This window comes from Streptomyces sp. NPDC054786, from assembly GCF_053611685.1.
This window is the reverse complement of the sequence record NZ_JBSHAW010000010.1, coordinates 113,167-168,293: the sequence shown is the minus strand read 5'-3', so window position 1 is coordinate 168,293 and position 55,127 is coordinate 113,167. Positions and strand designations below refer to the sequence as shown.

At 71.5% G+C, this 55,127-nt stretch carries 57 protein-coding genes (2 of these 57 only partly in view); 26 read left to right on the top strand and 31 right to left on the bottom strand.

Going from position 1 to position 55,127, the window contains the following annotated elements; genetic code table 11:
- From ACWGI6_RS11370 to ACWGI6_RS11355, 4 genes are all read right to left on the bottom strand, one after another.
- Nucleotides 1-118, bottom strand: the 5' end (the start) of a protein-coding gene (locus ACWGI6_RS11370; protein WP_453267268.1) for an ATP-binding protein. Its footprint begins 326 nt before the window's first position; only the first 118 of its 444 coding nucleotides appear in the window; it begins with the start codon at nt 116-118; its stop codon lies beyond the left edge, outside the window.
- Nucleotides 112-1,002 (bottom strand): MEDS domain-containing protein, encoded by an 891-nt coding sequence (locus tag ACWGI6_RS11365; RefSeq protein WP_453267267.1) that lies wholly within the window; start codon nt 1,000-1,002, stop codon nt 112-114. The genes ACWGI6_RS11370 and ACWGI6_RS11365 overlap by 7 nt, the downstream gene beginning before the upstream one ends.
- A 143-nt stretch (nt 1,003-1,145) precedes the next feature.
- Nucleotides 1,146-1,970 (bottom strand): MOSC domain-containing protein, encoded by an 825-nt coding sequence (locus ACWGI6_RS11360; protein ID WP_453267266.1) that lies wholly within the window; start codon nt 1,968-1,970, stop codon nt 1,146-1,148.
- Between the two features lie 46 nt (nt 1,971-2,016).
- Complete coding sequence (locus ACWGI6_RS11355; protein ID WP_453267265.1) at nt 2,017-2,460, bottom strand: DUF6643 family protein; 444 nt, start codon at nt 2,458-2,460, stop codon at nt 2,017-2,019.
- 246 nt (nt 2,461-2,706) lie between these two features.
- Between ACWGI6_RS11355 and ACWGI6_RS11350 the strand changes: the two genes are divergently transcribed.
- Entirely contained in the window at nt 2,707-4,086 is a 1,380-nt protein-coding gene (locus tag ACWGI6_RS11350; RefSeq protein WP_453267264.1) for a TerD family protein, read from the top strand.
- A 21-nt stretch (nt 4,087-4,107) separates the two neighbouring features.
- Here the strand turns inward: ACWGI6_RS11350 and ACWGI6_RS11345 are convergent, their stop codons facing one another.
- Nucleotides 4,108-5,256, bottom strand: a complete 1,149-nt coding sequence (locus ACWGI6_RS11345; protein WP_453267293.1) for a glycosyltransferase — start codon at nt 5,254-5,256, stop codon at nt 4,108-4,110.
- 234 nt (nt 5,257-5,490) lie between these two features.
- On the opposite strand from ACWGI6_RS11345, the gene ACWGI6_RS11340 reads away from it, so the two are divergent.
- The 3 genes from ACWGI6_RS11340 to ACWGI6_RS11330 all read left to right on the top strand — a co-directional run bounded on the left by ACWGI6_RS11340 (nt 5,491) and on the right by ACWGI6_RS11330 (nt 7,619).
- A complete protein-coding gene (locus ACWGI6_RS11340) occupies nt 5,491-6,339 on the top strand; it encodes a glutamate racemase (protein ID WP_453267263.1) in 849 nt (282 codons plus the stop codon).
- 93 nt (nt 6,340-6,432) lie between these two features.
- Nucleotides 6,433-7,050 carry a hypothetical protein gene (locus ACWGI6_RS11335; RefSeq protein ID WP_453267262.1) on the top strand — a complete coding sequence of 206 codons (618 nt, stop codon included), beginning with the start codon at nt 6,433-6,435 and terminating at the stop codon, nt 7,048-7,050.
- Nucleotides 7,051-7,124: 74 nt separating this feature from the next.
- Nucleotides 7,125-7,619 (top strand): NUDIX hydrolase, encoded by a 495-nt coding sequence (locus ACWGI6_RS11330; protein ID WP_453267261.1) that lies wholly within the window; start codon nt 7,125-7,127, stop codon nt 7,617-7,619.
- Between the two features lie 63 nt (nt 7,620-7,682).
- Here ACWGI6_RS11330 and ACWGI6_RS11325 read toward each other — a convergent pair whose 3' ends face one another.
- Both ACWGI6_RS11325 and ACWGI6_RS11320 read right to left on the bottom strand, forming a co-directional pair.
- On the bottom strand, nt 7,683-7,823 hold the full coding sequence (locus ACWGI6_RS11325) for a hypothetical protein (RefSeq protein ID WP_453267260.1): 141 nt from the start codon (nt 7,821-7,823) through the stop codon (nt 7,683-7,685).
- A gap of 30 nt (nt 7,824-7,853) precedes the next feature.
- A complete protein-coding gene (locus tag ACWGI6_RS11320; RefSeq protein WP_453267259.1) occupies nt 7,854-8,246 on the bottom strand; it encodes a hypothetical protein in 393 nt (130 codons plus the stop codon).
- 258 nt (nt 8,247-8,504) lie between these two features.
- Between ACWGI6_RS11320 and ACWGI6_RS11315 the strand changes: the two genes are divergently transcribed.
- From ACWGI6_RS11315 to ACWGI6_RS11305, 3 genes are all read left to right on the top strand, one after another.
- The gene (locus ACWGI6_RS11315; protein WP_453267258.1) at nt 8,505-9,299 is read left to right on the top strand and encodes a 3-hydroxybutyrate dehydrogenase; all 795 of its coding nucleotides are present in this window, start codon (nt 8,505-8,507) and stop codon (nt 9,297-9,299) included.
- 70 nt (nt 9,300-9,369) lie between these two features.
- Nucleotides 9,370-11,451, top strand: coding sequence for a helix-turn-helix domain-containing protein (locus tag ACWGI6_RS11310; protein WP_453267257.1), 2,082 nt, complete (start codon nt 9,370-9,372; stop codon nt 11,449-11,451).
- A 131-nt stretch (nt 11,452-11,582) separates the two neighbouring features.
- Nucleotides 11,583-11,777 carry a CsbD family protein gene (locus tag ACWGI6_RS11305; RefSeq protein WP_453267256.1) on the top strand — a complete coding sequence of 65 codons (195 nt, stop codon included), beginning with the start codon at nt 11,583-11,585 and terminating at the stop codon, nt 11,775-11,777.
- A gap of 146 nt (nt 11,778-11,923) precedes the next feature.
- Here ACWGI6_RS11305 and ACWGI6_RS11300 read toward each other — a convergent pair whose 3' ends face one another.
- The 5 genes from ACWGI6_RS11300 to ACWGI6_RS11280 form a co-directional block, all read right to left on the bottom strand.
- The gene (locus tag ACWGI6_RS11300; protein WP_453267255.1) at nt 11,924-13,330 is read right to left on the bottom strand and encodes an MFS transporter; all 1,407 of its coding nucleotides are present in this window, start codon (nt 13,328-13,330) and stop codon (nt 11,924-11,926) included.
- A 353-nt stretch (nt 13,331-13,683) separates the two neighbouring features.
- Entirely contained in the window at nt 13,684-14,550 is an 867-nt protein-coding gene (locus ACWGI6_RS11295; RefSeq protein WP_453267254.1) for a GNAT family N-acetyltransferase, read from the bottom strand.
- Between the two features lie 196 nt (nt 14,551-14,746).
- Nucleotides 14,747-15,982 (bottom strand): cytochrome P450, encoded by a 1,236-nt coding sequence (locus ACWGI6_RS11290; RefSeq protein ID WP_453267253.1) that lies wholly within the window; start codon nt 15,980-15,982, stop codon nt 14,747-14,749.
- A 12-nt stretch (nt 15,983-15,994) separates the two neighbouring features.
- Complete coding sequence (locus ACWGI6_RS11285) at nt 15,995-17,347, bottom strand: NAD(P)/FAD-dependent oxidoreductase (RefSeq protein WP_453267252.1); 1,353 nt, start codon at nt 17,345-17,347, stop codon at nt 15,995-15,997.
- Nucleotides 17,344-17,598, bottom strand: a complete 255-nt coding sequence (locus ACWGI6_RS11280) for a ferredoxin (protein WP_393907929.1) — start codon at nt 17,596-17,598, stop codon at nt 17,344-17,346. Before ACWGI6_RS11280 ends, ACWGI6_RS11285 begins: the two co-directional genes overlap by 4 nt.
- Before the next feature lie 181 nt (nt 17,599-17,779).
- Between ACWGI6_RS11280 and ACWGI6_RS11275 the strand changes: the two genes are divergently transcribed.
- Both ACWGI6_RS11275 and ACWGI6_RS11270 read left to right on the top strand, forming a co-directional pair.
- Entirely contained in the window at nt 17,780-18,445 is a 666-nt protein-coding gene (locus ACWGI6_RS11275) for a TetR/AcrR family transcriptional regulator (protein WP_453267251.1), read from the top strand.
- 122 nt (nt 18,446-18,567) lie between these two features.
- The gene (locus ACWGI6_RS11270) at nt 18,568-19,218 is read left to right on the top strand and encodes a hypothetical protein (protein ID WP_453267250.1); all 651 of its coding nucleotides are present in this window, start codon (nt 18,568-18,570) and stop codon (nt 19,216-19,218) included.
- 117 nt (nt 19,219-19,335) lie between these two features.
- On the opposite strand, the gene ACWGI6_RS11265 is transcribed toward ACWGI6_RS11270, so the two are convergent.
- Complete coding sequence (locus ACWGI6_RS11265) at nt 19,336-19,467, bottom strand: hypothetical protein (protein WP_453267249.1); 132 nt, start codon at nt 19,465-19,467, stop codon at nt 19,336-19,338.
- A gap of 306 nt (nt 19,468-19,773) precedes the next feature.
- Between ACWGI6_RS11265 and ACWGI6_RS11260 the strand changes: the two genes are divergently transcribed.
- Nucleotides 19,774-21,579 carry a glycoside hydrolase family 35 protein gene (locus ACWGI6_RS11260; protein ID WP_453267248.1) on the top strand — a complete coding sequence of 602 codons (1,806 nt, stop codon included), beginning with the start codon at nt 19,774-19,776 and terminating at the stop codon, nt 21,577-21,579.
- A 107-nt stretch (nt 21,580-21,686) separates the two neighbouring features.
- Here ACWGI6_RS11260 and ACWGI6_RS11255 read toward each other — a convergent pair whose 3' ends face one another.
- Complete coding sequence (locus tag ACWGI6_RS11255) at nt 21,687-21,914, bottom strand: hypothetical protein (RefSeq protein WP_453267247.1); 228 nt, start codon at nt 21,912-21,914, stop codon at nt 21,687-21,689.
- Nucleotides 21,915-22,115: 201 nt separating this feature from the next.
- Here ACWGI6_RS11255 and ACWGI6_RS11250 point away from each other — a divergent pair, with 201 nt between their 5' ends.
- The 6 genes from ACWGI6_RS11250 (at nt 22,116) to ACWGI6_RS11225 (ending at nt 26,699) form a co-directional block, all read left to right on the top strand.
- The gene (locus tag ACWGI6_RS11250; protein WP_453267246.1) at nt 22,116-22,937 is read left to right on the top strand and encodes a hypothetical protein; all 822 of its coding nucleotides are present in this window, start codon (nt 22,116-22,118) and stop codon (nt 22,935-22,937) included.
- A 20-nt stretch (nt 22,938-22,957) separates the two neighbouring features.
- Entirely contained in the window at nt 22,958-23,617 is a 660-nt protein-coding gene (locus tag ACWGI6_RS11245; protein ID WP_453267245.1) for a class F sortase, read from the top strand.
- A 331-nt stretch (nt 23,618-23,948) separates the two neighbouring features.
- Entirely contained in the window at nt 23,949-25,157 is a 1,209-nt protein-coding gene (locus ACWGI6_RS11240) for a 4-hydroxybenzoate 3-monooxygenase (protein WP_453267244.1), read from the top strand.
- A gap of 173 nt (nt 25,158-25,330) precedes the next feature.
- Nucleotides 25,331-25,408, top strand: coding sequence for a 50S ribosomal protein bL37 (locus ACWGI6_RS11235; protein WP_370454205.1), 78 nt, complete (start codon nt 25,331-25,333; stop codon nt 25,406-25,408).
- 415 nt (nt 25,409-25,823) lie between these two features.
- Nucleotides 25,824-26,240 (top strand): hypothetical protein, encoded by a 417-nt coding sequence (locus ACWGI6_RS11230; RefSeq protein WP_453267243.1) that lies wholly within the window; start codon nt 25,824-25,826, stop codon nt 26,238-26,240.
- Nucleotides 26,241-26,375: 135 nt separating this feature from the next.
- Complete coding sequence (locus tag ACWGI6_RS11225; RefSeq protein ID WP_393907938.1) at nt 26,376-26,699, top strand: putative quinol monooxygenase; 324 nt, start codon at nt 26,376-26,378, stop codon at nt 26,697-26,699.
- A 106-nt stretch (nt 26,700-26,805) separates the two neighbouring features.
- Here the strand turns inward: ACWGI6_RS11225 and ACWGI6_RS11220 are convergent, their stop codons facing one another.
- On the bottom strand, nt 26,806-28,110 hold the full coding sequence (locus ACWGI6_RS11220; RefSeq protein ID WP_453267242.1) for a phosphoribosyltransferase family protein: 1,305 nt from the start codon (nt 28,108-28,110) through the stop codon (nt 26,806-26,808).
- Between the two features lie 143 nt (nt 28,111-28,253).
- Between ACWGI6_RS11220 and ACWGI6_RS11215 the strand changes: the two genes are divergently transcribed.
- Nucleotides 28,254-29,054 carry a TIGR01458 family HAD-type hydrolase gene (locus ACWGI6_RS11215; protein WP_453267241.1) on the top strand — a complete coding sequence of 267 codons (801 nt, stop codon included), beginning with the start codon at nt 28,254-28,256 and terminating at the stop codon, nt 29,052-29,054.
- 80 nt (nt 29,055-29,134) lie between these two features.
- Here ACWGI6_RS11215 and ACWGI6_RS11210 read toward each other — a convergent pair whose 3' ends face one another.
- Together ACWGI6_RS11210 and ACWGI6_RS11205 are read right to left on the bottom strand one after the other, a co-directional pair.
- The gene (locus ACWGI6_RS11210) at nt 29,135-29,713 is read right to left on the bottom strand and encodes a dihydrofolate reductase family protein (RefSeq protein WP_453267240.1); all 579 of its coding nucleotides are present in this window, start codon (nt 29,711-29,713) and stop codon (nt 29,135-29,137) included.
- A gap of 123 nt (nt 29,714-29,836) precedes the next feature.
- Entirely contained in the window at nt 29,837-30,562 is a 726-nt protein-coding gene (locus ACWGI6_RS11205) for a histone deacetylase (protein ID WP_453267239.1), read from the bottom strand.
- A gap of 588 nt (nt 30,563-31,150) precedes the next feature.
- On the opposite strand from ACWGI6_RS11205, the gene ACWGI6_RS11200 reads away from it, so the two are divergent.
- Nucleotides 31,151-31,918, top strand: a complete 768-nt coding sequence (locus ACWGI6_RS11200; RefSeq protein WP_453267238.1) for a hypothetical protein — start codon at nt 31,151-31,153, stop codon at nt 31,916-31,918.
- 140 nt (nt 31,919-32,058) lie between these two features.
- Here the strand turns inward: ACWGI6_RS11200 and ACWGI6_RS11195 are convergent, their stop codons facing one another.
- The gene (locus ACWGI6_RS11195) at nt 32,059-32,625 is read right to left on the bottom strand and encodes a nucleoside deaminase (protein ID WP_453267237.1); all 567 of its coding nucleotides are present in this window, start codon (nt 32,623-32,625) and stop codon (nt 32,059-32,061) included.
- A 94-nt stretch (nt 32,626-32,719) separates the two neighbouring features.
- Between ACWGI6_RS11195 and ACWGI6_RS11190 the strand changes: the two genes are divergently transcribed.
- The 5 genes from ACWGI6_RS11190 (at nt 32,720) to ACWGI6_RS11170 (ending at nt 38,427) form a co-directional block, all read left to right on the top strand.
- Complete coding sequence (locus ACWGI6_RS11190; RefSeq protein ID WP_453267236.1) at nt 32,720-33,706, top strand: antibiotic biosynthesis monooxygenase; 987 nt, start codon at nt 32,720-32,722, stop codon at nt 33,704-33,706.
- A gap of 7 nt (nt 33,707-33,713) precedes the next feature.
- Nucleotides 33,714-35,114 carry an FAD-binding oxidoreductase gene (locus tag ACWGI6_RS11185; protein ID WP_453267235.1) on the top strand — a complete coding sequence of 467 codons (1,401 nt, stop codon included), beginning with the start codon at nt 33,714-33,716 and terminating at the stop codon, nt 35,112-35,114.
- A gap of 108 nt (nt 35,115-35,222) precedes the next feature.
- Nucleotides 35,223-36,770 (top strand): ATP-dependent DNA ligase, encoded by a 1,548-nt coding sequence (locus ACWGI6_RS11180; RefSeq protein ID WP_453267234.1) that lies wholly within the window; start codon nt 35,223-35,225, stop codon nt 36,768-36,770.
- Between the two features lie 5 nt (nt 36,771-36,775).
- On the top strand, nt 36,776-37,249 hold the full coding sequence (locus ACWGI6_RS11175; RefSeq protein ID WP_453267233.1) for an NUDIX domain-containing protein: 474 nt from the start codon (nt 36,776-36,778) through the stop codon (nt 37,247-37,249).
- A 164-nt stretch (nt 37,250-37,413) separates the two neighbouring features.
- Nucleotides 37,414-38,427 (top strand): winged helix-turn-helix domain-containing protein, encoded by a 1,014-nt coding sequence (locus tag ACWGI6_RS11170; protein WP_453267232.1) that lies wholly within the window; start codon nt 37,414-37,416, stop codon nt 38,425-38,427.
- A 27-nt stretch (nt 38,428-38,454) separates the two neighbouring features.
- Here the strand turns inward: ACWGI6_RS11170 and ACWGI6_RS11165 are convergent, their stop codons facing one another.
- The 5 genes from ACWGI6_RS11165 to ACWGI6_RS11145 form a co-directional block, all read right to left on the bottom strand.
- Entirely contained in the window at nt 38,455-39,447 is a 993-nt protein-coding gene (locus ACWGI6_RS11165) for a zinc-dependent alcohol dehydrogenase family protein (RefSeq protein WP_453267231.1), read from the bottom strand.
- Nucleotides 39,444-40,322, bottom strand: coding sequence for a carbohydrate ABC transporter permease (locus ACWGI6_RS11160; RefSeq protein ID WP_453267230.1), 879 nt, complete (start codon nt 40,320-40,322; stop codon nt 39,444-39,446). Before ACWGI6_RS11160 ends, ACWGI6_RS11165 begins: the two co-directional genes overlap by 4 nt.
- Complete coding sequence (locus tag ACWGI6_RS11155; RefSeq protein ID WP_453267229.1) at nt 40,319-41,308, bottom strand: carbohydrate ABC transporter permease; 990 nt, start codon at nt 41,306-41,308, stop codon at nt 40,319-40,321. Before ACWGI6_RS11155 ends, ACWGI6_RS11160 begins: the two co-directional genes overlap by 4 nt.
- Nucleotides 41,289-42,668: an ABC transporter substrate-binding protein gene (locus ACWGI6_RS11150; RefSeq protein ID WP_453267228.1), complete on the bottom strand. Its 1,380-nt coding sequence runs from the start codon at nt 42,666-42,668 to the stop codon at nt 41,289-41,291. The genes ACWGI6_RS11155 and ACWGI6_RS11150 overlap by 20 nt, the downstream gene beginning before the upstream one ends.
- A 185-nt stretch (nt 42,669-42,853) precedes the next feature.
- The gene (locus tag ACWGI6_RS11145; protein WP_393907954.1) at nt 42,854-43,615 is read right to left on the bottom strand and encodes a DeoR/GlpR family DNA-binding transcription regulator; all 762 of its coding nucleotides are present in this window, start codon (nt 43,613-43,615) and stop codon (nt 42,854-42,856) included.
- Between the two features lie 306 nt (nt 43,616-43,921).
- On the opposite strand from ACWGI6_RS11145, the gene ACWGI6_RS11140 reads away from it, so the two are divergent.
- Nucleotides 43,922-44,344, top strand: a complete 423-nt coding sequence (locus ACWGI6_RS11140; RefSeq protein WP_393907955.1) for an STAS domain-containing protein — start codon at nt 43,922-43,924, stop codon at nt 44,342-44,344.
- Here ACWGI6_RS11140 and ACWGI6_RS11135 read toward each other — a convergent pair.
- The 3 genes from ACWGI6_RS11135 to ACWGI6_RS11125 all read right to left on the bottom strand — a co-directional run bounded on the left by ACWGI6_RS11135 (nt 44,339) and on the right by ACWGI6_RS11125 (nt 47,085).
- Nucleotides 44,339-45,529: a sialidase family protein gene (locus tag ACWGI6_RS11135; protein WP_453267227.1), complete on the bottom strand. Its 1,191-nt coding sequence runs from the start codon at nt 45,527-45,529 to the stop codon at nt 44,339-44,341. The genes ACWGI6_RS11140 and ACWGI6_RS11135 overlap by 6 nt on opposite strands.
- Nucleotides 45,530-45,691: 162 nt before the next feature.
- Nucleotides 45,692-46,438: a hypothetical protein gene (locus ACWGI6_RS11130; RefSeq protein WP_453267226.1), complete on the bottom strand. Its 747-nt coding sequence runs from the start codon at nt 46,436-46,438 to the stop codon at nt 45,692-45,694.
- A gap of 2 nt (nt 46,439-46,440) precedes the next feature.
- A complete protein-coding gene (locus ACWGI6_RS11125; RefSeq protein ID WP_453267225.1) occupies nt 46,441-47,085 on the bottom strand; it encodes an RNA polymerase sigma factor in 645 nt (214 codons plus the stop codon).
- Between the two features lie 382 nt (nt 47,086-47,467).
- Here ACWGI6_RS11125 and ACWGI6_RS11120 point away from each other — a divergent pair, with 382 nt between their 5' ends.
- On the top strand, nt 47,468-48,286 hold the full coding sequence (locus ACWGI6_RS11120) for an SAM-dependent methyltransferase (RefSeq protein ID WP_453267224.1): 819 nt from the start codon (nt 47,468-47,470) through the stop codon (nt 48,284-48,286).
- 36 nt (nt 48,287-48,322) lie between these two features.
- Here ACWGI6_RS11120 and ACWGI6_RS11115 read toward each other — a convergent pair whose 3' ends face one another.
- From ACWGI6_RS11115 to ACWGI6_RS11095, 5 genes are all read right to left on the bottom strand, one after another.
- On the bottom strand, nt 48,323-48,763 hold the full coding sequence (locus ACWGI6_RS11115) for a PTS-dependent dihydroxyacetone kinase phosphotransferase subunit DhaM (protein ID WP_453267223.1): 441 nt from the start codon (nt 48,761-48,763) through the stop codon (nt 48,323-48,325).
- On the bottom strand, nt 48,760-49,356 hold the full coding sequence (gene dhaL / locus ACWGI6_RS11110) for a dihydroxyacetone kinase subunit DhaL (protein ID WP_453267292.1): 597 nt from the start codon (nt 49,354-49,356) through the stop codon (nt 48,760-48,762). The genes ACWGI6_RS11115 and dhaL overlap by 4 nt, the downstream gene beginning before the upstream one ends.
- 113 nt (nt 49,357-49,469) lie before the next feature.
- Nucleotides 49,470-50,462, bottom strand: a complete 993-nt coding sequence (gene dhaK / locus ACWGI6_RS11105; protein WP_453267222.1) for a dihydroxyacetone kinase subunit DhaK — start codon at nt 50,460-50,462, stop codon at nt 49,470-49,472.
- Nucleotides 50,463-50,928: 466 nt separating this feature from the next.
- A complete protein-coding gene (locus tag ACWGI6_RS11100) occupies nt 50,929-51,348 on the bottom strand; it encodes a hypothetical protein (protein ID WP_453267221.1) in 420 nt (139 codons plus the stop codon).
- Between the two features lie 235 nt (nt 51,349-51,583).
- Nucleotides 51,584-52,540, bottom strand: a complete 957-nt coding sequence (locus ACWGI6_RS11095) for a Ppx/GppA phosphatase family protein (protein ID WP_453267220.1) — start codon at nt 52,538-52,540, stop codon at nt 51,584-51,586.
- Nucleotides 52,541-53,212: 672 nt separating this feature from the next.
- On the opposite strand from ACWGI6_RS11095, the gene ACWGI6_RS11090 reads away from it, so the two are divergent.
- Nucleotides 53,213-55,127: the 5' portion of an aconitate hydratase gene (locus ACWGI6_RS11090; RefSeq protein WP_453267219.1), read on the top strand. 8 nt of this gene lie beyond the right edge of the window; the window shows 1,915 of its 1,923 coding nt (coding positions 1-1,915); it begins with the start codon at nt 53,213-53,215; the stop codon falls past the right edge of the window.

The window sequence follows — 55,127 nt, the reverse complement described above, 5'->3', positions numbered from 1 at the left end:
CCGCGCACTCCTCGACCAGCAGCCGCAGCTGCGGCAGCAGCCGGGCGGTGAAGCGCCGCTGCAACAGCCGGCGGCCGGACTCCTCCGCAGGAACCTCGGCCGGATCGGGGCTCACCACGCCCGCACCACCTCCGTCAGGGCCAGCCGCGGCAGCGTCGCCGCACCCAGCCGTCGCAGCAGCCGGCGCTGCCCGCGGTCGCAGCGCACCTCGACCAGATCGTGGCCCGCGGCGCAGCGGGCCAGGGTGAGCAGACCGACGGCGCAGCCGACCGACAGGAAGTGCAGCCGGGTCAGATCCACCGTGAGCCACCGGGCCGGTGCCGTCTGCGCCAGCGCGACCTCCAGCGCTCTGCCGAACGCGGTCTGATTCGCGGCGTCCGCCTCGCCGATGAAGTGCAGTGTGCCGTCCGGGGCGCGCAGTGAGCGCAGGCTGCCCAGGCGTTCCAGGAGGGCGCACGGATGCGCCCGTTCCATGGCGGTGAGCAGCGGGCGGTCGAACCGGCGGCGGTCGTAGGCGCAGACCTCCGTGTACGGCCGGCCGGCGAAGAGCGCCTGCGCGCCGGTCTCGCGGCACGCCATCACACCGAGGTCCGCGCCGAGCGCACGCACCCAGCCCATGTCGATGAACGCCCGCAGGCCCGTGTACCCCTCGGCCGTCGCCCGGTCCGTCTCCGCGTACAGCCGGCCCATCTGGCGCGCGGCCGTGAACTCCGTGTCCGGCCGGATCACCTCATGCATGCTGCTCACCACCAACTGGCCCCGCTCGCGCGCCGACACCGTACTGCCGCTGGGGAAGTCGATCCTGGCCAGTACCTCGTCCTCGGGCACCCCGGGGCAGGGCAGCACCAACACCCTCTCGGCGCGGGACAGCCCGAGCCGTACGAACGCGGTGACGACCTCCCAGCGCACCTCGTCATCGCCGTAGCTGACAAAGGCGTGGTCCCCGGGCCGCAGATGCTGGACGGGAAGGAGACGGTCGCACCCGGTGTCGTTCACAGACATCGACACCAGCTCTCCGTCTTCCGTCGGCCGCTCCCGTCGGCGGAGTCGGGCGCTCACCGCCGACCGTGGTCACCGGGCCGCGGCGGCCCGCAGCCGCCGTGAACGCCCACGGCGCGACGTTGGCGAACGGCCGCGCCGGCCCGTCAGCCGAGTATCTCGAACGGGTCCCCGATACGGATCGTGCCGGCCCCGCGGGGGATCAGATTCTGGCCGAAGACCAGCCGGTCACCGAAGCGGCGATGCCGGGCGAGGGTGCGCAGCGGCTCCTTGCCGCGCTCGGCGGTGCGCTGGTCGGTGGTGGTGACCACACAGCGTGCGCTGGGCTTGGCCACGTCGAAGACCACGTCCCCGATACGGACCCGCTGCCAGTCGTCCTCCGCCCAGGGCGCGGTGCCGTCCACCACCACATTGGGCCGGAAACGGTTCATGGGCAGCGGCCCCTCGTCGGCGTGGTCGCCCTGCGCGATGAGGGAGTTGAGTGCGTCCAGCGACGAGGTGGTGGTCAGCAGCAGCGGGAAACCGTCGGCGAAACTGACCGTGTCACCGGGCTCGCAGTACTGCGGGTCGACGGGGCGGCGCTTCTCCGGGGCGTCGAGATACACCAGCCGGCACTCGACTCCCAGATACCCGCCGAACCACTCGGCCGCCGCCGGGTCCGCGGGCACCGCCTCGACCTCGTCCTTCCAGACCTCGACCGGGACCGTCTCCCCGGAGGCGGGCACCTCGACGGTCAGCGGGCTCCTCCCGGGCGCGGTGAGCCTGAGGCCGCCGCCAGGCAGCCCCTCGGCATGCGCCAATGCCAGTGTCCGCTGCTGTCGTTGGGTGATCTGCCTGCGCTCGGCGTCCACCAGCAGCCAGCGTCGGTCCCCGGCGAGCCCCCACGGCTCCACTACCGCCTCGCCGGGACCGGACCCCGCAATGGATTTGACCGGGTAGAGATGGATCGACTGGAGCGCAGGCTTCGGCATGCCGTCCATCCTGCCAGCAGCCTCGGACAGTTGACCGACGCCCAGGTCAGTACCCGCGCGGGTACTGCCGGCCGTACGGGTCGTCGTACGGCGAGGCCGGCCGGGGCGCGACCGGAGCGGCCGGCCGCATCGCCTCATACCCCGTGCCCATCGGCGGGCGCTGGGGCTGCTGCTGGGACGGATAGCCGCGGGTGCCCGCCTGCTGCGGGATGTACGGCGCCGGAGCCTGCTGCAGCGGGGCGACCGGCTGCGCGGCCGCTCCCGGGTAGCCCTGCGCAGGCGACGGGTAGGAAGGCGCGGCCGGAAGTGCCGGCAGTGCCGAGGGGCGCGCCGGCAAATAGGACGAGCTCGTGTCGTAAGGGGAGGGGTTCACCCGGATCGGGGCGATCTGCGGCGTACCACGTTCGGCGACGAGGCTGTCGTAGATCGGGGTGTCGGGGAAGGAAGGCGAAGCGTAGTAGCCGCCGTAGGTAGAGCGGGGGGAGGTCATGCCTCATAAGTTAAGCCCACGATGTGCCGATTGGGGAGCCTGGAAAGAGGGTTGTTTTGCGTGTTCGGAGCGGTGGTGGATCGCCAATGGGAGCGAACTTGTGGAAATCGGTCGCGATCGCCCGTAGGAATCCTGTAAAGACCCGGCTTCTCGCAGGTGAACAAGGGGCGTTCGGGCGGGCGAGGGCCCAGTAGGTTGGGAGTGCCACCAGTGACGGGGCACGGCGGACGAAAGGAAGGCGCAGCGATGTCGATGCTCAAGGGCAGCAATGTTCCGGTTCCGGCCCCGGAGGTCCGGGTGGAACTGGGCTGGCAGGCGGCCCCGGGGATACCGGACGTGGACGCCTCCGCCCTGCTTCTGGTGTCCGGAAAGGTCCGGGACGACGGAGACTTCGTCTTCTACAACCAGGCCGCACACGCCTCCGGCGCGGTACGCCATGACGGCAAGCGCCCGGCCGGCGCCGCGATGACCGACACCCTCACCGTCGCCCTGGCCTCCGTCGAACCCGCCGTCGACAAGGTGGTGCTGGCCGCCTCCGCCGACGGCGGCACCTTCGGGAGCGTCCCCGGGCTGCACATCCGGGTGCTGGACGCGGCGAGCGGCGCCGAGCTCGCCCGCTTCGACAGCAAGGACGCCGGCACCGAGACCGCCTTCGTGCTCGGCGAGCTCTACCGCCGCCAGGGCGCCTGGAAGTTCCGTGCGGTGGGGCAGGGTTACGACACCGGGCTCGCCGGACTGGCCACCGACTTCGGCATCAGCGTCGAGGAACCGGCGCCGCCGCAGCCCGCGCCGCCGGCCCCCGCCCCCGCCATGCCCGCTTCGCCGCCCCCGGCGCCCGCGCCGCCCATGGCCCCACCGCCCATGGCCCCCGCGCCGCCGTTGCCGACGGGGCAGCCGGCGGCGTCCGTTCCGCCTCCGCCGGGGCAGCCCGCGCCCGCCCCGGCGCCGCCTCCCGTTCGTCTGACAAAAGTCACCCTCACGAAGGACGCCCCAGCCGTCTCCTTGACGAAGCAGGGCGGCACCTCCGGGGCGATGCGGGTGAACCTCAACTGGACCGGCGGCTCGGCGGGCAAGCGGCTCGGCAAGACACTCGGCCGCAAGGCGATGCAGGCCGTGGGCGCCCGCGGCGCGCTGCTGCCCCCCTCCGGCGAGCTCGACCTCGACCTGTGCGCGCTGTACGAACTCACCGACGGCGCCGCCGGTGTGATCCACCCGCTCGGCAACAACTTCGGCGCCCTGCACGCCCCGCCGTTCATCCAGCTCGACGGCGACGACCGCACGGGCGCCGCCGAGACCGGCGAGAACATGACCATCAACCTCGACCACCAGGCACGCATCAAGCGCATCCTGATCTTCGTGACGGTCTACGCCGGCGCCCGCAGTTTCGAGGGCCTGAGCGCGACGGTCACCCTCCAGCCCCAGCACGGCGCCCCCGTCGACTTCTCGCTCGACGCCTGCACGGTGCCCTCCAACGTCTGCGCGCTCGCCCTGATCACCAACACCGGCAGCGAACTCGTCGTCCAGCGCGAGGCCCGCTACCTCGTTCCCGAGCCCGGCGTCAGCCCGCAGCGCACCGTCGACCACGCCTACGGCTGGGGTCTGGACTGGTCACCGGCCCGCAAGTGACGGCGGCACCGGGGGCGCCGCTCAGGGCGCCGGGTACGTCCGTCCCTTCCACGCCGCACCGCGCCCCCGGTAGTGCGCCACCGCCGAGTCCACGGTCATCAGCAGATACAGCAGCGCGGTGAAGGGCAGCAGCGGTGCCCACCACACCGGCTGCCCGTAGTAGCGCAGCATCGGCAGATATGTCCCGCACATCACCGCCCAGGCCGCACCGCCGAGCGCGGCGAGCGTCGTATCGCCGCCGGCCAGTCCGGCCACCAGCGCGACGGGCGGCGCGAGATACACCAGCGCAAGACCGAGGACCGTGCCGAGCAGCAGCAGTGGCTGGTGCCGCAGTTGGGCGTATGCGCTGCGCGAGACCATCCGCCACAGGTCGGCCGGCCGCGGATACGGCCGCACGCTGTCCACCCGGTCCGCAAGCCCCAGCCAGATCTTGCCGCCGGAGCGCTGCACCGCACGGGCCAGCGTCACATCGTCGATCACCGCATTCCGGATCGTCTCCGGAATGCCCGCCCGCTCAGCCGCCTCCCGCCGCAGCAGCACACAGCCGCCGGCCGCCGCCGCGGTGCGCGCCCCGGGACGGTTGACCCGGCGGAAGGGATACAGCTGCCCGAAGAAGTACACGAAGGCCGGCACGATCAGCCGCTCCCAGAAGGTCACCACCCGCAGCCGCGCCATCTGCGACACGAGATCCAGCCCCGCCGACCGCGCCGCCGCCACCAACTCCCGCAGGCTGTCCGGATCATGCGCGATATCCGCATCCGTCAGCAGCAGATACTCGGGTGCGACGCGCTCCCGCGCCAGCGCGATCCCGTGGCGTACGGCCCACAGCTTCCCCGTCCACCCGGGCTCGGGCTCGCCGGGCGAGGACACCGTCAGCGGCAGCCCCCCGCGCGCGGCCGCCAGCTCCCGGGCCCGTGCGCCGGTCCCGTCCGTACTGCCGTCGTCGACCAGGAACACCTCCGCCCGGCCCGGGTACTTCTGCCCGAGCAGCGACGGCAGACTGTCCGGCAGCACCGCGGCCTCGTCCCGCGCCGGGACCACCACCGCGACCGACGGCCAGCGCTCCGGATCCCGGCGGTCCGGCAGCCGTACGTCCGTCCGCCAGAAGAAGCCCTGCCCCAGCAGCAGCCACACCCAGGCCAGCAGCGACCCGGTACCGATCCACTCCATCGCGCTCACGGCCGCAGTCTGCCGCACCGCCACCGGCATGCACCGGCGATCGACACGGTGTCCCGGAACGGGACGGAACGGATCGAGAGGGTGCGGGACGGAATGAAGGGGCGGGACGGCACGCGAGGGCAACGGGCCGGGGGACCGTCCGCCGCCGGCCCGTGGCCCCGGCGGGCCGCCCGGCTGCCGCGCCCGGTATGACAAGCCGGCCGCGCGACTGAGTAAAGTGTCCGGGTGAAGATCGCGCTGATGGACTCCGGGACCGGGCTGCTCGCGGCGGCCGCCGCCATGCGGCGACTGCGGCCGGACGCCGATCTGGTCCTCTCCTCCGATCCCGACGGGATGCCCTGGGGCCCCCGCACCCCCGACGATGTCACCGCACATGCGCTGGCAGTCGCCCGCTCCGCGGCCGCACACCGCCCCGACGCCCTGATCGTCGCCTGCAACACGGCGTCCGTGCATGCGCTGCCGGCGCTCCGCGCCGAACTGGAGCCCCATGTCCCGGTCATCGGCACCGTCCCGGCCATCAAGCCCGCCGCGGCCGGCGGCGGCCCCGTTGCCATCTGGGCCACCCCCGCCACCACCGGCAGCCCCTACCAGCGGGATCTGATCGAGCGGTTCGGACAAGGCGTGGAGGTCACCGGCGTGCCCTGCCCGGGGCTCGCCGACGCGGTCCAGGCCGCCGACGAGGCGGCGATCGACGACGCCATCGCGGCCGCCGCGCATCGCACCCCACGGGACGTGCGCAGCGTGGTCCTGGGCTGCACCCACTACGAGCTGGTCGCCGAACGGATCCGCGCCGCCCTCCAGCAGCCCGGTGCCCCCGCCCTCGTCCTGCACGGCTCCGCCGAGGCGGTCGCCGCCCAGGCGCTGCGCCGCATCGGTGCCGAGCCGGCGCCGGCGGCCGCACCGACCGGCGCACTCAGCGTGATCCTCAGCGGCCGTCCCGCCGGACTGCCGGCCGTGGCGCTCGTCTACGCCGAGGGCCGGCTGCTCGCCGAGAGCCCGACGGACCTCGCCCCGGGGGCCTCCGCCGAGGGCGCTCCGGCGGCCGACGGGGTCGCCTCCGCCGCCCGCCGCTGACGTCAAGCATGGTGTCGGCGGCACCGCAATCCGGGCCGTGAGGGCCCGCCCGACGCGCTGCCATAGCGTGCAAAGACGCGTACGCTGCGTCTCATGAGGGACCACCCCCACGAGGGGGCAGCAGCCCCCGACGACCCTGGCAAGAGCGATGGCGCCGACAGTGGAGCGCGCCCCAGCGGCGGCTCCCATGCAGAGATTCCCGAGGTCTGGCACGGCAGTGCCACCAACCGCATCCAGTGGCTGCTGGCGGCGGTCGGTGCGGGCTGTCTGGCGCTGGGCATCGAGCTCGCCGTCGACAGCAACTGGACCGCGGGCCTCGCGCCCCTGGTGATGTCGGTGGTCGGCTGTGTCGCGGTCGGCCTGCTGGTGCTCTTCGGCACGCTCGCCTACGTCCATGTCGCGGTACGCGTCGACAAGGACTGCCTGGAGGTGCGGTGCGGCCATATAGGGGTGCCACGCCGCCGGATCCCCCTCGACACCGTCGTGGGCGCCGACTTCACCCCGCAGGTCACCCCACGCCACTGGGGCGGCTGGGGCTACCGCTGGCGCCCCGAGCAGGGCACGGCCGTGGTCGTACGCCGCGGTGAGGGCGTCGTGGTGCGGCTCGGCGACGGACGCGACTTCACCATCACCGTCGATGACGCCGAGGGCGCCGTCCGCGCGATCCGGGGCCGGCTGCGGCCGCGCAAGGGAACCCCGGCAGGCGCCTGAACGCCGGGCGGGGCCGCGCACGCGGCACGTCCCACGGCCGGGGTTCCGCCGGGGGTGTCCCGTAGGGTCGGAGCATGGCAACCCCCGATTTCATCCGTGACCTCCGGAGCTCCATCGGCCGGCAGCTGCTCTGGCTGCCCGGGGTGAGTGCGGTCGTCTTCGACGACCAGGGCCGGGTCCTGCTGGGCAAGCGGGCCGACACCGGTGGCTGGTCGGTGATCGGTGGTATCCCCGAGCCCGGTGAACAGCCCGCCGAGACCGCGATGCGCGAGGTCTACGAAGAGACCGCGGTGCGGGTCGTCGCCGAGCGCGTCGTTCTCATCGAGACCATGCCGCCCACCCACTACCCCAATGGCGATATCTGCCAGTTCATGGACGTGACGCTGCGCTGCCGGGCGGTCGGCGGCGAGGCGAAGGTCAACGACGACGAGTCTCTGGACGTGGACTGGTTCGCCGTGGACGCCCTGCCGGAGCTCGAGGAGTACGCGCTGACCCGCATCAAGCGGGCGCTGGAGGCCGGGCCGACGTGGTTCCACGAGATGGGGGAGGAGCCGGACGCGCAGCAGTAGCCCTGAGGGGTCGTCTCCGGGGCGGCCCGGGGTGCTCCGGGGTTTCTCCGGCGGCCGGAAGAGCTACAGCTCCTCCGTCGACGGTTCGTCCATCGGGTCGGAGGGCTCGCCGGGAAGCGGGGGCAGCTGGGACCCGTGGGGTTCGCCGGGCTCCTCGGACGGGCCCGGGTCGGAGGGGTGATCGGCCGGCTCCTCGGTGTGCATCTCCCGCTTGTCCTTGCGGCAGGTCGTGATCTAGGTGCCGGTGGGGCCGCTCTCGTACTGGCAGAACCAGCCCCGCACGGCCAGGGTGCCCCGGTCGTCCCGGGCCTCACGCGGCGCCCGCACGAAGAACTCGGACATCACCCGGCGGGCCTCGTCGCAGCCCACCGTGCCACCGGCCCCGGGATCCGCGAAGAGGGTGACGTCCCCCGCCTTGCCCAGCGCGTCGGGGAGCTCGCCGCAGTCCATCGGCTGCCCGGGAACGGTGGGGGACGCGGAATCGGGGCCGTCGCCCGGAGTCCGGTCCGGGCCCGGACCGATGCCCGGCGCGGACGACGCCGCGGCCGTCGGGTCCCCGCCGTCGTCCCCGCAGCCCGCCGCGGCCAGGGCGAGCAGCACCGTCGGCACGGCGATGAGCCTCCGCATGTCGGTCTCCTTGTGGCGGCGGTGCGCAGACGGCACGCTGCGTCGTACGACGCTAGGGGCGCTCCGGGGGCCCGGCGATCCGGGACGACCGATCGGGTGAAGCCGGCGGGCCGCCAGGAGCGGCGGCGCACCGGCCGCCACGACGGGGCGGGCGGGTGCGGGCACCACATCTGACGTGTGCCGCCACCACCTCCGGCCGGTGAAGTATGGCGCCGGGGCACATCGGAGCCGGACCCGGCCGCTGCCTAAGGTGCCGACATGACCGTGATCGGCACCCCAGGCCCGGTATCCCTCGACCTCGACGGCCGCACCGCGCTCGTCACCGGCGCGGCCAGTGGCATCGGACGCGCCTGCGCCCTGCGGCTGGCGGCGGCCGGCGCCACGGTGCGCGCGGTCGACCGGGACACCGCCGGTCTGAACGGCCTCGTGGCGGCCCACCCGGACGGCGCCCGCGGCGGCATCGAACCCCGGCCGCTGGACCTCACCGATCTGGACGCCGCCGAACGGGCCGCGGCCGGCGCCGATCTGCTCGTCAACAACGCGGGCCTCCAGCTCGTCCGCCCCATCGAGGAGTTCCCGCCCGAGGTCTTCCACCAGGTGCTGACCGTCATGCTGGAGGCGCCCTTCCGGCTGCTGCGCGGCGCACTGCCCCATATGTACGCGCAGGGCTGGGGCCGCGTCATCAACATCTCGTCCGTGCACGGCCTGCGGGCCTCCCCCTTCAAATCCGCGTATGTCGCGGCCAAGCACGGCCTGGAAGGGCTGTCGAAGACCGCCGCCCTGGAGGGCGCCCCGCACGGCGTCACCAGCAACTGCATCAATCCCGGATATGTCCGCACCCCCCTCGTCGAACGGCAGCTCGCCGACCAGGCCGCCGCACACGGCATCCCCGAGGACCGTGTACTGGCCGACCTCCTGCTCGCCGACTCCGCCCTCAAGCGGCTGCTCGAACCGGAGGAGGTCGCCGAGGCCGTGGCCTACCTCTGCACTCCGCAGGCGTCCTTCATGACGGGCACCTCACTGGTGCTGGACGGGGGCTGGACCGCGCATTGAGCGGCCCGCGGTCCGGTACCCGCCCCCGGAGGCTGGCGCACCGCGGCGACCCGAAGGTATCCCTGTGACCATGCCCACCGATCAGCCGACGCCCGAGCCGGACCCCGAGTCCGTGGACGCGTCCCCGCCGCCCGGCCCCGTGGACGTCCGTCCGCCGGAGCCCGTCCCGTACGACCGGGAGCACGACCCGGCCGACGCGCTCGCCCATGACCCGGCCGAGACCCCCTTCCTCGGGCTGCTGGCCACCGGCGCCGCCGCCGAGGAGTACGAGCGGCCGGTGCTGCGCGCCCGCGCCGAGGGCGCGTCCGCAGGCCGGCTCGCCGCACTGGAGCGGGCCAAGCTCCTCGCCCTGCGGGTACGCGCCGAGCTGGAGGGCCGCCGGCGGCGCGAGGAGGAGCTGTCGGCGCTCTATGCCACCGCCCACGACCTGGCCGGGCTGCGCGACCTCGACGCGGTGCTGCGTGCGATCGTGCGCCGGGCCCGTTCCCTCCTGGGCACCGAGGTCGCCTACCTCACCCTCAACGACCCCGCCGCCGGTGACACCTATATGCGGGTCACCGACGGCTCGGTCTCCGCGCGGTTCCAGCAGCTGCGGCTCGGCATGGGCGAAGGCCTGGGCGGGCTGGTCGCACAGACCGCCCGCCCGTACGTCACCGACAGCTACTTCCACGACGAGCGCTTCCGGCACACCCGCACCATCGACTCGGGCGTCCACGACGAGGGCCTGGAGGCGATCCTCGGGGTGCCGCTGATGCTCGGCAGCGGCGTGATCGGCGTACTCTTCGCCGCCGACCGCCGCGAGCGGGTCTTCGAGCACGGCCAGATCGCACTGCTCGCCGCCCATGCGGCGCATGCCGCCGTCGCGATCGACACCGCCAACCTCCTCTCCGAGACCCGTAAGACACTCACCGAACTGGAGGCCGCGAACGAGATCATCCGCGACCGCAGCTCGGTCATCGAGCGCGCCTCGGACATCCACGACCGGCTGACCGAACTGGTGCTGCGCGGCGGCGGGGTCCAGGACGTGGCGGACGCGGTGGCGGAAGTCCTGGACGGCGAGGTCGAGTTCACCGATCCCGGCCGGGCGCCGGCCGAGGCACTGGCCCGCTCCCGCGCCGACGGCCACGCCGTACGGGAGGGCACCGAATGGGTCGCGGCGGTCGGGGCGGGCGGTGAGGTGCTGGGCGCCCTCGTACTGCGCGGTCACCCTGCCCTCGACCCGGTCGACCAGCGCACCCTGGAGCGGGCCGCCATGGTCACCTCCCTGCTCCTGCTCGCCCGGCGGACCGCCGGCGAGGCCGAACAGCGGGTGCGCGGCGAACTGTTGGACGACCTTCTGGACGCCGCCGACCGCGACCCCCGCCTGCTCGGCGAACGCGCGGCCCGCGTCGGCGCGGACCTCGACGCACCGCATATCGTCCTGGCGGCCCGGACCGACGGTGCACCACCGGCGCACGGGGCTCCGCCGTCCGACGGCGACGCCGCGTCCCACCCCGACGCCCACCCGCACGGCGTCGACCGCCGCCGCATATGGTCGGCGGCCTCCCACCTCGCCGCCACCCGCCATGGACTGGCCGCCGTACGGGACGGCGGCGCCGTTCTGCTGCTGCCGCTCGGCCCCGACGACGACCCGGCGCACACCGCCCGCGAGATCGCCGACCGGCTCGGTGCCGCGCTGCACCAGCCCGTCACGGTCGGCGCCTCGGCCCTGGTCCCGGCCCCTGCGGCCCGCCCCGCGGCGGTCGCGGACGCCTACGCGGAGGCGCGGCGCTGCCGGGAGGCACTGCGGGTGCTGGGCCGGGCGGGCCAGGGGGCGGCCGCCGCCGACTTCGGCTTCCTCGGTCTGCTGCTCGCCGACACCCGCGACGTGGACGGCTTCGTCGACCGCACGCTCGGCGCGGTCGCCGATTACGACGCCCGCCGCGGTACGGAGTTGCTGCGCACCCTCGGCGCCTACTTCGCCTGCGGAATGAGCCCGGCCCGTACCAAGGACGCGCTGCACGTCCATGTGAACACCGTCGCCCAGCGCCTGGAGCGGGTGAGCCGGCTGCTGGGACCCGACTGGCAGACCCCGGCCCGTGCTCTGGAAATCCAGCTGGCGCTGCGGCTGCACCAGCTGTCCTCCGCCGTGGCGCGCGATACCGGTGCGTAGCCGGGTCCCGTGATCCGCGCCGGGCCCCGGACCGGCCGGTACCGATAGCCGCCTCCGGGTGCGCGATGCCGCGACCTGCGGCAGCGTGGTGCCGAAGCTTTCCCCCTTCCCACGGGACAAAGGAGTTCGTCATGGGTGACAAAGGCGGCATGGACAAGATGAAGGGCAAGGCCAAGCAGAAGGCCGGCAAGGCCATGGGCGACGAGCGGATGAAGAGCGAAGGCCGCACGGACGAGACCAAGGGCAAGGCCAAGGGCGCGATCGGCAACGCCAAGGAGAACATCCAGGGGATGAAGGACTCCCTGAAGGGCAAGAGCCACTCCTGACGCCCGGCGGGGGCGTGGCGGACCTGCTGCCCCGTCTCCCGGAGCGTCCCCGGGCCCGCCACGCCCCCGCCGAACATCAGGTTCCCGGACCCTCGGGGCCTGCCTTTCGATCACGGCCGGCCCGGCCGTGATCCGAAAGGCACGCTCTAGGACGGTACGGCGGAGGACGCCCCGCCCTCCGCCGCTCCCGGGTCCGACGCACGGAGCGCGCCCGCCGTCGCCGTCCCGTCCACCGTGGCGAGATCCCGGCTACGGGTCTCGCGTGCCACGCCCACCGCGACCAGCGTCAGCAGCGCGGCGGCGATGACGTACAGGGCGATCGGCGTCGGGCTGTCGAAGTCGGCGAGCAGCGCGGTCGCGATCAGCGGGGCGGGCGCGCCGGCCGCGACCGAGGAGAACTGGGCACCGATCGAGGCGCCCGAGTACCGCATCCGGGTCGCGAACATCTCCGCGAAGAAGGCCGCTTGCGGCGCATACATCGCACCGTGGAAGACCAGCCCGACGCTCACCGCGAGCAGCAGCAGCCCGAACTGGCGGGAGTCCACCAGCGCGAAGAACGGGAACGCCCAGGCGGCGACGCCGACCGCGCCCAGGAGATAGACCGGCCGGCGCCCGATCCGGTCCGAGAGCGCGCCCCAGGCGGGGATGACCGCGAAGTGCAGCGCCGAGGCGATCAGCACGGCGTTGAGGGCGGTCTGCTGGGACAGTCCGGTGTGCGAGGTCGCATAGACCAGCACGAACGCCGTGATCACGTAGTACGAGATGTTCTCGGCCATCCGCGCCCCCATCGCGATCAGCACATCCCGCCAGTGGTACTTGAGCACCGCCACCAACGGCGGCTTCTCCACGGCGGCGCCCTCCGCCCGCCGTACCTCGGCGCTCGCCACCGCGGCCTTGAACACGGGCGATTCATCCACCGAGAGCCGGACCCACAGCCCCACGACGACCAGTACGCCCGAGAGCAGGAACGGCACCCGCCACCCCCAGGACGCGAACGCCGCGTCCGACAACAGCGCTGTCATCACCGACAGCACCCCGGTGGCCAGCAACTGCCCGGCGGGTGCGCCGGTTTGCGGCCAGGACGCCCAGAATCCACGCCGCCGTGCGTCACCGTGCTCCGACACCAGCAGCACCGCGCCGCCCCATTCACCGCCCAGCGCAAACCCCTGGACCAGCCGCAGCACGGTCAGCAGCACCGGCGCCGCGGTACCGACCGTCGCATGCGTGGGCAGCAACCCGATCGCGAAGGTCGCGCCGCCCATCATCAACAGGCTCAGCACCAGCAGCTTCTTACGTCCCAGCCGGTCCCCGTAATGCCCGAAGACCAACGCCCCGACGGGCCGCGCCGCAAAGCCCACCGCGTAGGTCAGAAACGACAACAGGGTCCCGACGAGCGGATCGGAGCCGGGGAAGAACAGCTTGTTGAACACCAGCGCGGCGGCAGATCCGTAGAGAAAGAAGTCGTACCACTCGACGGTGGTGCCGATGAGGCTGGCGGCGACGATGCGCTTGAGGCTGGTGGGCGCGGGCGGGGAGGTTGCGGGGGCGGCCATGGTCACCACTTCCGGGCGGGTACGGGGACGTTGAGGTGTCGCCACACCGTAGAAACGCCCAGGTCAGGCGCACATGTGGCGGGACACCACACTTTGGGCTCCGACCGTGCGCGCGGGCACCATGACGTGATGCAGAGGGGGTGCCGGGGGCGAAGTAAGCCTCAGGCCTCGGCCGGTGCCGATGCCGCTTTTGGTCAGTTTTGCGGTGCGGTGCTGACTCCCGTGCTGACTGAAGTCCCATGCCATCACCCCTGATCGCCCCACCCGTGCTGACCAGCGATGGGCGCCGGCCCACGCCGAACTCGAACTGCTGCGAGCGGGAAGGCCTCCATCACGATCGAGGAGACACGGCACTAGGCGTCCCGGTATCGGTCCCGGACCTCGGGGCATTGCTGGAAGCCGGCTGACTTGTAGGTGGCGACGGCTCCCACATTGGAGCTCGGGGTGCAGACGATCGCGCTCGACGAGCCCAACTCCTGGAGTGCGGCCGCCGCGGCGACGGTGATCGCCTCGCCGTAGCCGTGACGGCGATGTTCCCGGTGCACGCCCATCGGTTCGAGCAACCCGGGCCTACCCGGACCGGCCGACCACACCGTCACCGCCGCCACCGCGTGGCCCTGGTCGTCGTACGCGACCAGACACCGGGCGTCGGCGTACGGCAATCCGGCCGCCATCGCGTGCCAGCGCTCGTCCGTGAACCTCGACCCGTCGAACGCTGCCCGATGTACGGCGGCAAACACGTGCGCCTGCTCCGGCCCGACCACCTCGATCCGCACGCCTGGGTACTTCACCGGCTCCGTGAGGTCGCGGCGCAGCGGCGTCCACGGCTCGTCGGCGTTCCAGCCGTCCTCGAACAGCAGATCTTGGACCAGCGCGCCTGTCGGCGCCTCGATGTTCACCTTCCCCTCGGGCAGCACGCCGCGCTCCGGCTCGGTCACGTCGTCAACCAACTGCTGCGCCAGTTCCTCCTCCCGCTGAGCGTCCGGCGCGACCGTCAGCCGCAGCAGCCCGGGACCGTCCAGCAGCCCGACGGCGAGTGTCTGTCCGTCCCGGCTCCACGTCCTGACCGCCGCGGCGGTTGCTTCCGCACCTGACCGCCAGAACCAGCCCAGGTCCCCCGGATGCAGTTGCATCGGCGCCCCGTCGTACTGCCACTTCCGCAGCACCCCCACGGCCTGGCTCAGCCCGTCGACTCCCGACTTGCCCAACACGATCGCCATACGCCCGATCACACACCACCGCACCGACAGTCCGCACCCGGTTTCCGACCGGCCGGCGTGGTGCGGGTTCGGTGACGCCGGACCGGATGGCGGGGCCGTGCCGGGCCCCGCCGCTGATGTCGTCGTGCTCCGTGACCCGTCGCGTACTCAGGTCGTTCGCGAGCCGCTGCAGGGACGATTCGTCCAGGCCAACCGGTCAGGCCTCGCCCATGTCGGGCAGGAGGCGGGTGAAGGAGACCGGGAGGCGTTCCGGGCCGCGCAGGATCGCGTTCTCCCGGTAGGGCGGGGGATCGGCGACCAGGCGCGGTGACTCCAGCCGGCGGGCGAGTGCCGTCAGGGCGATCTGCGCTTCGGCGCGGGCGAGGGTGGCGCCGATGCAGTAGTGGATGCCGCCGCCGAACCCGAGGTGGGCGTTGTCGGTGCGGTCGGGTACGAACCGGTCAGGGTCCGCGAAGCGCTGCGGGTCGCGGTTGCCGGCGGTCAGGAGCAGCCGGACGCGTGAGCCCTTGGGGATGGTGGTGCCGGCGATGTCGATGTCGGCCAGGGTGCTGCGTCCGGACATCTGAACCGGCGGATCGTAACGCAGCACCTCCTCCACGAGCGGAGTGGCGAGATCGGGGTCGGTGCGCAGCCGGGCGAGGGCATCGGGGTGGCGCAGCAGAGCGAGGGTGCCGTTGGCGATGAGATTGACGGTGGTCTCGTGGCCGGCGATGAGCAGCAGGCCGAGCGTGACGCGGAGGTCCACGGGATCCATGGGGCCGTCGCGATCCTGGCCGTGCATCAGGCCGGAGAGCAGGTCGTCGCCGGGGGCGCTGTCATGCCGAGCGATGAGCCCTTCGAGATACTGCTGCAACTCGGTCCGCGTCTGCTGGAGTTCGCGGATCTCGTCCTCGGTCTGGGTGTCGATGGGGTCCAGGCCCCGGGTGAGCCGACGGGCGAGACTGCCGAAGAGGGATTCGTCCTCGCGTGGCACGCCGAGCAGTTCACAGATGACGGTCACGGGCAGGGGATAGGCCAGGTCGCCGACGACGTCCAGCACTCCGGCCTGTTCGCTGGTGTGCGCGTCGAGCAGCCCGGTGACGAGTGCGTCGATGTGGTCGCGCATCTCCATGACGCGGGGTACGAACTGCTGGGTGACCAGGCGGCGCAGCTGGTCGTGGCGGGGCGGGTCCTCGACCAGCAGGCTCTTGCGGATCGGCCGCTGTTGTTGCGGGGGGAGCCGGTCGGCGCTGATGCGCGGGTCGCGCAGCAGCAGGCTGATCTCGCGGTGGCCGCTGGCCAGCCAGGTGCCGTCGTCCATGCGCACGACCGGCTGCCGGAGCAGCTGCTCGTAGTAGGGGTAGGGGTTGGCGCGGTGCTCGTGGCGGAGGGCCTGCGCGAACAGCGCTGAGGCCGTGGTCCGGTGGGTGGTTGAGCTCGTGGTCGAGGCCATGGTGGATTTACCTCACTCGTGTCCGGCCAGGACGGACGGGGCGGACGGCATGGACGGTATGGACGGCCGGCCCGGTGCGGGGGCGGCGGGCCGGGGGAACGCAGGGTCGAGCGGATGGGGGCGGTCTGGTCCGTCGGTCGCGTTGAGCACCGGGGGGAAGGGCGCGCCGGCCTCGATCAGGGCGGCGTATCCGTCCAGCACTTGGGGAGAGTCCACCGCGACGGCGGCGACCAGACGGCCGCGTCGACCGTAGGCGGCCACGAACCGCCGCTGGTCGGGCGAGCCCTGGGTGACGACGACCTGATCGGCCAGGGCGGGCAGCCCCAGGCACTTGAGGTTGACCCCGAACTGGTTGGACCAGAACGCCGGCAGGGGGCGATGGGTCCGAGGCGTACGCGACCCGTGGGCCATGTTGTGCGCGGCGGTCCGGGCCTGCGCGACGGCGTTGTCCCAGTGGTCCAGGCGCAGGAGCTGCCCGGGGTAGAGCGGGTGCGGCCAGCGGGCGACGTCACCGGCGGCGAAGACGTCCGCCACCGGTGTCCCGTCGTCGGCCAGGGCCCGGCAGGAGTCGTCGCACACCACCCCGCGGACATCGGCGGCCAGCCCGGAGCCGGTCAGCCACTCGGTGTTGGCGACGGCGCCGGCGGCGACCACGGCCACCTCGGCCTCCACCACGGTGCCGTCGGAGAGGGCCGCCCGCCGCAAGTTGCCGTGGGCGTCGCCTTCCAGCGTCCGGACCGTGGTGCCCAGCCGCAGGTCCACCCCGGCATCGCGGTACCAGCCGGTCACGGCGCCGCCGATCACGCCGCCCAGCGCACTCACCAACGGGGTGTCGCCGCGCTGCGTCACGGTCACGTCGAGGTTCAGGTCGCGGCAGACCGAGGCGACCTCGCCGCCGGTGAAGCCGGCGCCGATCACCAGCACCCGGTCCGGCCCGCCGGCCAGTGCCGTGCGCAGCCGGTCGGCGTCGTCGCGGGATCGCAGCACATGCACCCCGTGCAGGGCACCGCCCTGCTGCTGGGGCCAGGGCCGGGCCCGGGTGCCGGTGGCGATCAGCAGCCGGTGATACGGCACTTCCCGCCCGTCCGCCAGCGCCACCCGGCGTTTGGGCAGGTCAACGCCGGTCGCGCGGGTGCCGAGCAGCCATCGGGCGTCGATGTTGCGCGCCCGGGGCAGCACGGTGTGGTCGGTGGGCAGCCAGCCGGACAGGACCGCCTTCGACAGCGGCGGCCGGTCGTAGGGCGCATACGGTTCGTCGCCGATGAGCGTGAGCTCACCGTCGAACCCTTCGTCGCGCAGTGCCTCGGCGGCGCGCAGTCCGGCCAGGGAGGCTCCGACCACGACGATGCGCTCGGGGCCGTTCACCGGGCACGTTCCGGGGCCAGGGGCGCGGGCTCGGTTGCCCTGCCCAGAGCGATGGCCTGTACGGGACACGCAGCGGCGGCCCGCTCGACCTCGCGGCGGGTACGTGGATCGGGCGCGTAGTCGTATTCCAGCGCCTCCTCACCGTGGAACCGGAAGACGGTCGGTGCGGCGTAGACGCACTGTCCATAGCTCTGGCATCGGTTCAGATCCACGACGAGCCGGAGCTCGTCGGGTGGCGGATCGGTGGGCATTTCTTCGCTCTCCTCCCAGGTCGGCGGGGGTTCGGCGGCTCTTCGGGCGGTTGTCGGGCGTCGCCCTGCGACGATCCCGCTGGTTCGATCGCCTCCGCCATTCAGATAGCAACCACTATTCGAACTGTACACGTTATCGGCGCATTGACGTAGCAGTCACTATCCGAATAGCATCGGCCATATGAGTACCGACCGAGATGAACCCGCGCGGCAGCGGCTCACCCGTGCGGAGGCCAAGGCCCGCACCCGGCGACTGCTGCTGGACGCGGCGGCCCGGGTCTTCGCCCGCAAGGGCTTCGCCGGTGCCTCGGTGGAGGAGATCGCCGAGTCCGCGGGCTTCTCCATCGGCGCGCTGTACTCCAACTTCAGCGGCAAGGAGGCTCTCTTCCTGGAGCTGATGGCCGAACGCGGTATGGGCCGCGTGGCCGAGGCCGCCCAGACCCTCGACCGTCACGAGGCGGGCACCGGTGAGGCCGCCGCCGAGCTGGGACGTCTGTTGGTGCACGTCGCCGACAAGGACACCGATTTCGCGCCGCTCCAGGCCGAGTTCTGGCTCTACGCCGTACGCAACCCCCATGTCCTCGACACGATGGCCGCCGCCCTGCGCGAACCGCGCCAGGCGCTGGAAGGCCTGATCGACACCTGGCTCGCGGAGCAGGGCGCACCCGCCGAGGTCCCCGCCGACTCCGTGGCCACGGTCGTGACGGCGCTGTTCCAGGGGCTGGTGCGCTTGCGGCGCGTCGATCCCGACAGCGTTCCCGAAGAGCTCTTCGGCCAGGCCCTGCGATGGCTGTTCAGCGGCATCGGCGCGGACCCCGCACCGGACCGCCCCACCGACCACGACTGACCGACGCGGCGCCCCTGATCGCCCCGCGGCCGCCAGCGGCGGCGGGTGCCCCGCGCGCACCGCTGCCGCGGCAGGATCCCGGATCGCTTCGCTCGCAACTCCTCCCGCAAGGAGCCGCTTTCATGAACCCGCAACGCCAACCGGCTGCCCGGGGTGTCCGCAGGGGCTACGCCGTGGCCGGCGTGGTCCTCGCCGTCATGTGGCTGGGGGAGACCAACGAGCCGGCCTGGGCCCACGCCGTGCGTGCCACCGTGCTCCTGCTGCTCATCCCGCCCCTGCTCCTACGGACCAACCGCCGCCTCACCACCGCGTTTTACGAGTCCGCGCACCCCCGCGGGGCGCTCGCCCGACTGATCACCGCCCGGATCCTCATCGTCTCGGCAGCCGTCGTCGTCAGTGCCCTCCTCGGTCACCTGATGGACCCGGGCGCCGCCCATGACATCAGAGCGCTCGGTATCCGCGTGCTGTGCGTCCTTCTGACGATCCCGCTGCAGATCCGCGCCGCACACCGTGCACGCGCCGGGGGTGCGCACCCCTCGGCCCGTCCCACCTTGTCGGCACCCCGGGTGATCTGCGCCAAGCTGGGCCTCATCGCCGCCGCACTGCTGGCCCAGATGGTGATCGACCCTTATGTGGCCAACGCCCAGGTGCTCACCGCCGTTGCCGTCGCCGTCGCCGTGACCGTCCTGGGCCCCAGAGTCCACGCCAAGCTGCTGATCACCCCCACCCCCGGGACCACCGGGCAACGGAGTCCGGCGAGGGCGACCATCTGAACGCGCAAGACGTCGGACCAGCGGCGACACCACGGCACCACCGACGGCGATACCGGGCGCGGGCGCCCGGGCGACGGGAACCGGCCCCGCGCACCTCCCGCGCCACGACCCGGCGCCTCAGGGAAGCCGCTTCTTCAACAGGGCCTTGATGGCGTACACATCGCTGTCGTTGGACGGCCCGCCGCGGGTGTCCTTGTAGCTGGTGTTGGCGGAGAAGTAACGCGGTGGTGGTGCCGTCCCCAGTAGCACTGCGGCCTGGCGTGCTGGGAGGTGTTCCCGCTGGAGGTGTGGCGCAGCCGGACGCTGTAGCAGTGCGAGACGGCGCGGAAGTCCTGGAGGGCGGCCACCCCGTCGTTTCCGGTCTTCGAGGCCGCCGTGTTCGGTCACGAACCCTTGTGCTCGTTTCTGTTCTACACAACACTCGCAATGCACAGAAACACGCACTACTGAACATGTTCGCGTCGTGGGCGACGATCGGTCGAGCCGAGGAGTGCAGAGATGTCGCAATTCAGTCGACGTAGATTCCTGAGCGCAGCCATGGTGGGAGCCGCGTCCGTGGGCGTCACCGTGGGCAGCAGCCGGACAACCCTCGCCCAGGCCGAGGGCCTGAGGGGACTGACCACCCGTGGAGACCAATTCCTGCTGGACGGCGAGCCGTTCCGGATTCTCTCGGGTGCTTTCCACTACTTCCGGACGCATCCCAAGGACTGGCGCGACCGGTTGACCCGGATGCGGGCCATGGGCCTGAACACGGTGGAGACCTATGTCGCCTGGAACTTCCACCAACCGGACGAGGGGAAAGCCGACTTCACCGGGTGGCGCGACGTCGCCGCCTTCGTGCGGACCGCGGACGAGGTCGGGCTGAAGGTGATCGTGCGACCGGGACCGTACATCTGCGCGGAATGGGATTTCGGCGGCCTGCCCGCCTGGCTCCTCAAGGACAAGGACGCGCCGCTACGCCGTTCCGACCCCGCGTTCGAGCGAGTGGTGGACGCCTGGTTCGCCGAACTCCTGCCCCGGCTCGTCGATCTGCAGGCCACGCGCGGCGGGCCCATCATCGCCCTGCAGGTCGAGAACGAGTACGGCAGCTACGGCGACGACCATGCGTACCTGGCACATCTGCGGGACACCATGCGGGCACAGGGCGTGGACAGCCTGCTGTTCTGCTCCAACGGGGCCACCCAGGAAATGCTGAAGGCCGGCAGCCTTCCCGATCTCCTGTCCACCGTCAACTTCGCCGGGGACCCCACCGGACCCTTCGCCGAGCTGCGCACATTCCAGCCGGACAAGCCCCTGTTCTGCACGGAGTTCTGGGACGGCTGGTTCGACCACTGGGGAGAACCGCACCACACCACCGACCCGGCGCAGACCGCCGCCGACGTGGAGAAGATCCTCGAAGCGGGAGCGTCGGTCAACTTCTATATGGCGGTGGGCGGAACGAACTTCGGCTGGTCCGCGGGTGCCAATCTGAGCGGCAGCGCCTACCAGCCCACCGTCACCAGCTACGACTACGACTCCCCGATCAGCGAATCCGGCGAACTCACCGAGAAATTCCACAAGGTGCGCGAGGTGCTGGCCAAATACACCACCGTGTCGAGCACGCCCCTGCCGGCCACGCCGCGCCGCATGCCGGCACAGAGGATAGCCGTCAGCGAGTCGGTGCCGTTGATGGACGCGCTCGACGCACTGAGCACTCCGGTGCGGCATAGCGCTCCCGTCCATATGGAGGCGCTCGGGCAGCCGTACGGGCTGATCCACTACCGCACTCGCGTGCGGGGGCCGCAGGGGACCAAGGGCCTGACGGTCACGGGCCTGGGCGACCGTGCGCTGGTGTTCGGCGACGGCAAGCGCATCGGCACCTTCGACCGTAACCAGCCTGACCACACCGTCGAGTTCACCGTGGACGGCGCGTCCAGCACCCTCGACCTCCTGGTCGATCCCACCGGGCGGGTCAACTTCGGCCAGGGACTCAATGACCCCAAGGGGATCAGCGGCAAGGTTCTCCTCGACGACGAGGAACTGAGCGACTGGGAGATCCGCCGGCTGCCTCTCGACAACCTCTCGGCTCTGACGTTCGGCAGCGGAGACACGCCGACCGGCCCCGCGTTCCACCGGGCCCGGCTCCATGTCGACACCCCCGCGGACGGCTTCCTCGCCTTTCCTGGCTGGGACAAGGGCATGGTCTGGCTCAATGGATTCGCGCTCGGCCGGTACTGGTCCCTCGGGCCGCAGATCACCCTGTACGCGCCAAGCCATCTGTGGCGGAAGGGGCGTAACGAGCTCGTCGTGCTGGAGATGGAGCGGACGGGGGACGAGATCGAAGTACGGTCTGCGCCCGATGTGGGACAGGGAGCGCCGTGAAAGTGGATCTTTACCGGCGGTGAGCCAGCCTTGTCGGGCGTGGTGATCCGACGAACAGTCAGTGGGCCCGGCCGCCGGGCCGTCGGCGCGGGACCGCGGTATCCGGGTCAGCAGCCCGCGGCTTCCTTGCGGCGCAGTTCCGACCACGCCTGGGCGCCGAGGTCGGGGCGCAGCAGCACATCCGCGGCGGTGCAGGCCAGCGCCTCGGCGGAGGCCAGCATCGCCCTCCTGCCCGCGGGACCGCCCGCCGCTTCGGCGAACCGGGGGGTGTGGTCGGACTCGTCCGGGCCCAGGATGGCGACGAACGGGTGGTTCGCGGTGCGGTCTGGGCGCACGGTGGTGCGCGGCCACCGTGACCGCGGCGCCGGCGGCGTGGAGGGCCCGGGAGAGGGACCGTCGGAAATTTTTCAACACGCCACCAATCCGGGGGCGTTGCGGCTCCGAATAACGAGCGGCACCTCGCCGAGGTGTCGCTCTCGAACCCGGACGACGTGCGGCCCTCTTCCCCCGTGGAGGCCGCCGGAAAAGGATCGAACGTGATAGCCAAGCGCACCAGCCGCCTCGCCGTACTCGTCGCTCTGCCCGCCGCCCTGGCCCTCACCGCGGGCGCCTCGTCCCAGGCCGTCGCCGAGGGCACCGGAGCCTTCCAGATCAATCTGGCGCAGCTGAACAACTCCGGTTCCAAGGGCACGGCGATGCTCAGCCTCCAGGGCAACCGGCTGACGGTGAAGATCGAGTCCGAGGGGCTCGTACCCGGACAGCCCTCCGCCCAGCACCTCCACGGCTCCACCGATGGTCATGACTTCCACTGCCCGGATGCGAGCGACGACACGAACGGCGACGGCGTCCTCGACAACACCGAAGCCACGGTCGACTACGGCAACATCAACATCTCCCTCACCACCAAGGGACCGACGGACATGATGAGCGGCCTCGCCGTCGACCGCATGCCCGTGGCAAACGCGCAGGGCAAGCTCTCCTACCAGCGCACGCTCACCGTCTCCCAGGCCGTGGTCGACCACATCAAGGACCTGCACATCGTGCAGCACGGCATCGACCGCAACAACAACAAGAAGTACGACTTCGACGGTGCGGGCAAGAGCGAACTCGACCCCAAGCTCCCCCAGGAGGCCACCGCACCGACCAACTGCGGTGAGGTCAAAGGCGCCGCGGTGGGGTCCATACCCGTCGGCGGGGTCGAGACCGGAACCGGGCCCTCCGCGGAGAAAGGGGTTCCGGTGGCGGTGATGGGCGCCGGAGGTGTCGCCTTCGTGGCGGTGACCGGCGTACTGGCCGTCGTGCGACGGCGGAAGACCGTGTTCGCCGCCGGGGCCGGGAACAACGGGGGCGTGGCGTGAGGCGCCGGAGCGAGGACAACGTGAGCACCGTACGCCGCCGGGGCCACCGCGTCCTCGGCTGTGCGATCGGCGCCGCCATGGCGGCCGTGCTCGTCGCCGGGTGCGGCGGGCAGGAAACGGCGCCGCCCCGGTCGCTCCCCGCGACGCAGCCGCCGACCCAGGGCGGGGACTCGTCCCAAGACGAGCAGACGGGCGGCGGATCCGGGAGCCAGGCCGCGGCCGGTATGCCGAAGTCGGTTCCGGAGCGGATCTCCATCCCGTCGATCCGGGTCTCCTCCACGCTGGAGACGCTGGGACAGCACAAGAACGGGTCCATGGAGACGCCCCGCGACCCCGACAAGGCGGGCTGGTACCGGCCGGGCCCCACCCCCGGCTCCCAGGGACCGGCCGTGATCGCCGGCCATGTCTCCTGGAACGGCAAGCCGTCGGTGTTCGAGAAGCTGTCGACGATGAAGGCCGGTGACACCATCGAGGTCGCCCGGCAGGACGGGAAGACGGCGAAGTTCACCGTCGACCGCGTCGCCCAGTACCCGAAGAACAAGTTCCCCACGGTCGAGGTGTACAAGAACGTCGACCACGCCGGCCTCCGCCTGATCACCTGCGGCGGCCAGTACGACGAGGGCCAGCACTACTTCCCCGACAACGTGGTGGTGTTCGCCAGCCTCACGGGCAGTGCGTAAGCCGAACCCCTGAGAACCGGCCGGCGGCTCGGCGCCCCGCACGGGCGTCCGGGCCGCTCGTCGCACCCCGGGCCGGCGTCGTGGCGGCAGGGGAGCAGCACGAAGGACACGGCCGGGAGTCCGGTGACGACGGTGGGGTGATTCGCCGCGCCGGGCAGGGAACGGGCGGCACCTGACGGCGGCGGCGAGACGGCAAAGGCGGGCCGGCACCTCCTGGGGGCGCGCCCGTAGTCCCTGGTCCGGTGGCCCCCGGGCCCGCCGGACCGCCCGCTCCCGTCAACCGCCATACTGCGTGCGATCTTTCTGCTCACCCCGAAGGGAACCCCGCGACGTGTCCTCCACCCCCTCCCTCTCCCGCACGCGCACCCGCGTCGTCATCGTCGGGGCCGGGCCCGCCGGGCTCACCGTGGCGAATGTGCTGCGCGCGGCCGGCGTCGACTGTGTGCTGCTGGAAGCGGAGAGCAGGGAGTTCATCGAGCAGCGGCCGCGCGCCGGGTTCATGGAGGAGGGGGCCGTGCATGCGCTGGCCCGGCACGGGCTGGCCGACCGACTGCTCGAACGCGCCGACACCCAGGGGGAGTTCGAGTTCCGGTTCGACGGCGAGCGGCACACCGTACGGACGGCGGAGCTGTCGGGCCGACGCCACTACGTCTATCCGCAGCCGCTGTTGGTCACCGACCTCGTGGCGTCGTATGCGGACCGGGCGGGCGGCGAAGTGCGCTTCGGCGTACGCGACGTGCAGCTCCATGACATCGAAGGGAACCGGCCGGCGGTCTCGTACACCGACCCGGCGACCGGCGCCCGGCACCGCATCGAGTGCGACTTCGTCGCGGGCTGCGACGGTGCGCGCGGGGTGAGCCGGGAGGCCATACCCGCCGGCCGGGCGCTCCTCACCCGCCATGACCACGGCGTCGCCTGGCTCGCCCTCCTCGCCGAGGCGCCGCCGTCCGCCGACGGTGTGATCTTCGGCATCCACGAGCGCGGATTCGGTGCCCACATGGCCCGAAGCCCCCAGGTCACCCGCTACTACCTCCAGGTCCCGCCCGGCGAGGACGCCGAGAACTGGTCGCACACACGGGTGTGGGACGAGCTGCGCACCCGGCTCGCCGCCGCCGGCGCACCGCCGCTGACCGAAGGGCCGCTGATCGAGAAGGTGGTCCTGGACATGCACGATTACGTGGTGGAGCCGATGGCCTACGGCCGTGTCTACCTGGCCGGTGACTCGGCGCACCTGGTCGCGCCGATCGCCGCCAAGGGCATGAACCTCGCGATCCATGACGCGCTGCTGCTCGGCGAGGCACTGATCGCGCACTACCGGGGCGACGACAGCGGCCTCGAAGGGTATGGGCAGGCCTGTCTGCGGCGGGTCTGGCAGTACCTGGAGTTCTCGCAGTGGCTCTCCTACGTGCTGCACGGCGCCTCGTCCGGCGACCGGTTCCAGGCGGGCACCGCCTCCGCACGGCTGCGGCGGCTGCTGGGGTCCGAGTCGGCGGCGAAGGCATTCGCCGGTCTGTACCTCGGCGAGGAGGCCGATCTGTAGGGTCGTGACGGACGTATCCGGACCGCAGGCCTGTGGGGTGATTCACCACCCGTAGGAGGGTGGGCCCCGGTGGGCCCGGGTACGCGGCCTCGTGATCGCCGGGCGAGATACCGTTGTGAAGTGGTAGAAATTCGGCGAAAAGCATCGCTGAGACTCCGAGGAAGGGAGACGCCATGTCATCGAAGCGCCGTCGTAAGAAGAAGGCTCGTCGCAAGAACGGAGCCAACCACGGCAAGCGGCCCCAGTCCTGACTGAAGGACCGTGACCGGAGGACCCTCCCCGATGGGGTTTCTGTGGGCTCCTCGCCTCCGTTGCGGCGGACGCGAGGAGCCCACAGTGGTATGCGCACCATGGTGACGGCTCGGTCCCGGGCCTCGGCCCTGCGCCCGCCGGCTTGTCCCGCGGAGGCGTCGCCCCCGGATCGGGCCGAACGGGACGACGGCGCCCGGCTGTTGGCCGCGGGTGGCGAACGGCGCTGAGGAACGGCCGTACCGTTCACCGGTCTTGCCCACGATGTGGTGATCAGTCGGCCCTCGCCCCGGGCGGGCGACCGGTCGAACGCGGTGATGTCCAGCAGGACCCGTGCGGTTTCGGATGCCGGACGGCGCGGAGGCGGCCGGTCCGGTACGGCGAGCGGCGCCTGGATAAATTCTTGAGATTTCCGATGTGGTCTTCTTTGCGGCGATGGCGGTCATCGGCATCCTGGCCTCCCCGGGCACCCTTCGCCGGCTGGAGAATTACTCGGGGGAGGTTTCGAATATCGCCCTCCTGGTGATTTCCCTCGGATCCATGGCGATCGGGGTGCCGTTCACCCTGCAGTACGCCCGGGAACAAGTACCCCGCGAGTTCTGGAGCGATCCCAGATTTCTGCGGACCAATTACTACATCACGGGTGTCTGGGGTGCCGCTTTCGGGGTGGCGGCGATAGCGGGTGCCGGTGGCGACCTCGTGCTGCACCATTCCAATAATCTGTGGACGGGATGGATCATCCCCATCGCGGCCATCATCGTCGCGCTGCAGTTCACGCGGTGGTATCCGGAAGTCGTGCGTGCGCGTTCCCGGTACGGCTGGGCGTCGGGCTGATCGCGGTGGGAGTGCTGCTGGTCAAAACGTTGAACCGCCCCTCGGCGGCCGAGCCCGATGCGGGCGGCCGCGCATGACAACGGCACGAATGCCCCGGTCGACGACGGCCGGTACCGGGTGACCTAGACTCGATGGATGATCTTTATTGTCGTCAAGTTCCCCGTGAAGCCCGAGTACGCCGAAGAGTGGCCGCAGCACGTCGAATCCTTCACCAGCGCCACCCGCGCCGAGCCCGGAAACCTGTGGTTCGAATGGTCCCGCAGTATCGAGGACCCGAACACCTATGTCCTGGTCGAGGCATTCAAGGATGACGCTGCCGAAGCGCACGTCAATTCCGACCACTTCCGCGCCGGGATCGAGACGATGCGCCCGCTGCTGCGCCGCACCCCGGACATTGTCAGCACCGCCATCGAGGGTGCGGACGGCTGGAGCGCGATGGGCGAGATCACCATCGACTGAGGCTCGTCCGGATCACCTCGTTCAGGGCCTGTCCGGCGGACCGGAGCCGGGAACCGGAATACCGGCGAGGCGGGGCAGGCCTTGGACGGGGAATTCCCCGGGACCGCTACGGCTCCGTCACCAAGTGGCTGACAAACCAGTCCCGGGCGAGATCGGCGACCTGCTGCAGGGTGCCGCGTTCCTCGAAGAGATGGGTGGCACCGGGGACGATTTCCAGTCGGGTTTCCGTGCGCAGGGCCGCCTCGGCCTCCCGGTTGAGGTCGATGACCAGGGGATCGTTGCCGCCCACGATGAGCAGCGTCGGCGCCCGTACGCCGGGGAGCACCGCTCCGGCGAGATCGGGGCGGCCGCCGCGGGAGACCACGGCACCGATGTCCGCGTCCGGGGCGGCGGCGGCCCGTAGCGCGGCCGCGGCTCCGGTGCTGGCGCCGAAGTAGCCGATCGGGCCGGTGAAGCGGCCGCGCAGCCACCCGCTGGCGTCGGCGAGCCGCTCGGCGAGGGTTTCGATGTCGAAGACATTCGCCCGGTGGGCTTCCTCTGCCGGTGTGAGCAGGTCGAAGAGCAGGGTGCCCAGGCCCGCCTCGTTCAGCGCCGCGGCGACCAGGCGGTTGCGCGGGCTGTGCCGGCTGCTGCCCGAACCATGAGCGAACATCACCATCGCCCGGGCGCCCGCCGGCACCGCGAGGTCCCCGGTGAGCCGGACGCCGGCGGCGTCGATCGCCACCTCCTCCGCCACGTCCGTCTCCGCATCCGTTTCTCCGGTGGGCGGCCCGGGGTCGTCGGCGGCCTGTGCCAGCAGCGAGACGACCTCGTCGTCCGGGGTCTGGGAGAAGTCCCGGTACCACTCGCCGACGGCGGAAAAGGCGAACGGGGTGGAGAGGCAGACGAATTCATCGGTCGCACCGCGCAGCCGCTCGGCCGCGTCCGGTGGTGCCACGGGTACCGCGAGCACCACACGGTCCGCGCCCTGCGCGCGTACCACCTCGCACGCGGCGGCCGCGGTGGCGCCGGTGGCGATCCCGTCGTCCACGAGGATCGCCGTCCGGCCGGCGAGGTCGAGCCGTGGCCGCCCGGCGCGGAAGCGCTCCGCCTGCCGTGTGAGCTCCGCCGCCTCGGCATGCTCCACGGATGCCAGGTCCGCCGGTTCCAGCCGGCCGCGGCGGACGATGTCGTCGCTGATCACCCGTACGCCGCCTTCGCCGATGGCGCCGAAACCCAGCTCGCGCTGGTAGGGAACCCCCAGCTTGCGGACCACGATCACATCGAGCGGCGCCCGGAGCGCCCGGGCCACTTCAAAGGCCACCGGGACCCCGCCGCGCGGCAGGCCGAGCACGACGGGTTCTTCCCCCTGCAGGTGTCGCAGCGCTTCGGCGAGGCGGTGCCCCGCATCCGCGCGGTCAGTGAACAGCACGATGCACCCCCTAGCCAGGGGAGACGGTAGCTGCGTCCACACCTCACTTCGAAGTAACCCCATCCGTGCAGGCTTCGCAAGTCGGGCTGCGGCGGTGTCCGGCCGTCGGCCCGGCCGCGGCTGACGGTGGTTACCGTCGGCGTATGAAGGGAATCGCAGCGGTCCTGATCGATATCGACGGCGTGCTCACCGTGTCCTGGAAGGCGCTGCCCGGCGCGGTGGAGGCCATGGAACGGCTGCGCGCGGCGGGACTCCCGCTGGTGCTGGTCACCAACACCACCTCGCGGACCCGCGCAGGGGTCGCCGAGCGGCTGGCCGGGGAGGGTTTTCCGGTCGATGCCGACGACATTCTGACCGCGCCCGCCGTCACCGCCGCCTACCTGCGCGAACACCATCCGCACGCACGCTGCCGGCTGATCAACAGCGGTGACGTCGGCGAGGATCTGGCAGGTGTGGCGCTGGTGGGGGAGGAGGCGGACGACGAGGGCCGGGACGCGCCGGAGGTGATTGTTTTCGGCGGTGCGGGCGAGGCATTCAGCTACCCGGCTCTCAATACCGCCTTCCGGCAGCTGCAGCGCGGTGCCCGGCTGGTCGCCATGCACCGCAATCTGTACTGGCGTACGGCGGACGGGCTCGACCTGGACACCGGGGCGTATCTGCCGGGGCTGGAACGGGCCGCCGGCGTCGAGGCAACGGTCACCGGCAAGCCGGCGGAGGCGTTCTTCGCCACCGCCCTGGCACACCTCGGTGCCTCGGCCGCCGAAACGCTGATGGTGGGCGACGACATCGAGTCCGATGTGCTGGCGGCCCAGCGCTGCGGGATCACCGATGTGCTGGTCAAGACCGGCAAATATCTGCCGGAGACCCACCGGGCGGCCGACGGCACACCGGACCATGTGCTGGATTCCTTCGCCGAGCTGCCCGGTCTGCTCGGTCTGCCGTGACCGCGCGGGTATGGCGTGCCCGATGACGGTGCGAGGGCGGGGCGCCGGGCCGGTGGGCGGTGGGCCGGTGCGGCCCGGGGTCATCCCGTCGCGGTGTCCTCGGTGCGCCGGTAGTGGAGGAGGACGACACCATTGCCGAACGTCCGGGTCCCGGCGAGCCGGAGACCGGTCTTGGCGTCTGCCGCCCGGAAGAGGGGTTTGCCCCGGCCGATGAGGACCGGATGGACATAGAGGCGGTACTCGTCGATCAGATCGTGCGCCATGAAGGCGGCGGCGAGATCGGCGCCGCCGAGCGCCAGATCTCCGCCCGGCTGGGCCTTGAGCGCCATGATCTCCGCGGGGACGACCTCCCGTATGAGGGTGGTGTTCCCCTCGGCCCGCTCCAGGGTCCGGGAGAACACGATCTTGGGAGTATCCCGCCAGATCCCGGCAAACTCGGCCATGGGTCCGGTACTTGAGGGATCGGCGTCCGCGGTCGGCCAGGACCCCGCCATGAGTTCATGGGTGACCCGGCCGTTCATGAAGGCGCCCATCGTCCTGAGCTGGTCGTTGAAGTGCTGGTGCAGCTCGTCGTCGACCAGGTGCCAGTCGATCTGGCGGTCCGGCCCCTCGATGAAGCCGTCAAGGGACACCGACATCGACAAGACGATCTTTCTCATCACGGTCCTCGCTGACGTCCTCGGGGGCGGGTCCACCGACCGGTTGGCACCAGTGTGCCCGGGGCGCGGCGCGGTGGTGCCCGCAGTGCGCTGCGTACGGCGCGCCGGGAGAGCGCGCGCCGGTCACCTCGGGTCGCCGAGCAGCGCCGCGATCTCCGTGGCCGTCCAGTGCCCCTCGGCTCCCGGGCAGCCGGCGAGGTACTCGGCGGCCTGGAGGGCGCGCCATCCGTGGGAGGCGACGATGCCGGCCGCGATGTGCCGCAGATAGGCCGCCGAGGGCGGGTTCACGGCGATGTCCCGACGGCTCCACGGGGCGGTGAAGGTCAGCACCGGGTCACCGTCCAGCAGCCCGGCACACACCAGGGTTTCGTACCTGCCGGGACCGGTCCGGGCCCGGCCGCGGGTGAGGGCCTCCGTCAGGTCGAGATCCCCGCCGGGCTCCCGGTACATCTCCTGAGCGGCGATGTCGGAGAACTGGGAGAGCGTCAACAGATAGGCCTGGGCGGGCAGTTCGATGTTTCCGGGGTACCCGGCTGCGCCGTCGGCAGGTGTGCGGCCGGGGTTGGGGTCGTAGAAGGCTCTGCCGCCGGTCCACACCTGCGATTCGGTGGCGAAGTACAGCAGTCCGGGCAGCATGACCGGTGCCGTACGCGCGGGCGGGCTCGGGTCCCGGCAGCCGGGGTGGGTGCGCAGCCCACCGGGGGGCCGCCCGCCGGCCAGATAGCAGGTCAGCCGGTCGCGATGCATGTTGGAGCCGTATGCGGCGTACCAGAGGCGACGGACGGGGGTGCGGCGGCGGACGGCTTCGGGGGAGTGGTCGAGGGCTTCGAGGCGTTGGGGCCTGATCACGTCCTCACGCTACGCGGACAGGCCCGCCACGGCGCCGCCCGGCAGGGGCCGCGGCGTCCGGGTCGTGCGTCCGGAGTACCGGGTGGCGGCGCGGTGACGTGCAGAGGAACGGAGCGGGCGGCCGGTGTGAGGGTGGCCTGATCATTCCCCTACGTGTTTTGCCGCGAGCGGTCTGGAGAAGCGCACTGCACGGACAGGACCGGTCCGAAGGACGGCCGGCGCCCGGTCATCGGCCGGGCGCCGGGGGACGGAGGCAGTGTGGCGGACGAGGTGTCAGGGCGAGACGGCGCCGGGATACGCAGGGCAGGGGCGGCCGGCCGCCGCCCCGCAGCGCCCTCTCCATCGCCGGATGCGAGCCGGCGTCATCTGCTCGCGGCCACGGCAGCAGCGGGGCTGGGACTGCTCACGGCGTGCGGTGGGACATCCTCCCGTGCGGACTCCGCCCCCAAGGCGTCACCGCCCGGCGGCTCACCGCCCTCCCCCTCCGCCGGATCCGGCACCCCGAGCCCGTCCGGTTCCGCGGCAGCGTCCCCCTCGGCCCGCCCGACGAAGCGGCGCCGCCCCGAACTGCCCCGTGGCGGACGGGAGTTGTTCCCGCGCTACCGGCTGGTCGGGTTCTGCGGTCTGCCCGGGGCGGCGGCGCTCGGCCGGCTCGGGACCGGTGACCCGGAGAAGCGGGCCGCCGAGGCGGAGAGGGTGGCCCACTCGTACGCCGCGGGGCGCGAACCCCTGCCCGTACTCGAACTTCTGGCGTCGGTGGCCAATGCCGCGGCCGGCTCCGACGGCGCCTACCGCTCCCGGACGCCGTCGGCCACCATCCGCCGCTTCCACCACCTGGCACGCGACCGGCGCGCGCTGCTGCTCCTGAACATCCAGCCGGGCCGCGCATCGGTGCTCGACGAGGTCAAGGCGCTGCGCGACTGGCTCGTCCACCCCGATGTGGGGATCGCGCTCGACCCGGAATGGGAGATGAGTTCCGGCCAGGTGCCGGGCGACACCTACGGGCACACCGACGGCCATGAGCTGACCAAGGTGGCCCGCTATCTGTCCGGGCTGGTGGAGGCGCACGATCTGCCGCAGAAGCCGCTGGTCTTCCACCAGGTGGCCACATCCGTCGTGAGCGAGGAGTCCGCCCTGCGGCCGCAGCCGGGCGTGGCGCTCATCAAGAGCGCCGACGGCATCGGCTCGCCGGGCCTGAAGCGCGGTACCTGGGGGCGGCTGGTCAGCGATCTGCCCGACGGTCTCCACACCGGCTTCAAGCTGTTCTACGAGGAGGACGCGCAGGGCAGCCGCCTGATGAAGCCGAAGGAGGTGCTGGCCCTGCGGCCGCGGCCGGAGTACGTGATGTACGAGTGAACCGCTCGCCACGCCTCACGGCCTGACCGCGAGACCGCGCACGAAGGCAGCAGGCGACCGCTCGGCGAACCGGATGCCGAGCGGCGGGCGTTGCAGGGATATCGCTCTGCCGTAGAGGTGCGCAGGCCGTTGAACTGCCGTCAGTACGGGTGCTTGTTGGGCCGGTTCGTCCACGCCGCGTACGCATGGGCGCCGAGGTCCGGGTAGATCTGTTCGATCTTGATCCTGCGCTGGTCGAGCGGCTTGGTGAAGTCCTCGTACTGGAACGAGTCGTCGAAGCCGATCCGCGCGGTGTCGTCGAGGTCGCAGCTGTAGTACACCGCATCCATCCGCGACCAGTAGATGGCGCTCATGCACATCGGGCAGGGGGCGCCGCTGATGTAGATCGAGCAGCCCTGGAGCATGCGGGCGCGTTCCGGGAGCGGGTCCGGTGATCCTTCGGGGCGGGGGACGTACTCCAGGGTGCTCTCGTTCTGACGCTCCGTGGAGATGGACGGAGCCTCAGGGTTGAGTACCTGGATGGCCTTCCGGATCGTCTCCACTTCGGCGTGGGCGGTGGGATCGCCGGTCAGCAGCACGCGGTTCTGCCCGCGGGCGAGGATGTCCCCGTTGCGCGTGATGACCGCGCCGAAAGGGCCGCCCCAGCCGTTGTCCACGGATTCGGTGGCCAGCCGGACGGCTTCTGCGAGGAGTTCTTTCTGTTCCATTACGGAGTCTCCGATCGGCGTCGATTCCACTGCAGAACGGTGCGGCAAATGCCCCATTTGCCGCGTAAATCTCTTATGTACTAGGCTACTCAAGGTGAGTTCCCGTGCAAGCCGTGGTTCCGCGGCAGACAACGCCACCGTCGTGACCTCGCAGAAGGTGCGCGAAGGCCGGACCGACGAGTACCAGCGCTGGCAGGACAGAACGAATCAGGCCGCCCGTGAATTCGAGGGTTTTGTGGACGCCGAGGTGTATCCACCCGGCGCCGGCGACGAAAACGAATGGGTGGCCGTATTCCGCTTTTCCGGAATGGACCGTCTGACCGCCTGGCTGGATTCGAGCCGGCGGCAGGAGTTGCTCAACGAGGGGCGCGGACTCTTCGAAGGCCCTCCGACGCAGGAGGTGCTCCACGGCGGCAGCCCGGCGCAGCCGGCTCCTGACGTGGTCACGGCCGTCATCTCCCACGAGGTGAAGCCGGGATGCGAGCAGGCATTTCTGAACTGGCAGGAGAAGACGCTCAAGGCGCAGCAGAAGACGCCGGGCTTCATGGGGTCCGAGCTGTTCAAGCCGGTGGAGGGCGTGCAGGAGCACTGGGTCGTCGTCTTCCGGTTCGACTCCCGCGAGCACCTCGACCACTGGCTCACCTCCGATGTGCGCACGAAACTGCTGGAGGAGGGGAGCAAGTACTTCACCTCGTACGACGTGCGCAAGGTCGATTCGGCGTTCAGCGGCTGGTTCCAGTTCGACCACGGCAAGGGCGGCGGTGCTCCGCCCAACTGGAAACAGGCGATGTCCGTCGTCCTGGCGCTCTATCCGACGGTGATGGTGCTCAACCTGACCGTGGGAGTGGGGCTGGAGAAACTCACCATCCGCGAGTACATCGGCCTGTTCCTGTCCAATGTCCTGAGCGTCAGCGCGCTGACCTGGCTGCTGATGCCGATCGTGAACAGGGTGCTCGCCTTCTGGCTGGTGCCCTCCCGGGCCGCCGGCCGTCGGGCGCAGGTGCTGGGCACCGCGGTGGTGCTGCTCGGCTACCTGGTGTCCATCGTCGTCTTCGGCCTGATCACCCACCAGATCTGGTGAGGCAGCCATGACGCACCCGCGGGTACCGACCCCGGCGGAAGACATCCAGGGCACGCTGGTGAGGCGCGGCGAGGCCGGTTACGAGCGCGTCCGGTCCGCCATGGTGTGGAACGAGCGTCTGCCCCAGCGGTTCCCCGAGGTCATCGTGCGCGCCGCCGTGGAAGCGGACGTGGCACACGCCGTCAGCCATGCACGCGCCCAGGGCCTGCGGATCTCGATGTGCTCCGGCGGGCACAACTGGTCCGGCTCGCAACTCCGCGACCGGGCGCTGCTGCTCGATCTCTCCGCGCTCCGTGCGTGCCGCGTCGCGCCCGCGACCGGCGACGCCCCGGCGACGGCCACGGTGGAGCCCGCCGCCACCGGCCAGGAACTGGTCGCGGTCCTCACCCCGCAGGATCTGGCGTTCCCCGTGGGCCACTGCCCCACCGTGGCGGTCGGCGGATTCCTGCTCGGCGGCGGCCTGGGCTGGAACTCCCGCGCCTGGGGGGCGTCCTGCGCCGACGTCCGGGAGATCCGGGCCGTCACCGCCGACGGCCGGACGGTCACCTGCAGCGAAACCGAGAACCCCGACCTCTTCTGGGCCGCGCGCGGCGCGGGGCCGGGATTCTGCGCGGTCGTCACCCGCTTCCGCCTCGCCCTGCACCCCCACCCCGCCTCGATCATGACGACCTCCCTGACCTTCCCGCTGGCCGAGGTCGCCCGGGTGACGGAGTGGGCGGAGCGGACCGCGCGCGGGCTCCCGCCGTACGTCGAAACGGCCTTCGTCCTCGCGGCGTCCGGTCCGGCGGCCGCCACGCATGAGGCAGGGCCCCGGATCACCGTCGCCGCGACCGCGTTCGCCGCGACACAAGGCGAGGCCCTGCAGGCGCTGGAGCCGTTCGCCGACTGCCCCTTCGGCGAACTCGCCGTCGCCCGGCAGCCGGCCGTGCCGACCTCCTTCGCCGCCCTGCACGAGGGCGCGGCGGCCGTCTGGCCCCCGGCACACCGCTATGCGGCGGACACCCTGTGGTCGCCGGAGAGCCATGCCACCCAGCTGACCCGTATTGCCGATGCGGTGGCCCATGCCCCCTCCGGGAAGTCCCTGGTGCTCTCGCCCGTGCAGCCGGTCTCCGAGCACCCCGCTCTGCTGCGGAACATGGCCTTCTCCCCGCTCGGCGCGTCCTACCTCGTCTGCTACGCGATCTGGGAGGACCCGGCCGAGGACGAGACCCATGCGCGCTGGCTGCGTGCGGCCATGGGGGCCGCGGACCCGCACGGCGACGGCTTCCACTTCATCGCCGAAGCGGACCTGGAAGCCGACGCCGCACGGGCCCGGCGCTCATACGCCCCCGCCACCTGGGACCGCCTGCAGGAAATCAAGGCGCAGTGGGACCCGGACAACCTCTTCCACTCGTATCTCGCCCCCTGACCACACACGGCCGGGACGACCCGGCCGCGGACCGGCACGGTGCCACACCGGCCCGCGGCCTGCGCGGCCGGGGAAGCGGGGACGGCGCAGCGGGGGCACCATGGCCCTATGCTGCTGGCCGATCTCGCACGGGTGTCGGGGGACGTCGCCGCGACGTCGGCGCGTTCGCGGAAGATCGCGCTGCTGGCCGGGCTGTTCCGGGCGGCCGCGCCGGAGGACGTCCCGGTGGTCATCCCGTGTCTGGCCGGGCGGCTGCCCCAGGGGCGGATCGGGATCGGCTGGAGCGTGCTGCGCGAGCCGGTTCCGGCGGCGGAGCGCGCCGCACTGACCGTACGTGACGTGGATACGGCGCTGACCGGCCTGGCACGTGTCTCGGGGGCCGGGGCCCAGGGGGAGCGGCGCAGGCTGGTCCGGGAGCTGCTGGCCGCCGCGACGCAGGAGGAACAGCGGTTCCTGGTCGGCCTGCTCACCGGCGAGGTGCGGCAGGGTGCGCTGGACGCCATCGCGGTCGAAGGGCTCGCCGCCGCGACAGAGGTGCCCTCCGCGGACGTCCGCCGGGCCGTGATGCTGGCGGGCTCCCTGCAGGACGTCGCACGGGCGCTGCTGGCCGAGGGGGCGGCAGCGCTCGCGGAGTTCCGGCTCACCGTCGGCCGGCCCGTCGGGCCGATGCTGGCGCACAGTGCCAAGTCGGTGGCCGAGGCGATGGACAAGCTCGGCGCCTGCGCGGTGGAGGAGAAGCTCGACGGCATCCGCGTACAGGTGCACCGCGACGGGCCGGACGTACGGATCCACACCCGCACCCTGGACGAGGTCACCGACCGGCTCCCCGAGGTCACCGCCGTCGCCCGGGAGCTTCCCGCCGACCGTTTCATCCTCGACGGCGAGGTGATCGCCCTGGACGGCGAGGGCCGCCCGGTGCCGTTCCAGCGGGTGGCGGGACGGTTCGGCTCACGGGTGGACGTCTCCGCGGCGCAGGCCGCGCTGCCGCTGTCCCCGGTGTTCTTCGACGTCCTGTCGGTCGACGGGCGCGATCTGCTGGAACTGCCCGGAGAGCAGCGGCACGCCGAGCTCGCCCGGCTGGTGCCCGAACCTCTGCGGGTACGCCGCCAGGTGGTCGCGGACCCGTCCGACCCCGCGGCCCGCGCGGCCGCCGAGGACTTCTGGTCCCGGACCCTGCGCCGGGGCCACGAGGGCGTCGTGGTCAAGGCGTTGGACGCCCCCTACAGCGCGGGCCGCCGGGGTGCCGCCTGGCTGAAGGTGAAGCCCGTGCACACCCTGGACCTGGTGGTGCTCGCGGCGGAGTGGGGCCACGGCCGGCGCACCGGGAAGCTGTCCAACCTCCACCTCGGGGCGCGCGGACCGGACGGCGGATTCGTCATGCTGGGCAAGACCTTCAAGGGGCTCACCGACGCCACCCTCGACTGGCAGACCGAGCGGCTGCAGGAACTCGCGGTGGCGGACAACGGCCATGTCGTGACGGTCCGTCCGGAACTCGTCGTCGAGATCGCCTACGACGGGCTGCAGACGTCCTCGCGCTACCCGGCGGGCGTGACCCTGCGGTTCGCGCGGGTGGTGCGCTACCGGGAGGACAAGACGGCGGCCGAGGCGGACACCGTGGAGACGGTGACCGGCGCGCACGACGGCGGGGAAGGATAGCTGTCATGGCCGGAAAGCGCAGCGCGGGGCTGCTCCTGTACCGGGGCGCGGGGGACGGTACCGAGGTGCTCCTGGGGCACATGGGCGGTCCGTTGTGGGAACGGCGGGACGCCGGGGCGTGGTCGGTGCCCAAGGGCGAGTACGTACCGCCGGAGGAGGCACAGGACGCGGCCCGGCGGGAGTTCGAGGAGGAGCTGGGGGTGCCGCCCCCCGAGGGGCCCTACGTCTCCCTGGGCGAGGCCCGTCAGCCGAGCGGCAAGGTGGTGACGGTGTGGGCCGTCGAGAGCGACCTCGACCCGGAGCGGATCGTGCCCGGCACCTTCGAGATGGAATGGCCGCGCGGATCCGGGGTGACCGGCACCTTCCCCGAGATCGACCGGGTCGCCTGGCTCACCCCGCACGAGGCGCACGAGCGGCTGGTGGCGGGCCAGCGGGTGTTCCTGGAGCGGCTGGCGCAGCGGCTCGCGAACCAGGCCTGAGCACGGGCGCCCCGCACTCCCCGCCTGCACACCCGCGCACGCCAAAGGCCACAAGTCGCCCTGGACACCTCCGTTGACGCCGGGCAGGCTTACGGCGGGGCCGTACGACAGGCCCCGAACGGGGGGCCCTGGCGACAGGGTCATGAGCATGCCGCGGGGGCCGCATGTTGCGTATTCACTTCGAAGACCGGGATGTCGCGCGCGTACAGATCGCCGCCGAGCCCGATCCGCTGTGGGAAACGGTGCTCGCCATGCACCATCTGGCGCCGCCGGGACGTGGCGTGCCGGTGTACGGGGCCTGGCGTGCCCGTGCGCGCCGTGAGCTGGGCGAGCGGGGGCTGACCCGTGCCGCACGGCTGATCAGCATCCTGGCCCCGGCCGACGCCCGCTACTTTCCGGACTTCCTCACCCCCGATGCGGCCCGCGACGGGCTGGCCGCGGCGCTGGAGGGGCTCCGGGACACCCCACGGGTGCGGCTGACCACGGAATCCGCCCGGGCAGCGCTGCCGGTCCGGCTCCCGCGCTGGACCGGGGCGCTGGCCGCGGGAAGCCGGCAGCCGCTCGACGAGCTGGCGGCCGCGTTCCAGGAGGTGCACCGCGCGGTGATCGCCCCCGACTGGACGGGGGCGAGCGCCACCGTCGACGGAGACCGGGGCGGTCGTACCCGCATGCTCTGCCGCGGCGGCGTCGACGCCATGCTCAACACCTTCCGGCCCGCGATCCGCTGGGAGCCGCCGGTCCTGCACGTCGACTACCCCCTGGACCGCGATCTGCGCCTGGGCGGACGCGGACTGCGGCTGATCCCCTCCCACTTCTGCTGGCGCAGACCCATCGCCCTCGCCGACCCCGGCCTCCCACCGGTCCTGGTCTATCCCGTCCAGCACTCCACCAACTGGGCGCCGGCCGCCACCCGCAGCTGCCATCCGCAGGCGCTGTCCGCACTCCTCGGCCGCACCAGAGCCCGAATCCTCACCGCCCTCGACGCCCCGGCCACCACCGGTGAACTCGCCCGCCGCTTACGGGTCTCCGCCCCCTCGGCCAGCGAGCATGTGAGCGCTCTGCGCGAGGCCAACCTGGCCCGCAGCCGGCGCGACGGCGGCTCGGTCATCCACGCTCTCACCCCGCTCGGCACGGCGCTCCTGCACGGTGAACTCGCCCCCGTCAGCCGGCCGCGGTGAGCGGCCCGGTGGTCGCCGGGCACCGGCTCAGGGCCGTACCTGAATCTTCCTCCCCTCGCCCGCCCGGAAGCGGTCCAGCGCCTCGGCATAGCGGTCCAGCGGGAGCCGGTCGCTGATGAAGATCTCCGGGTCCAGGGCGCCGGCCGCGAAGAGTTCCGCGGCGCGTTCATAGCTGTGCAGCACGGCCATCGAGCCGGTGATGGTGATCTCCTGGTTGTAGATGCGGTACGGCTCGATGGTGGCGCGGGCGGCGTAGTCGGCGACGCCGAACTGGAGGAAGGTGCCGCCCTTGCCCACCCGCCCCAGGGCGTCCTGGATGGCGTGTTCGTTGCCGGTGGCGTCGATGACCACGTCCCAGCCGCGCGGGCGGTCCAGCTCGTCGGCGGAACCGGTCGCGTTGCTGCAGCCCAGGGTGCGGGCGGTGGCCAGCCGCGCGGGGTTGATGTCGACGACGTCGACCCCGGCAGCGCCGGTGCGCTTGGCGAGTTCGAGCATCATCAGGCCCATCGTGCCCGAGCCGTAGATGAGGACCTGGGTGCCCAGCTGCTGGGAGCGCAGGATGTCGTAGCCGCGTACGGCGCAGGAGAGCGGCTCGATGAGGGCCGCGTCCTCGGTACGGATGTGATCGGGCAGCTTGACGCAGTTCGCGACGGGGGCGACGGCGAACTCGGCGGCGCCGCCCGCCGTGGTCACCCCGATGGCGGCCCACCGCTCGCAGAGGTTGTTGCGGCCGATGCGGCAGTAGTGGCACTCGTGGCAGTAGAGGGAGGGGTCGACGGCCACCCGGTCGCCCTCGGCGAGTTCGGTGACCGCGCTGCCGGTCGCCACGACGGTTCCGGCGAACTCATGGCCCGGCACGACGGGCAGCGTGGGGGCGAACTCGCCCTGGAGGATGTGCAGATCGGTGCCGCACAGCCCACAGGCGGCGACGGAGACCACGACCTCGCGGGGGCCGGGCGTCGGGTCCTCGACGGTGGCGACCTCGACCTTGCCGGGGGCGCTGATCACTGCGGCTTTCATTTCACGGCTCCAAGCGACAGGCCCTGGACCAGTTTGTCCTGGGCGGCGAACCCGGCGATGAGCACCGGGAGGGAGATGACGGTGGCGGCGGCGCACACCTTGGCCAGGAACAGGCCCTGGCTGGTCACGAGTCCGGTCAGGAACACCGGCGAGGTACCGGCCACGACGCCGGTCAGGACCCGGGCGAACAGCAGCTCGTTCCAGCTGAAGATGAAGGAGATCAGGGCCGTTGCCGCGATCCCCGGCATCGCGACCGGTGCGACGATCCGGGTCAGGGTGGTGGTCAGTCCCGCCCCGTCGATCGAGGCGGCCTCCAGCATCTCCACGGGTACCTCGGCGAGGAACGAGCGCATCATCCACACCGCGATCGGCAGATTCATCGAGGTGTAGAGGATGACCAGCAGCCAGATGCTGTCGAGCATCCCGGCGTTCTGTGCGACGAGATAGACCGGCAGCAGACCTGCCACCAGCGGCAGCATCTTGGTGGAGAGGAAGAAGAAGAGGACGTCGCTCCATTTGCGTACCGGCTTGATGGCCAGGGCGTAGGCGGCGGGCACCGCCAGCAGCAGCACCAGCAGGGTGGAGACGACGGAGGCGGTCAGCGAGTTGATCAGCGGCGGCCAGGGGCTGACACCGCCGCCCGTCGCCCCGAAGAACTCGCGGTAGCCGTGCAGGCTGAGTCCGGCGCCGACGCTCGGCGGGTTGGTCGCCGCGTCCGTCTCACTGTGGAAGGACGTCAGCACCATCCAGGCGACGGGCAGGAAGAAGGCGATCCCGCACAGCCAGGCCGCCAGGCCCAGCAGACTGCCGGTACGCCGCCGGCGCCGGGCGGCCGGGGCCCCGGCGCGGCGCAGGACCAAGGATGAACCGGTCATGCCGTGACCTCCTCGCGCAGCAGGGACGACACGGTGCGCAGTGCAAAGGTCGCCACCAGCAGCGAACACAGCACCACGACCACGCCCTGCGCGGATGCCCGTCCGTAGTCATGGGACTGGTAGACGGTTTGGTAGATGGTGTACGGAAGGTTGGCGGTGCCGAGGCCGCCGGACGTGATGGTGAACACCGCGTCGAAGTTCTGCACGACGTACACCGTGCCCAGCAGCGCGGCCAGTTCGAGGTAGCGGCGCAGATGCGGCAGGGTGAGATAGCGGAAGATGTCGAAGGCGGAGGCGCCGTCCATCCGGGCCGCCTCGACGGCGTCCGTCGCCCGGCTCTGCAGCCCGGCCAGCAGGATCAGCATCATGAACGGGGTCCACTGCCAGATCAGCGACATCTCCACCGCGGCCAGCGGCGAGTCGGTCATCCAGTCCGGCTGCGGCGGGTGCTCGCTGCCGAACAGCCCCCATATCCAGGTCAGCGAGCCGTTGAGCAGCCCGTACGAGGCGTTGTACAGCGCATGCTTCCACAGCAGCGCGGAGGCGACCGGCACGATGAGGAACGGCGTGATGAGCAGGGTGCGGACGATGCCGCGCCCGCGGAAGCCACGGTCGAGCAGCAGCGCCAGGCCGAGCCCGAGCAACAGGCTCACCAGCACCACGGTCACGGTCAGCAGCACCGTCGTGCCCACCGAGGCCCGCATCGCCGGGTCGGTGAAGACGGCGCGGTAGTTGTCGAGGGCGGCGAAGCCGCGGTTGTCCGGGGCCAGTGCGTTCCAGCGGGTGAAGGAGATCACCACCGTGGCCAGGAACGGGAGTTGGGTGACGGCGACGAGGAAGACCAGCGCGGGGAGCAGCGGCGCGCGGCGGGCCCAGTTCTTGGCCCGTTCGGTGCGGCGGGCGCGGGCGCGGGCGTCCGGGCGGCCGGTGCGGAGCACGCGGGCCGCGTCGGCCTCGGGGGCCGGTTCAGTGGTGCGTGTAGCCATCGGACACCTCCTGCGCCAGTCGCCCGCTCTTCTTCAGGGCCTCGGACACGCTCTGCTTGCCGGCGATGGCCGAACTGATCTCGTTCGAGGCCTTGGTGCCCAGGTCGGCGAACTCGGGGATGCCGACGAACTGGATTCCGGGGGCCGGGCGTTGCTGGACGCCGGGGTCGCCGGGCCGGGCCGAGCTGATCGCCCGCTCGGTCGGGCCGGCGAACGCCGCGGCCGCCTTGGCGTACTGCGGGTCGCGGTAGAGGGAGGCCCGCTTGCCGCCCGGCACCCTCGACCAGCCCAGTTCGCGGCCCACCAGCCGCTCGTAGCCCTTGCCGGAGGCCCAGCGGATGAACCGCCAGGCGTCGTCCTGGTGCGTACTCGCCTTCTGCACGCCCCATGCCCAGGTGAACAGCCAGCCCGCGTCACGGGTCCGCTCCACCGGCGCCGGCGCATAGCCGACCTTGCCCGCGACCTTGGAGTCGCCGCTCTCCAGCGAACCGGCGCCGGCCGTCGCGTCGTACCACATGGCGACCTTGCCCTGCTGCATGTCGTTGAGGCACTCGGTGTAGCCGGCCTGCGGGGCACCCGCCTGTCCGTGCTTGCGCACCAGATCGACATAGAACCGGGTCGCCTTGGTGAACGCGGGGCTGTCGACCTGCTGCTGCCAGTCCTTGGTGAACCAGGTGCCGCCGAAGGTGTTGACGACGGTGGTCAGCGGGGCCGCCAGCTGGCCCCAGCCGGGCTGGCCGCGCAGACAGATGCCCTTCAGGCCCTTCCGGGAGCCGTCCAACTTGGCTGCGAGCGCGGCGACTTGGTGCCAGGTGGGCCGTGCGGGCATGGTCAGCCCGGCGGCCTTGAGGAGGTCCTTGCGGTACATCAGGAAGGATGACTCGCCGTAGAAGGGCTCCGCGTAGACCTTGCCGTCGGTGGCGGTGAGGGAGGAGCGGACCGGTTTGAGGATGTCGCCCTGGTCGAACGTGCGGTCCTTCGCGGCCCGTTCACCGAGCGGTGAGAGCCAGCCGTTGCGGGCGTAGATGGGGGTCTCGTAGTTGCTGACACTGGCCACGTCGTACTGCCCGGCCTGGCTGGAGAAGTCCTGGCTCATCTTGTCGCGCAGATCGTCCTCCGGCAGCACGGTGAAGTTGACCTTGATGCCGGTCTCCTTGGTGAAGTGCTCGGCGGTGAGCCGCTGCAGATCCACCATCTGCGGGTTGTTGACCATCAGGACGTTGAGGGTGTGACGGCTGTCGTTGCCCGCGTCGCCGGCCCCGCGGTAGCAGCCTGCGGTGGACAGTGCCAGGGCCACGGCGAGGGCGGTCAGCCCTATGGGGCGGCCGCCGCGGCCTGGTCCGGGGGATCGTGCTCTCACGGCTCGTTACCTTTCTGAGGGGACAGGGGATGTCCGGCGGATGCCGCACAAGGGGCGATTCCGGGGCGTACGACGCCGTCCTGGGGGTACGCCGCGGAGCCGTCCGACGGCCGGCGGTGCGGCCTTCGGCGGTCAGCTGTGGGGTATGTGGTGCCGGGCTGCGGGGCCGGCCGGCCCCGTCCCGGTCAGACCCGGAGCACCTGCGGCCCCAGGAGCGAGTAGCGATGCGCCTCCGGCGCGGACAGCCCCGCATCGGTGACGATCGCGTCGAAGTCACTCACCGCGGCGAACCGGCAGAAGCTGCTGGCGCCGAACTTGCTGTGCACCCCGACCAGCACCCGCCGCCGCGAGGAGCGGACGGCCTGCTCCTTCACCTCGGCGACCGCAGGATCGGGGGTGGTCAGGCCGTGCTCCCGGGAGATGCCGTTCGCCCCCAGGAACGCCAGGTCGATCACGAACCGGGCGAGCATGTCCCGGGCCCAGGACCCGACCGTCGCCTGGGTCCCGGAGCGGACCCGCCCGCCGGCCAGCAGGACGGTGGTCGACTCGGACGCCGCGACCAGTGACGCGGTCCGCAGCGACGCGGTGATCACGGTCAGCGGACGGTCGGTGGGCAGCAGCGTGGCCACCAGCTCCGGTGTGTAGCCCTCGTCGACGAACACCGTCTCGGCCTCGCCCACCAGAGACGCGGCCGCCGCCGCGATCCGGCGTTTCTCCTCCACCTGCTGGGTCTCCCGCCGGGCCAGCGTGGTCTCGAAGCCTGCGCTCTCGACCGGATACGCCGCGCCGTGCGTACGCCGGATCAGGCCCCGGCGCTCCAGCTCGCTCAGATCGCGCCGTACGGTCTCGCGGGCGACCCCGAACTCCGCCGCGGCATCGGCGACCTCGACCCGGCCGGACTGCCGGGCGAGCGCGAGGATGCGGTGCTGGCGTTCCTCGGCCCTCATGGCTCACTCCTGCCTGAATTCTGTCGTTTTCCGGTTTCCGTTCGGTCACGGGACTGCCCGTTTCCGCCCGCATCAGGTTTATAGCAACCGGAGCGGCGCGGCAGGCTGCCCGCGGCGGCGGAAAACATGACCGTTTCTGTCCGCTTCAGGACGCTGTCACCCTGGCCGCATGCACGAACGGGTGCCCGTAACGCCCTGGCAGCGGGCCCGTACGCGCCCCACGGGCCGGGGAGCCCGGGGTGGCCCGTTGTGCGCCGGCGGGCCGCAGCGGTGGTGCCGGAGACGACGGCGCTTAGTCTGGACGGCATGAGCTCGGAGATGCGGTCGTTGGCGGTCACTGCGATCGTGCAGGCGGAGGAGTGCGCTGTCCTGCGCGTCAGCGGAGACCTGGACCTCCGCACCGAGCAGGCTTTTCTCGCCGAGGCGCGCTCGGTGGTGTCGGCCGGCCACCGCTTTCTGGTGCTCGATCTGACCGCGCTGCGCTTCTGTGACTCACGGGGGCTGAGCTGCCTGCTCGCCCTGGAATGGCTGTGCCGGCGTCTGGAGGGCAGGCTGCTGCTGGCCTCCCTCGGCGTACGGATGCTGCGGCTGCTGGTCGGCACCCAGTCCCTCAGTGTCTTCTCCTGCTACCCCACGGTCGGCCATGCGCTGGCCACGGTTCCCGACGTCAGCCGCCCGGAGTGGCCGCCGGTGGGGGAGGACCCGTCGGCCGGAACGGGCGACTCATGAGGCCGACGGCCGGGTGGTCGGACAGTTCATCCCCAGCCAGGCATCGTCGAACCGCGCAAAAGTGATCTTCCGGTACGGCCCGGACTCGTAGAGCAGCCCGAAGGTGCCGTCCCGCAGACGGGTCAGCGTCGAGTAGGCCGCCGGACCCGGAGCGACGGCCCGCGCGATGGGCCAGCTCTCGCCGTCGTCGCAGGACGCCCGCACGGTGAGGTTCTCGCGCGCGCCGGTGCTCGCCGTATTGCTGAACAGCAGCCAGTGCGCCCGCGCCCGGTCCGGCGGTGCCGCCGGGTCGTAGCGCAGGATCGAGGCATTGTTGGCCGGATCGATCAGTTCGTCGTCCGCGGCCGGGGCGCTGTAGGTCAGCCCGCCGTCCCGTGACTGCGCGACCAGCCGCCTGGTGGTGCTTCTGGTGCGGCTGTTGAGCATGATGCGCCCATCGGCCAGCTCGACGGTCTTGTTCTCGTCCATCAGCGGCCCCACCGGCGTCCCCAGCCGCCAGGACGCGCCGTGGTCGTCGCTGTAGGCACTGGCCGCCCACATACTGCCGTCGGCCTTCCGGAGGGCGTACTGCTGCAACAGCCGTCCGCCGGCGAGCTGGGTGCCGGAGCCGGACGAGGCGAAGATGCCGTGCCAGGAAGGGTCCTTGAGGTCGCGGGTGAGGCGCCGGTGGTGCCAGCTGCGGCCGCCGTCGTCGGAGGAGCTGTAGTCGGTGTGCAGCACCGTGCTGCTGTCGTGGGCGTTGCCCGCGCCCGCACTGCCGAAGCCGATGCCCCGGGGCGCATACGCATGGAAGAGGAAGACCCGGCCGGTCGTCCGGTCGACGAGCAGGCTCGGGTCGCCGGCGCCCACCCCGCCGTCGTAGTCCACGGCCGCCCGCGGGGCGCTCCAGGTGCGCCCCTGGTCGGTGCTGTGCCGCACCATCACATCCACATTGCCGGGCAGATCGGCCGCGCTGTCGTTACGCCGGTCGTAGGCGGCGAGAAGGGTGCCGTCCGGCAGGGTGGCCAGCGCCGGGATGCGGTACGTGTGCGCCCCCTGGCCGGACACCGCCAGATCGGCGGTCTCGTACAGCGCCGGCCGGGCGGCGATGCCCGGCGGTGCGGCGGCGGGTGCCGCGGGAGCGGTCAGCAGCCCGGCACCCGTGGCGAGCAGGGTGGCCAGGGTGACGGGGCGGGCGGCTTTCACCGAGACCTCCGGACGGGGCACGGCACGGGGTGCGACGGCTGCAGGGAGGCATCGGACATCGGACGTCCTGCGAATCTAAGATCCGGGTGAAAACCCGTCAATTCCGGCAGGGCTGACCGTGTCCCCCTGCCCCGTGCCGGGCGCGCCGTTGGCGCGGCGCCGCTACTCGGCCCGGCCGAGGTCCCGGACGAGCGTGGGGGAGGGGCGGGGGATCTCGCCGAAATCCTCGTCGTCGCTGTCCACGACGAGCCGGTTGATCACGTTCTCCAGGGCGTTCGGCAGGGTCGGGGCGAGCCCGCTGTGCCACTGGACGAGGAGGTTGTGGCGGGCCGCGTCGGGCAGCAGCTGCTTCTCGTCGAACGCGGCCGTGGACCGGCGCTCCTCGTCGGGCGCATGCGCGGCCTGCTCGCGCCAGTAGGCGGCGTCGCGGTACTCGCCGTTGCGGCGGTGGGAGAGGTACAGACAGTAGGCGGCGGTCCGGCTCCCCGCACCGGCGCCGAAGTGCCACCAGAAATGGGCCGCGTCCTGGCGTCCGGTGATGTGCAGCAGACAGGCGAAGACCAGCGCGCCTTCGGGGTCGATGTGGTGGTCGTCGACCAGCCGTTCCAGGCTCGCCGCGGCCGCCGCCGCATTCACGACCAGCGCACAGGCCAGCTGGAGCTCATGGGTGGCCTCGTCACGGGCGCTCGGGTAGGGGCTGGGCGCCGCGTGGCCGGCCCGGACCGGCCGCTCCGTCGTCGGTGGACCGTCCGCCGCCCCCGCCCGGACGGAGGCACCGAGGCCGCCGAGCACCCCCGCGTCGTCGAGGTCACGGAACCCCGCCAGATCATCGATACCGGACACCGCCGCGGCGGCGCTGAGCAGCGTCTCGACGGTCTCCCGGCGGCCCGCGGGGCAGATGTGCGACATGGTCAGTTCCCCCTGGAATTTCCCTGGTCGATACCGAGCGCGGCGGCGAGCTTGCGCTTGCCGCGGCTTGCGTAGGAGCGGACGGTGACTTCGTCGACGCCGAGCAAGGAGCCGATCTGTGCGTCGCTGTGCCCGATGACATGGCGCAGCACGATCACATCGCACTGCCGCTCCGGCAGCCGGGCGATGGCGGCATACAGCCCCAACTGGCTCTCCAGCATGGCGAACTGCTGCTGGCACTCGCGCAGCAGGGCATGGGTGACGACGGCGAAGGCGGCGGTCTCGGTGAGCGCGGTGGGCTGCTGGTGGTCGTACAGCCACTCCACGACGCGTTCCTTGAGGACCGACCAGGCGTATGCCTCCACCGACGCCTGCCGCAGCGCATGCGGCCACAGCCGGCCGAGCCGGGCGTACGCCGCCCGGGTCACCTCACGGGCCGCGGCCTCGCTGCCGGTGTGCAGATAGGCGTACGTCAGCCACTTGCGCGCATGCGTCGCCAGGAACGCCTCGAAGGTGATCGACAGCTGGCGGTCGAACGGGTCCGGCGCGACGGCCGGGAGCGAACAGCGGGGGAGCGGGGCTAACTCCGCCGTAGGGACATGCGCCGGAGCGCACGCCGGTAGCAGTCGGTCCCGGTCTGCGCTCACGAGCAGTCCTCGTTCCGTTTCGCCGTGCACCGAGCCGGGCGCCGAAGCGCCGCCGACCGCGGGAGGACGCTTTGCCCTCACCCTCCAATGAACCGGAAAGTGAGCCCTTTTGTGGCATCGGGCGGGAAAAAATCTGCCGCTGCGTATTCATATGACTACGCGTGACCATGGCATGTGACGGCCGATGACGCCGGCCACGCCGACCGTCAGGCCCTCCGCCGGGTGCGCTCCGGCATGATCCGGGACGTACGGGGCAGAGCTCCAACAGCCGGGCGCACGGCGGGGGTTGACGCGCCGCCTGGAGTGCGCGGATCGCGAAGGGGCGTCACCGTACGCCGGGGAAGCACGCCGGGGCGGCATGCCGACTGGAAGGCAGCAGACGATGAGCGAGCACGGGTCCGTGGTGGACCTTCAGCTGGACCGGGCCCACTCGTCCCGGATCTATGACTACTTCCTGGGCGGCAAGACCAACTTCCTGGCCGACCGGATGGCCGCCGGCGACGTGCTGGGCGTCTTCCCCGCCGCGCTGGTCGCCGCCCGCATCAACCGCGAGTTCATGCACCGCGCCACCCGCGTGGCCGCCGCATCCGGCCTGCGGCAGTTCCTCGACATCGGCACCGGCATCCCCACCCCGCCGAACCTCCACGACATCGCCCAGGGCATCGCCGCCGATGCCCGGGTCGTCTACACCGACAACGACCCGATCGTCCTCGCGCACGCCGCGGCCCTCCTGCTCAGCACCCCGGAGGGACGTACCGCATATGTCCAGGCCGATGTCACCGACCCGGTCGGCATCCTCAAGGCGCCGCAGCTCCTCGACACCCTCGACCTGAACCGTCCGGTCGCGCTCAGCCTGAACGCGCTGATGCACTTCGTGCCCGACGACGGCCGGGACCGCGCCCACACCATCGTCGAGACCCTCAAGGCCGCACTTCCCAGCGGCAGCACCCTCGCCATGAGCCATGCGACACCGGATTTCAGCCCCGGGGCGATGGACAAGATCATCAAGATCTACGGCGACGCGGGCACCCCGCTCCAGTTCCGCTCCCACGCCGCGTTCCTGCGCTTCTTCGACGGCTGGGAGCTGCTGGAACCGGGCGTCACGCTCTCCCACGAGTGGCGCCCCGACCGCCCCGAGGACGCCACCCATGTCACCGACGCGGAGGCCGCCTGCTACGCGGGCGTCGCCCGCAAACCCTGAACACGACGGGAGCAGGCGGCCTCCGGCATGCCGTCCTCACTCCTTGCGGTACCCGTACGCCTCCCCGGCCGCCGCCGCGACCGCGTCCAGATCCGCCCCGGCCGACGCGGTGACCACGGCGGCCACCGCACCCTCGACGAACGGCGCGTCCACCAGCCGTGCGCCCGCGGGGAGTTCATCCCCCTCGGCGATCAGGGCCTTGACGGTCAGTACGGCGCTGCCCAGGTCGACCAGGATCGCCACGCCCGCGCCACGGTCCACGGTCCGCGCCGCCTCGGTGATCAGCTCCGCACTCGTCCCGAGCCCGCCGTCCGGCGTACCGCCCGCCGCGGCCACCGGCACCGAGTCCCCGCTGCCGGCAAGTCCGGCCGCCAGCGTCGCCACGGACTGTGCGACCGGGCCACTGTGCGACACCAGCACCACGCCGACCGGCGAACCCGTGCCGCCGGCCGTAGCGCCGGCCGGCTCCGCGCTCACTTCGCCACCTCCGCGAGCGCCGCGAACAGCAGGGCCGAGGACGTCGCCCCCGGGTCCTGATGTCCGATGCTGCGTGCCCCGAGATAGCTCGCCCGGCCCTTCCTGGCCTGCAGCGGTACGGTCGCCAGCGCGCCCTGCTCGGCCGCCTCGGCCGCCGCGTCGAAGGAGGTCGACAGTGCCGTGATCCCCGGTACCAAGGCATCGAGCATCGTCTTGTCACCCGGCGCCGAGCCGCCGAGCTGCCCCACCGCGTCCACCCCGGCGGCCAGCCCCGACCGCAACTCCTGGACCGACACCTGAGGCGCCTCGCCCAGCGCCTTGCCGGTACGCCGCAGCAGCGTCCCGTACAGCGGCCCGGACGCCCCGCCCACACTTGAGATCAACTGCCGTCCGGCGGCAGTCAGCACCGCACCGGGCGTGGCCGGCGGCTCCGTCTCCAGCGCCTTGACCACGGCCGCGAAGCCGCGCTGCATATTCCTCCCGTGGTCGGCGTCACCGATGGGCGAGTCCAGCTCGGTGAGCCGGTCGGCCTCCCGGTCGATGACGGCGGCGGCCGCCGTCATCCAGCGTACGAAGAACGTGGCATCCAGCACTGTTTCGGACACGGACTACTCTCCTTGGTTGTTCGGGCACGGAGCGAAGAAAACGGAGACGGGTACGGCCGCAGGAAGCGGATACGGACCCGCATACGGATACGGCTGCGGTGTCACCGCCCCCAGCGGAGTCCGGGCGTCTCCACCGGCGCGTCCCACAGCCGCAGCAGCTCCCCGTCCACCTGGCACAGCGTCACCGAGCAGCCCGCCATGTCGAGCGAGGTCACATAGTTCCCCACGAGCGTGCGGGCCACCGCCACCCCCCGCTCGTCGAGCACCCGGCGGACCTCCGCGTTGAAGCCGTACAGCTCCAGCAGCGGGGTCGCACCCATGCCGTTGACCAGCACCAGCACCGGCAGCCGCGGGTTCAGATCCTCCAGGATCGCGTCCACGGTGAAGTCCGCGATCTCGCGCGAGGTCATCATCGCGCGACGCTCCCGACCCGGCTCGCCGTGAATCCCGACCCCCAACTCCAGCTCCCCGGCGGGGAGATCGAACGTCGGGCTGCCCTTCGCCGGGGTCGTACAGGCACTCAGCGCCACACCGAAGCTGCGCGACGATGCCACGACCTGCCGGGCCAGCGCCTCCACCCGCTCCAGCGGCATGCCCTCCTCGGCCGCCGCACCGGCGATCTTCTCCACGAAGAGCGTCGCTCCGGTGCCCCGCCGCCCCGCCGTGAACGTCGAGTCGGTCACCGCGACATCGTCATTGACGAGCACACTGGCCACCTGCACCCCCTCGTCCTCCGCCAGCTCCGCCGCCATCTGGAAGTTGAGCACGTCCCCGGTGTAGTTCTTCACGAGGAACAGCACCCCGTTGCCGCTGTCCACGGCCGCGGCGGCACGCACCATCTGATCGGGCACCGGCGAGGTGAAGACCTCGCCCGGACAAGCGGCATCCAGCATCCCGGGGCCGACGAACCCCCCGTGCAGCGGCTCGTGCCCGCTGCCGCCCCCGGACACCAGCGCCACCTTCCCCTCCACCGGTGCGTCCCGCCGTACGATCACCCGGTTCTCGGCGTCCACCACCAATTCGGGGTGCGCCGCGGCCATCCCGCGCAGCGCATCGGTGACCACGGTCTCGGCGACGTTGATCAGCATCTTCATGGGTACCTCCCGTTGAGTCGAGCAGTCGAGCCTCTGACCGGTGTTCTTACAGGTCAGGGTAGGTGTGGGGGAGTTGTTGATCTCGGCGTTCATGGCGGTCGAAAGGTGGTCCGGCGGGACGGATGCTGACCTTATGCCGACTTTGCTGATGGGTTGCCGGTTGGGTTGGACGGGCGTGCTCAGGGAGGACGGGGAGTCGCTCCGAGGGCAGTATCTGTGCTCCAGACCTCAAGGTCACGTGATGTGGAGAGGGTGAGTGTCCGAGGCCGCCTGATCGGCTCGGGGTGACGGCCGGGCCGGCCGCCGCCCCCTGGAGGCAGGGACCGTGACGGGAGAAGAGCGCGGACGGCTCGGGCGAGTGGCGAAGCCGCCCTGGGCGCCGCAGCACACTTCCCACTGCTCATCCGGCTGTCCCGTGGTCGGACGTGGCCCTGACCTGCGATGTGACGACGTGCGGGCATCCCTGCTAGCGGACGAAACCGGGCGGGGACGAACACATCGAAAGCCTGGGCAGGTTCCTCCGTTCCTGTGGTGGACGAGGCGCCAGTGCTGGCCCGGCCGAAATTCCCGGTCGTGAAGCCGGCGGCGTGAAGTCGTCACCGTGCTCTGCCAGCCACTGCACCACGGCATGGCGCTCCAGCTGAGCCCGGATGAGTCCGTAAGTGACGTCGTAGCGGGCCCTGGAAGCCTGCCGCGCACGATCGGTCGCCCACCTCAGCACCTGTGCGGCGGTTTCGCGGTCGAGCTCTCCGGCCGACCACCACTTCTCCCATGCCAGCTCAGCCGAACCCTTCGTCTCAGGGGCGCCGAACCCGGACATGGCCTCGTCCCGGCGCTCGTCCAGGCAGCGGCCGATGAGCCTTCTGGCCAGTGCGTCGTCTGCCATGGCCACCTCCGTCGGCCGCCCGTGCGTCAGCCTCCACCGTCACCAATTCCAGGCCAAGGGTCAACCGGCTCGGGGCGTCGGGCGAACCACGTGACGGCCCTTGGAGGCCCGGGACGGCCTGCAGAACCCGCAGGTAAAGGCCTCTCCTCCCATGGTCGCACTCAGCGACGGAGGCCGTCGCGCGAGGCAGCCACGCCGGGGCACCGGCCGTGCACGGGGGCCGCTCCGGGTGGGGTCAGCCGGAGCCTCGGTGGTGGTGGGACGCGGTGTCGATCACGCCGAGGCGTTCGAGCAGCAGCCCCTCCCGGGTGGACCAGGGGCAGATCTCGACACTCTTCACGCCGCAGGCTTCCATGAGGGCCTCGGCGACCAGAGCCCCTGCCAGGGACTGCTCGGCGCGGTGCCGGGAGATGCCTGGCAGGGCGGCACGGCGGTGCGGGCCGCTGTCGGTCAGCAGGGGGATCACCGCCTGCAGTTGAGACAGCGTCAGTTGCGGTCGCGCTTGACGTGGCTTGTGCTGAGAGGCGTCGGCGAGCCGTGAGAGCTGCTCGAACGTTTTGGAGCAGGCGAGAACCTGGTCACCCGGCTCTGCCTGCGGCACGCCGGGCGCCGCACTCAGTGCGTGCCTCAGATATCGACGGACCTCGGCCAGGCGCCGTGCGGAGGGGGCGGTGCCGCCGGGCAGCCATTCCCGGGTGACGGTGCGGGCGCCCAACGGCAGCGAGCGCACGATGCGCGGTTGCCTGCCCGTACCCGACGCGACCTCCACGGTGCCGCCGCCGATGTCCAGGACCAACAAGGGGCCCGGCGCGGAACCCGTCCACTGGCGGGCCGCCACATAGGCCAGCCGTGCCTCCTCCTCGCCGGCCAGCACCCGCAGCCGTGTGCCGGTGGTCCGGGCCACCAGCGCGATGATCTCCTCGCGATTCGGAGCGTCCCGGATAACGGAAGTGGCGAAGGCGAACACCTCCGGCCGGCGAGGGCGCTGGTCCGCTGCGACCGCCTCGGCCACCGCCCGTTGCACACTCTCTACGCCGTCCTTGCCCAGGCGCCCCTTCCGGTCGAGCGACTCGTGCAGCCTCAGCCGCACCTTGTGGGAGAAGACCGGTTCCAGCACCGCTTCAGGTCGCCACCGCACCACCGTGAGCAGAGCACTGTGGCACCCGACGTCCAGTAGACCTGCCTGCCGCATCCAGCCGCTCCCTGACATCGCGCGCTTCCACACCCGCGGCCGGACCGAGTTCCCGCAGCGTCCCGGGGCCCACCGACTCACGATCGGACTCACATCCGGCCCCTACGTGACCATGATGTCACCGACTGTGCCCTGTATCGGTGGCCAACCCGTGGAGGCGGGCCCATGGCGGTGGCCGGACGGGGTACCGGCGTGCGGGGCGCGGTCGGGTCTGCCGCCGCCGGCATCCGGCGAAATTCCCCACCACGCCGTTACCGGCGACGCCGTGCGGGCACCCGACTTTCCGAGGTGCCGGAGCCGGCCGTCGCCCACCGAGCGGAAGGTGAAGACCATGGGCCGTGGCGGAGACGTCATCCAGGAACTGACAACCGACCATCGCGAGGCCGGCGAGCTCTTCGAACGGTTTCCCGTGTCGCGCCCGCCGCATTTTGGGCGTGAAGTGGAGATGTGCACCCGGTGACCTGGACGGGAGTTCCCGGGCCGCCGGGTGCGCCCCGCGTTGGTCAGAATCCCGACCGGTTGGAGGAGGCTCCTCATGCCTGCGGGGTCGAGTACGAAGCGTGAGCGTAGGTACGCAGAACGGAGCACATGATGGCGGTGACACAGCGAGACCGAACAGGGGAGCGCCCAGCACCGGACCAACGCGCACACGGCACCGTGACGCAGAGATTGATGGGCGCTCATCTTCTGTCGGGTCGTCTGGAGCCGGGGGAAGAGATCGCGCTGCGTGTGGACCAGACGCTCACTCAGGATGCCACCGGCACTCTGGTGATGCAGGAACTGGAGGCGCTGGCGCTCGACCGGGTCCGGACGGAGGTGAGCGTGCAGTACGTCGACCACAACATTCTTCAGGCCGACGAGCGCAATGCCGAGGACCATCTCTTCCTGCGCTCTGCCGCCCGCCGCTTTGGCCTGTGGTTCTCCAAGCCCGGCAACGGCGTCTCGCACCCGACCCATATGCAGCACTTCGGCGCCCCCGGCAAAACCCTGGCCGGCTCCGACTCCCATACCTGCGCCGGAGGTTCACTGGGCATGCTGGCCATCGGCACCGGCGGCCTGGAAGTCGCCCTCGCCATGGCCGGACGGCCCCTCCACCTCACCATGCCCAAGATCTGGGGCATTCGACTGACAGGCGAACTGCCACCCTGGGTGAGCGCCAAGGACGTCATCCTGGAAATGCTGCGACGTCATGGGGTGCAAGGCGGCGTCAATCGAGTACTGGAGTACTACGGGCCGGGCCTGGCCTCTCTCACCGCCATGGACCGGCATGTCATCGCGAATATGGGGGCGGAGCTCGGGGCCACCACCACCGTCTTCCCGTCGGATGAGGCGGTGCGCAGCTTCCTGACGTCGGTGGGGCGCGACGAGGACTTCGTCGAAATCGTCGCGGAACCGGATGCGACCTACGACCTCGACGAGGAGATCGACCTGTCGGCGCTGGAACCGCTCATCGCACGGCCGAGTTCCCCGGGCAAGGTCGTGCCGGTGAGGGAGGTCGCCGGCGAGCCCATTGGGCAGGTGGTCATCGGCTCTTCCGCCAACCCCGGCTTCCGGGATTTCGCCGTACCTGCCGCCATGGTCAAGGGGCGTCAGACCGCGGGTGGCGTGAGCTTCGACGTCAATCCGACGTCACGTGAGATTCTGCAGGACCTGACCCGCTCCGGGGCGACATTCGATCTGATCGCAGCCGGTGCGCGCATTCATCAGTCAGGCTGTCTCGGTTGCATCGGCATGGGACAGGCGCCGGCCACGGGACGCAATTCGCTGCGTACCTTCCCGCGTAACTTCCCCGGCCGCTCCGGCACCGAGGACGACGCGGTCTGGCTGTGCTCGCCGGAGACGGGCACCGCCTCCGCATTGGTGGGCGCGATCACGGATCCGCGTGACTGGGCCGACCGCCTGCCGGTATCCCCTCCCGCGCCCAAGGCACCAGAGCCCGTCTCCTTCAACGAGGAAATGCTGGAGGGTCCCTTGCCGCCGGACGAGGCGAGGCGCGTCCAATTGGAACGCGGACGGAACATTTCCGCCTTGCCCGATCTCGACCCGCTGCCGGACATTGTGGAAGGCCCCGTCCTGCTCAAGGTCGGTGACGATGTCTCGACAGACGAAATCTCCCCCGCAGGGGCACGGGCCTTGCCCTTCAGGTCCAACATCCCGAAGCTGGCGGAGTTCACCCTCACCCGGATCGATCCGGACTACCCCCGGCGTGCCGCGGCAGCCGAAGGCAGCCATTTCCTGGTCGCAGGCGAAAACTACGGTCAGGGTTCTTCACGCGAACACGCGGCCATCACGCCGCGCTACCTCGGGCTACGAGCCGTTATCGCCAAGTCCTACGCCCGTATCCACTGGCAGAACCTCGCCAACTTCGGCGTCTTGGCCCTTGAGTTCAATGACCCCGACGACTTTGCACGCATCGAGGCCGGTGACGGGCTGCGACTGTCGGATCTGCACGACGCCCTCGCCGAGACGGATGCCCCACCACTTCGCCTGCACAACACCACCCGGAACGAGGAATACCTTGTCCACCATCGCCTCTCACCCCGTCAACGCGAGGCGGTCCTGGCAGGCGGCATCATCCCCGCACTGG

Bases quoted from the DNA above. Each gene is read 5' to 3' on its own strand.
- ACWGI6_RS11365 (WP_453267267.1), bottom strand. From the start codon at position 1,002: ATGTCTGTGAACGACACCGGGTGCGACCGTCTCCTTCCCGTCCAGCAT.
- ACWGI6_RS11360 (WP_453267266.1), bottom strand. From the start codon at position 1,970: ATGCCGAAGCCTGCGCTCCAGTCGATCCATCTCTACCCGGTCAAATCC.
- ACWGI6_RS11355 (WP_453267265.1), bottom strand. From the start codon at position 2,460: ATGACCTCCCCCCGCTCTACCTACGGCGGCTACTACGCTTCGCCTTCC.
- ACWGI6_RS11350 (WP_453267264.1), top strand. From the start codon at position 2,707: ATGTCGATGCTCAAGGGCAGCAATGTTCCGGTTCCGGCCCCGGAGGTC.
- ACWGI6_RS11345 (WP_453267293.1), bottom strand. From the start codon at position 5,256: ATGGAGTGGATCGGTACCGGGTCGCTGCTGGCCTGGGTGTGGCTGCTG.
- ACWGI6_RS11335 (WP_453267262.1), top strand. From the start codon at position 6,433: ATGAGGGACCACCCCCACGAGGGGGCAGCAGCCCCCGACGACCCTGGC.
- ACWGI6_RS11330 (WP_453267261.1), top strand. From the start codon at position 7,125: ATGGCAACCCCCGATTTCATCCGTGACCTCCGGAGCTCCATCGGCCGG.
- ACWGI6_RS11325 (WP_453267260.1), bottom strand. From the start codon at position 7,823: ATGCACACCGAGGAGCCGGCCGATCACCCCTCCGACCCGGGCCCGTCC.
- ACWGI6_RS11320 (WP_453267259.1), bottom strand. From the start codon at position 8,246: ATGCGGAGGCTCATCGCCGTGCCGACGGTGCTGCTCGCCCTGGCCGCG.
- ACWGI6_RS11315 (WP_453267258.1), top strand. From the start codon at position 8,505: ATGACCGTGATCGGCACCCCAGGCCCGGTATCCCTCGACCTCGACGGC.
- ACWGI6_RS11310 (WP_453267257.1), top strand. From the start codon at position 9,370: ATGCCCACCGATCAGCCGACGCCCGAGCCGGACCCCGAGTCCGTGGAC.
- ACWGI6_RS11305 (WP_453267256.1), top strand. From the start codon at position 11,583: ATGGGTGACAAAGGCGGCATGGACAAGATGAAGGGCAAGGCCAAGCAG.
- ACWGI6_RS11300 (WP_453267255.1), bottom strand. From the start codon at position 13,330: ATGGCCGCCCCCGCAACCTCCCCGCCCGCGCCCACCAGCCTCAAGCGC.
- ACWGI6_RS11295 (WP_453267254.1), bottom strand. From the start codon at position 14,550: ATGGCGATCGTGTTGGGCAAGTCGGGAGTCGACGGGCTGAGCCAGGCC.
- ACWGI6_RS11290 (WP_453267253.1), bottom strand. From the start codon at position 15,982: ATGGCCTCGACCACGAGCTCAACCACCCACCGGACCACGGCCTCAGCG.
- ACWGI6_RS11280 (WP_393907929.1), bottom strand. From the start codon at position 17,598: ATGCCCACCGATCCGCCACCCGACGAGCTCCGGCTCGTCGTGGATCTG.
- ACWGI6_RS11275 (WP_453267251.1), top strand. From the start codon at position 17,780: ATGAGTACCGACCGAGATGAACCCGCGCGGCAGCGGCTCACCCGTGCG.
- ACWGI6_RS11270 (WP_453267250.1), top strand. From the start codon at position 18,568: ATGAACCCGCAACGCCAACCGGCTGCCCGGGGTGTCCGCAGGGGCTAC.
- ACWGI6_RS11235 (WP_370454205.1), top strand. From the start codon at position 25,331: ATGTCATCGAAGCGCCGTCGTAAGAAGAAGGCTCGTCGCAAGAACGGA.
- ACWGI6_RS11225 (WP_393907938.1), top strand. From the start codon at position 26,376: ATGATCTTTATTGTCGTCAAGTTCCCCGTGAAGCCCGAGTACGCCGAA.
- ACWGI6_RS11215 (WP_453267241.1), top strand. From the start codon at position 28,254: ATGAAGGGAATCGCAGCGGTCCTGATCGATATCGACGGCGTGCTCACC.
- ACWGI6_RS11210 (WP_453267240.1), bottom strand. From the start codon at position 29,713: ATGAGAAAGATCGTCTTGTCGATGTCGGTGTCCCTTGACGGCTTCATC.
- ACWGI6_RS11195 (WP_453267237.1), bottom strand. From the start codon at position 32,625: ATGGAACAGAAAGAACTCCTCGCAGAAGCCGTCCGGCTGGCCACCGAA.
- ACWGI6_RS11185 (WP_453267235.1), top strand. From the start codon at position 33,714: ATGACGCACCCGCGGGTACCGACCCCGGCGGAAGACATCCAGGGCACG.
- ACWGI6_RS11180 (WP_453267234.1), top strand. From the start codon at position 35,223: ATGCTGCTGGCCGATCTCGCACGGGTGTCGGGGGACGTCGCCGCGACG.
- ACWGI6_RS11175 (WP_453267233.1), top strand. From the start codon at position 36,776: ATGGCCGGAAAGCGCAGCGCGGGGCTGCTCCTGTACCGGGGCGCGGGG.
- ACWGI6_RS11170 (WP_453267232.1), top strand. From the start codon at position 37,414: ATGTTGCGTATTCACTTCGAAGACCGGGATGTCGCGCGCGTACAGATC.
- ACWGI6_RS11165 (WP_453267231.1), bottom strand. From the start codon at position 39,447: ATGAAAGCCGCAGTGATCAGCGCCCCCGGCAAGGTCGAGGTCGCCACC.
- ACWGI6_RS11160 (WP_453267230.1), bottom strand. From the start codon at position 40,322: ATGACCGGTTCATCCTTGGTCCTGCGCCGCGCCGGGGCCCCGGCCGCC.
- ACWGI6_RS11155 (WP_453267229.1), bottom strand. From the start codon at position 41,308: ATGGCTACACGCACCACTGAACCGGCCCCCGAGGCCGACGCGGCCCGC.
- ACWGI6_RS11145 (WP_393907954.1), bottom strand. From the start codon at position 43,615: ATGAGGGCCGAGGAACGCCAGCACCGCATCCTCGCGCTCGCCCGGCAG.
- ACWGI6_RS11140 (WP_393907955.1), top strand. From the start codon at position 43,922: ATGAGCTCGGAGATGCGGTCGTTGGCGGTCACTGCGATCGTGCAGGCG.
- ACWGI6_RS11130 (WP_453267226.1), bottom strand. From the start codon at position 46,438: ATGTCGCACATCTGCCCCGCGGGCCGCCGGGAGACCGTCGAGACGCTG.
- ACWGI6_RS11120 (WP_453267224.1), top strand. From the start codon at position 47,468: ATGAGCGAGCACGGGTCCGTGGTGGACCTTCAGCTGGACCGGGCCCAC.
- dhaK (WP_453267222.1), bottom strand. From the start codon at position 50,462: ATGAAGATGCTGATCAACGTCGCCGAGACCGTGGTCACCGATGCGCTG.
- ACWGI6_RS11100 (WP_453267221.1), bottom strand. From the start codon at position 51,348: ATGGCAGACGACGCACTGGCCAGAAGGCTCATCGGCCGCTGCCTGGAC.
- ACWGI6_RS11095 (WP_453267220.1), bottom strand. From the start codon at position 52,540: ATGCGGCAGGCAGGTCTACTGGACGTCGGGTGCCACAGTGCTCTGCTC.